The sequence below is a fragment of the Microcoleus pseudofavosus SVA1_A4 genome (genome assembly GCF_036700565.1).
Taxonomy (GTDB): Bacteria; Cyanobacteriota; Cyanobacteriia; order Cyanobacteriales; family Microcoleaceae; genus Microcoleus.
In genome coordinates this window covers 1-57,168 of record NZ_JAUBPE010000005.1, presented here as the reverse complement: position 1 = coordinate 57,168, position 57,168 = coordinate 1, and the positions used below count along the sequence as shown (strand labels likewise).

57 protein-coding genes and 1 pseudogene are annotated in these 57,168 nt (G+C 46.2%); 35 read left to right on the top strand and 23 right to left on the bottom strand.

All coding sequences use genetic code 11. From position 1 onward, the window contains the following. Window positions 1-120 precede the first annotated feature (120 nt). The gene (gene secD / locus QUA02_RS03695) at window positions 121-1,512 is read right to left on the bottom strand and encodes a protein translocase subunit SecD (RefSeq protein WP_333025388.1); all 1,392 of its coding nucleotides are present in this window, start codon (window positions 1,510-1,512) and stop codon (window positions 121-123) included. A gap of 151 nt (window positions 1,513-1,663) precedes the next feature. After that, window positions 1,664-2,647: an alpha-ketoacid dehydrogenase subunit beta gene (locus QUA02_RS03690; RefSeq protein ID WP_333025386.1), complete on the bottom strand. Its 984-nt coding sequence runs from the start codon at window positions 2,645-2,647 to the stop codon at window positions 1,664-1,666. A gap of 193 nt (window positions 2,648-2,840) precedes the next feature. Here QUA02_RS03690 and QUA02_RS03685 point away from each other — a divergent pair, with 193 nt between their 5' ends. After that, window positions 2,841-3,404, top strand: a complete 564-nt coding sequence (locus QUA02_RS03685) for a Uma2 family endonuclease (protein ID WP_333025385.1) — start codon at window positions 2,841-2,843, stop codon at window positions 3,402-3,404. Between the two features lie 34 nt (window positions 3,405-3,438). Here the strand turns inward: QUA02_RS03685 and QUA02_RS03680 are convergent, their stop codons facing one another. After that, window positions 3,439-3,765, bottom strand: coding sequence for a hypothetical protein (locus QUA02_RS03680; RefSeq protein ID WP_333025383.1), 327 nt, complete (start codon window positions 3,763-3,765; stop codon window positions 3,439-3,441). Next, on the bottom strand, window positions 3,766-5,133 hold the full coding sequence (locus QUA02_RS03675) for an NACHT domain-containing protein (RefSeq protein WP_333025381.1): 1,368 nt from the start codon (window positions 5,131-5,133) through the stop codon (window positions 3,766-3,768). Window positions 5,134-5,377: 244 nt separating this feature from the next. On the opposite strand from QUA02_RS03675, the gene QUA02_RS03670 reads away from it, so the two are divergent. Beyond that, window positions 5,378-6,220 (top strand): SH3 domain-containing protein, encoded by an 843-nt coding sequence (locus QUA02_RS03670; RefSeq protein WP_333025379.1) that lies wholly within the window; start codon window positions 5,378-5,380, stop codon window positions 6,218-6,220. Between the two features lie 74 nt (window positions 6,221-6,294). On the opposite strand, the gene QUA02_RS03665 is transcribed toward QUA02_RS03670, so the two are convergent. The 3 genes from QUA02_RS03665 to QUA02_RS03655 all read right to left on the bottom strand — a co-directional run bounded on the left by QUA02_RS03665 (window position 6,295) and on the right by QUA02_RS03655 (window position 11,128). After that, entirely contained in the window at window positions 6,295-7,020 is a 726-nt protein-coding gene (locus QUA02_RS03665; RefSeq protein WP_333025377.1) for a M15 family metallopeptidase, read from the bottom strand. Window positions 7,021-7,295: 275 nt separating this feature from the next. Then, the gene (gene purB / locus QUA02_RS03660; protein WP_333025522.1) at window positions 7,296-8,591 is read right to left on the bottom strand and encodes an adenylosuccinate lyase; all 1,296 of its coding nucleotides are present in this window, start codon (window positions 8,589-8,591) and stop codon (window positions 7,296-7,298) included. A gap of 380 nt (window positions 8,592-8,971) precedes the next feature. Then, entirely contained in the window at window positions 8,972-11,128 is a 2,157-nt protein-coding gene (locus tag QUA02_RS03655; protein WP_333025375.1) for a helix-turn-helix domain-containing protein, read from the bottom strand. Window positions 11,129-11,612: 484 nt separating this feature from the next. On the opposite strand from QUA02_RS03655, the gene QUA02_RS03650 reads away from it, so the two are divergent. Genes QUA02_RS03650 through QUA02_RS03640 form a run of 3 tightly spaced genes read left to right on the top strand, consistent with a single transcriptional unit; the run spans window position 11,613 to window position 12,471 of the window. Continuing rightward, window positions 11,613-11,897: a type II toxin-antitoxin system HicB family antitoxin gene (locus QUA02_RS03650; protein WP_333025374.1), complete on the top strand. Its 285-nt coding sequence runs from the start codon at window positions 11,613-11,615 to the stop codon at window positions 11,895-11,897. 19 nt (window positions 11,898-11,916) lie between these two features. Further along, a complete protein-coding gene (locus tag QUA02_RS03645; RefSeq protein ID WP_333025372.1) occupies window positions 11,917-12,237 on the top strand; it encodes an excisionase family DNA-binding protein in 321 nt (106 codons plus the stop codon). Window positions 12,238-12,249: 12 nt separating this feature from the next. Then, a complete protein-coding gene (locus QUA02_RS03640; protein WP_333025370.1) occupies window positions 12,250-12,471 on the top strand; it encodes a type II toxin-antitoxin system HicB family antitoxin in 222 nt (73 codons plus the stop codon). Between the two features lie 181 nt (window positions 12,472-12,652). On the opposite strand, the gene QUA02_RS03635 is transcribed toward QUA02_RS03640, so the two are convergent. Beyond that, a complete protein-coding gene (locus QUA02_RS03635; protein ID WP_333025369.1) occupies window positions 12,653-14,182 on the bottom strand; it encodes a YifB family Mg chelatase-like AAA ATPase in 1,530 nt (509 codons plus the stop codon). 214 nt (window positions 14,183-14,396) lie between these two features. Between QUA02_RS03635 and QUA02_RS03630 the strand changes: the two genes are divergently transcribed. From QUA02_RS03630 to lnt, 3 genes are all read left to right on the top strand, one after another. Beyond that, entirely contained in the window at window positions 14,397-14,744 is a 348-nt protein-coding gene (locus QUA02_RS03630; RefSeq protein ID WP_333025367.1) for a histidine triad nucleotide-binding protein, read from the top strand. Window positions 14,745-15,291: 547 nt separating this feature from the next. Then, window positions 15,292-16,374 (top strand): photosystem II reaction center subunit D1, encoded by a 1,083-nt coding sequence (psbA, locus tag QUA02_RS03625; protein WP_333025365.1) that lies wholly within the window; start codon window positions 15,292-15,294, stop codon window positions 16,372-16,374. A 189-nt stretch (window positions 16,375-16,563) separates the two neighbouring features. Continuing rightward, a complete protein-coding gene (gene lnt / locus QUA02_RS03620) occupies window positions 16,564-18,300 on the top strand; it encodes an apolipoprotein N-acyltransferase (protein ID WP_333025521.1) in 1,737 nt (578 codons plus the stop codon). A 311-nt stretch (window positions 18,301-18,611) separates the two neighbouring features. Here lnt and QUA02_RS03615 read toward each other — a convergent pair whose 3' ends face one another. Beyond that, window positions 18,612-19,517: a bestrophin family protein gene (locus QUA02_RS03615; RefSeq protein ID WP_333025364.1), complete on the bottom strand. Its 906-nt coding sequence runs from the start codon at window positions 19,515-19,517 to the stop codon at window positions 18,612-18,614. 363 nt (window positions 19,518-19,880) lie between these two features. On the opposite strand from QUA02_RS03615, the gene recJ reads away from it, so the two are divergent. Then, entirely contained in the window at window positions 19,881-21,965 is a 2,085-nt protein-coding gene (recJ, locus tag QUA02_RS03610) for a single-stranded-DNA-specific exonuclease RecJ (RefSeq protein WP_333025363.1), read from the top strand. Between the two features lie 129 nt (window positions 21,966-22,094). On the opposite strand, the gene psb30 is transcribed toward recJ, so the two are convergent. After that, window positions 22,095-22,235, bottom strand: coding sequence for a photosystem II reaction center protein Ycf12/Psb30 (psb30, locus tag QUA02_RS03605; RefSeq protein ID WP_333025362.1), 141 nt, complete (start codon window positions 22,233-22,235; stop codon window positions 22,095-22,097). Between the two features lie 217 nt (window positions 22,236-22,452). On the opposite strand from psb30, the gene QUA02_RS03600 reads away from it, so the two are divergent. Next, the gene (locus QUA02_RS03600) at window positions 22,453-22,833 is read left to right on the top strand and encodes a YkgJ family cysteine cluster protein (RefSeq protein ID WP_333025361.1); all 381 of its coding nucleotides are present in this window, start codon (window positions 22,453-22,455) and stop codon (window positions 22,831-22,833) included. A 225-nt stretch (window positions 22,834-23,058) separates the two neighbouring features. On the opposite strand, the gene QUA02_RS03595 is transcribed toward QUA02_RS03600, so the two are convergent. The 3 genes from QUA02_RS03595 to QUA02_RS03585 form a co-directional block, all read right to left on the bottom strand. After that, the gene (locus tag QUA02_RS03595) at window positions 23,059-23,196 is read right to left on the bottom strand and encodes a hypothetical protein (protein WP_333025359.1); all 138 of its coding nucleotides are present in this window, start codon (window positions 23,194-23,196) and stop codon (window positions 23,059-23,061) included. 242 nt (window positions 23,197-23,438) lie between these two features. After that, window positions 23,439-24,227: a calcium-binding protein gene (locus QUA02_RS03590; RefSeq protein WP_333025358.1), complete on the bottom strand. Its 789-nt coding sequence runs from the start codon at window positions 24,225-24,227 to the stop codon at window positions 23,439-23,441. A gap of 386 nt (window positions 24,228-24,613) precedes the next feature. After that, a complete protein-coding gene (locus QUA02_RS03585; protein WP_333025357.1) occupies window positions 24,614-25,750 on the bottom strand; it encodes a helix-turn-helix transcriptional regulator in 1,137 nt (378 codons plus the stop codon). Between the two features lie 544 nt (window positions 25,751-26,294). On the opposite strand from QUA02_RS03585, the gene QUA02_RS03580 reads away from it, so the two are divergent. Continuing rightward, the gene (locus QUA02_RS03580) at window positions 26,295-29,915 is read left to right on the top strand and encodes a WD40 repeat domain-containing protein (protein WP_333025356.1); all 3,621 of its coding nucleotides are present in this window, start codon (window positions 26,295-26,297) and stop codon (window positions 29,913-29,915) included. A gap of 187 nt (window positions 29,916-30,102) precedes the next feature. Here the strand turns inward: QUA02_RS03580 and QUA02_RS03575 are convergent, their stop codons facing one another. After that, window positions 30,103-30,822 carry a calcium-binding protein gene (locus QUA02_RS03575; protein ID WP_333025355.1) on the bottom strand — a complete coding sequence of 240 codons (720 nt, stop codon included), beginning with the start codon at window positions 30,820-30,822 and terminating at the stop codon, window positions 30,103-30,105. Window positions 30,823-31,261: 439 nt separating this feature from the next. Here QUA02_RS03575 and QUA02_RS03570 point away from each other — a divergent pair, with 439 nt between their 5' ends. The 3 genes from QUA02_RS03570 (at window position 31,262) to QUA02_RS03560 (ending at window position 32,492) form a co-directional block, all read left to right on the top strand. Then, a complete protein-coding gene (locus QUA02_RS03570; RefSeq protein WP_333025527.1) occupies window positions 31,262-31,426 on the top strand; it encodes a hypothetical protein in 165 nt (54 codons plus the stop codon). Window positions 31,427-31,547: 121 nt separating this feature from the next. Beyond that, window positions 31,548-31,871, top strand: a complete 324-nt coding sequence (locus QUA02_RS03565) for a ssl2009 family thylakoid membrane protein (RefSeq protein ID WP_333025354.1) — start codon at window positions 31,548-31,550, stop codon at window positions 31,869-31,871. Between the two features lie 333 nt (window positions 31,872-32,204). Next, window positions 32,205-32,492, top strand: a complete 288-nt coding sequence (locus tag QUA02_RS03560) for a YggT family protein (RefSeq protein WP_332983467.1) — start codon at window positions 32,205-32,207, stop codon at window positions 32,490-32,492. Between the two features lie 389 nt (window positions 32,493-32,881). Here QUA02_RS03560 and QUA02_RS03555 read toward each other — a convergent pair whose 3' ends face one another. The 4 genes from QUA02_RS03555 to QUA02_RS03540 form a co-directional block, all read right to left on the bottom strand. Beyond that, window positions 32,882-33,313, bottom strand: coding sequence for a hypothetical protein (locus QUA02_RS03555; RefSeq protein WP_333025352.1), 432 nt, complete (start codon window positions 33,311-33,313; stop codon window positions 32,882-32,884). 107 nt (window positions 33,314-33,420) lie between these two features. Further along, window positions 33,421-34,434, bottom strand: coding sequence for a shikimate dehydrogenase (locus QUA02_RS03550; RefSeq protein ID WP_333025350.1), 1,014 nt, complete (start codon window positions 34,432-34,434; stop codon window positions 33,421-33,423). Window positions 34,435-34,674: 240 nt separating this feature from the next. Continuing rightward, on the bottom strand, window positions 34,675-36,039 hold the full coding sequence (locus QUA02_RS03545; RefSeq protein WP_333025348.1) for a P-loop NTPase fold protein: 1,365 nt from the start codon (window positions 36,037-36,039) through the stop codon (window positions 34,675-34,677). Between the two features lie 619 nt (window positions 36,040-36,658). Further along, window positions 36,659-37,027 carry a type 1 glutamine amidotransferase domain-containing protein gene (locus QUA02_RS03540; protein ID WP_333025347.1) on the bottom strand — a complete coding sequence of 123 codons (369 nt, stop codon included), beginning with the start codon at window positions 37,025-37,027 and terminating at the stop codon, window positions 36,659-36,661. Between the two features lie 208 nt (window positions 37,028-37,235). Here QUA02_RS03540 and QUA02_RS03535 point away from each other — a divergent pair, with 208 nt between their 5' ends. The 3 genes from QUA02_RS03535 to QUA02_RS03525 all read left to right on the top strand — a co-directional run bounded on the left by QUA02_RS03535 (window position 37,236) and on the right by QUA02_RS03525 (window position 38,772). Next, entirely contained in the window at window positions 37,236-37,676 is a 441-nt protein-coding gene (locus QUA02_RS03535) for a LysR family transcriptional regulator (RefSeq protein ID WP_333025346.1), read from the top strand. A 6-nt stretch (window positions 37,677-37,682) separates the two neighbouring features. Next, complete coding sequence (locus QUA02_RS03530) at window positions 37,683-38,117, top strand: substrate-binding domain-containing protein (RefSeq protein WP_333025519.1); 435 nt, start codon at window positions 37,683-37,685, stop codon at window positions 38,115-38,117. Between the two features lie 214 nt (window positions 38,118-38,331). Further along, on the top strand, window positions 38,332-38,772 hold the full coding sequence (locus QUA02_RS03525) for a hypothetical protein (protein ID WP_333025344.1): 441 nt from the start codon (window positions 38,332-38,334) through the stop codon (window positions 38,770-38,772). Between the two features lie 247 nt (window positions 38,773-39,019). Here QUA02_RS03525 and QUA02_RS03520 read toward each other — a convergent pair whose 3' ends face one another. Beyond that, window positions 39,020-41,809 (bottom strand): phycobilisome rod-core linker polypeptide, encoded by a 2,790-nt coding sequence (locus tag QUA02_RS03520; RefSeq protein ID WP_333025343.1) that lies wholly within the window; start codon window positions 41,807-41,809, stop codon window positions 39,020-39,022. A 690-nt stretch (window positions 41,810-42,499) separates the two neighbouring features. On the opposite strand from QUA02_RS03520, the gene QUA02_RS03515 reads away from it, so the two are divergent. The 8 genes from QUA02_RS03515 (at window position 42,500) to QUA02_RS03480 (ending at window position 47,382) form a co-directional block, all read left to right on the top strand. Then, complete coding sequence (locus QUA02_RS03515; RefSeq protein WP_333025342.1) at window positions 42,500-43,750, top strand: class I SAM-dependent methyltransferase; 1,251 nt, start codon at window positions 42,500-42,502, stop codon at window positions 43,748-43,750. Between the two features lie 575 nt (window positions 43,751-44,325). Next, window positions 44,326-44,571 carry a hypothetical protein gene (locus QUA02_RS03510; RefSeq protein ID WP_333025341.1) on the top strand — a complete coding sequence of 82 codons (246 nt, stop codon included), beginning with the start codon at window positions 44,326-44,328 and terminating at the stop codon, window positions 44,569-44,571. 147 nt (window positions 44,572-44,718) lie between these two features. Beyond that, entirely contained in the window at window positions 44,719-45,039 is a 321-nt protein-coding gene (locus QUA02_RS03505) for a hypothetical protein (RefSeq protein ID WP_333025340.1), read from the top strand. A 67-nt stretch (window positions 45,040-45,106) separates the two neighbouring features. Continuing rightward, window positions 45,107-45,331, top strand: a complete 225-nt coding sequence (locus QUA02_RS03500; protein WP_106332354.1) for a DUF433 domain-containing protein — start codon at window positions 45,107-45,109, stop codon at window positions 45,329-45,331. A 154-nt stretch (window positions 45,332-45,485) separates the two neighbouring features. Continuing rightward, window positions 45,486-46,079: a Uma2 family endonuclease gene (locus QUA02_RS03495; protein ID WP_333025339.1), complete on the top strand. Its 594-nt coding sequence runs from the start codon at window positions 45,486-45,488 to the stop codon at window positions 46,077-46,079. A gap of 36 nt (window positions 46,080-46,115) precedes the next feature. Then, entirely contained in the window at window positions 46,116-46,319 is a 204-nt protein-coding gene (locus QUA02_RS03490) for a type II toxin-antitoxin system HicB family antitoxin (RefSeq protein WP_333025338.1), read from the top strand. Then, window positions 46,316-46,534, top strand: coding sequence for a type II toxin-antitoxin system HicA family toxin (locus QUA02_RS03485; protein WP_333025336.1), 219 nt, complete (start codon window positions 46,316-46,318; stop codon window positions 46,532-46,534). Before QUA02_RS03490 ends, QUA02_RS03485 begins: the two co-directional genes overlap by 4 nt. 257 nt (window positions 46,535-46,791) lie before the next feature. Further along, window positions 46,792-47,382 carry a Uma2 family endonuclease gene (locus tag QUA02_RS03480; RefSeq protein ID WP_333025334.1) on the top strand — a complete coding sequence of 197 codons (591 nt, stop codon included), beginning with the start codon at window positions 46,792-46,794 and terminating at the stop codon, window positions 47,380-47,382. 112 nt (window positions 47,383-47,494) lie between these two features. Here QUA02_RS03480 and QUA02_RS03475 read toward each other — a convergent pair whose 3' ends face one another. From QUA02_RS03475 to moaA, 3 genes are all read right to left on the bottom strand, one after another. Beyond that, entirely contained in the window at window positions 47,495-47,869 is a 375-nt protein-coding gene (locus QUA02_RS03475; protein WP_333025332.1) for a hypothetical protein, read from the bottom strand. Between the two features lie 17 nt (window positions 47,870-47,886). Continuing rightward, the gene (locus QUA02_RS03470; RefSeq protein ID WP_333025330.1) at window positions 47,887-48,249 is read right to left on the bottom strand and encodes a papain fold toxin domain-containing protein; all 363 of its coding nucleotides are present in this window, start codon (window positions 48,247-48,249) and stop codon (window positions 47,887-47,889) included. An 89-nt stretch (window positions 48,250-48,338) separates the two neighbouring features. Then, entirely contained in the window at window positions 48,339-49,328 is a 990-nt protein-coding gene (moaA, locus tag QUA02_RS03465) for a GTP 3',8-cyclase MoaA (RefSeq protein WP_333025328.1), read from the bottom strand. A gap of 164 nt (window positions 49,329-49,492) precedes the next feature. On the opposite strand from moaA, the gene QUA02_RS03460 reads away from it, so the two are divergent. The 10 genes from QUA02_RS03460 to QUA02_RS03415 all read left to right on the top strand — a co-directional run bounded on the left by QUA02_RS03460 (window position 49,493) and on the right by QUA02_RS03415 (window position 56,709). Beyond that, window positions 49,493-49,945, top strand: a complete 453-nt coding sequence (locus QUA02_RS03460; protein ID WP_333025327.1) for a nitrate reductase associated protein — start codon at window positions 49,493-49,495, stop codon at window positions 49,943-49,945. Window positions 49,946-50,125: 180 nt separating this feature from the next. Beyond that, window positions 50,126-50,380 carry a hypothetical protein gene (locus tag QUA02_RS03455; protein WP_333025325.1) on the top strand — a complete coding sequence of 85 codons (255 nt, stop codon included), beginning with the start codon at window positions 50,126-50,128 and terminating at the stop codon, window positions 50,378-50,380. Between the two features lie 324 nt (window positions 50,381-50,704). Further along, on the top strand, window positions 50,705-51,160 hold the full coding sequence (locus QUA02_RS03450; protein WP_333025323.1) for an ATP synthase subunit I: 456 nt from the start codon (window positions 50,705-50,707) through the stop codon (window positions 51,158-51,160). A gap of 27 nt (window positions 51,161-51,187) precedes the next feature. Beyond that, window positions 51,188-51,943 (top strand): F0F1 ATP synthase subunit A, encoded by a 756-nt coding sequence (gene atpB, locus QUA02_RS03445; protein ID WP_333025322.1) that lies wholly within the window; start codon window positions 51,188-51,190, stop codon window positions 51,941-51,943. 146 nt (window positions 51,944-52,089) lie between these two features. Then, the gene (gene atpE, locus QUA02_RS03440; protein WP_172184535.1) at window positions 52,090-52,335 is read left to right on the top strand and encodes an ATP synthase F0 subunit C; all 246 of its coding nucleotides are present in this window, start codon (window positions 52,090-52,092) and stop codon (window positions 52,333-52,335) included. A gap of 26 nt (window positions 52,336-52,361) precedes the next feature. Beyond that, window positions 52,362-52,829, top strand: a complete 468-nt coding sequence (locus QUA02_RS03435; protein ID WP_333025319.1) for a F0F1 ATP synthase subunit B' — start codon at window positions 52,362-52,364, stop codon at window positions 52,827-52,829. 87 nt (window positions 52,830-52,916) lie between these two features. Next, complete coding sequence (locus tag QUA02_RS03430; protein ID WP_333025317.1) at window positions 52,917-53,444, top strand: F0F1 ATP synthase subunit B; 528 nt, start codon at window positions 52,917-52,919, stop codon at window positions 53,442-53,444. Between the two features lie 3 nt (window positions 53,445-53,447). Further along, on the top strand, window positions 53,448-53,993 hold the full coding sequence (gene atpH, locus QUA02_RS03425) for an ATP synthase F1 subunit delta (protein WP_333025315.1): 546 nt from the start codon (window positions 53,448-53,450) through the stop codon (window positions 53,991-53,993). Window positions 53,994-54,111: 118 nt separating this feature from the next. Then, on the top strand, window positions 54,112-55,629 hold the full coding sequence (gene atpA / locus QUA02_RS03420; protein ID WP_333025313.1) for a F0F1 ATP synthase subunit alpha: 1,518 nt from the start codon (window positions 54,112-54,114) through the stop codon (window positions 55,627-55,629). A 129-nt stretch (window positions 55,630-55,758) separates the two neighbouring features. After that, the gene (locus QUA02_RS03415) at window positions 55,759-56,709 is read left to right on the top strand and encodes a F0F1 ATP synthase subunit gamma (protein ID WP_333025312.1); all 951 of its coding nucleotides are present in this window, start codon (window positions 55,759-55,761) and stop codon (window positions 56,707-56,709) included. 151 nt (window positions 56,710-56,860) lie between these two features. Here QUA02_RS03415 and QUA02_RS03410 read toward each other — a convergent pair. Further along, window positions 56,861-57,068 (bottom strand): annotated as a pseudogene (locus QUA02_RS03410) (helix-turn-helix domain-containing protein). Window positions 57,069-57,168 lie beyond the last annotated feature (100 nt).

Here is a 57,168-nt window from a genome sequence, read left to right as displayed (position 1 = left end):
AATTTGAAGGAAGAGGGAAGTTCGGCAACGGATTGTGTAACGGATGGAAGAAGGAAAGAAGAAGCTAACAGTCAACTGTCAACAGTTAACAGTGAACAGTTAACAGTCAACAGTTAACAGTTAACTATTAACTGTTTTAGACAAACCGGGACAGAACCACTGAGGTTTTCGCAGCGCCGGAAAGCCCAACACTACCAAAAGTAGAGTGCGGCTGCAAGTAATAGCAGTAAACATACTCACTACTACGCCCAATGCCAGCGTTACAGCAAACCCTTTAACTAAACCAGCGCCCAACCAGAACAAAGCAGCACAAGCAATAACTGTTGTGACGTTGCCGTCTAAAATGCTGGAAAAAGCTCGGTAAAAACCCGATTCTACCGATCGATAAAGCGATTTCCCCGCCCGCAACTCTTCCCGCGTGCGCTCAAAAATCAGCACGTTAGCATCCACGGCCATCCCGATGCTGAGGACAAAACCAGCAATTCCCGGCAGCGTTAAAGTTACTCCCAACAGCACGAAGGCAGCCCAAGTTAACAGAGCATAAATTAACAGAGCAATATTGGCAATTACGCCGGGGAGTCGATAGTAGGCAACCATGAAAATCAAAACTAGAATTAAGCCGCCGATACCTGCGTTAATACTGCTTTGAATGCTGTCTCTACCCAAGCTAGCGCCGATCGTGCGGTTTTCTACAATTTCGACCGGCACCGGCAAAGCGCCGCCGCGCAATTGCACTCCTAAATCGTTAGCTTCTTGCGCTGTAAAGCGACCTTGAATTACGGCATTGCCACCAGTAATTCCTGTCTGGGCAAATTCAACGCCTACTACAGGAGAACTGATCATTCTGTCGTCTAGAAAAATGCCGAGAGTCCGTCCGGTGCCGGCTAAATTTTTAGTAAGTTGCCCAAATAATTCGCCTCCTTTAGTGTCGAAACGGAGTGCGACATTCCAGTCGTTACCAGTGGGTTGAGCTTGAGCATCTTTGAGGTTTTCGCCGCCGAGTCCGCTGCTTTTGTATAGTTTGGCGATCGCCTCATTGCTTCTTTTCAAAGCAGCCTGATTTTCTTTAATAGCCGCCTCATTGTTGCTAGTTTTCAATTCTGCTTGTTTTGCCAGCAATTCCTGCTGCAACTGCCTCTCAATGGCTAATTGCGTTTCTGTTCCGGGCAGTTGTTCCTGAAATTCTAGTTTTGCCGTGCCGCCCAAAACTCGTTCTGCTTGCTGCGGGTCATTTACTCCCGGCAACTGCACGAGAATTTGGTCTTCTCCTACTGTTTGGACTAATGCTTCGGAAACGCCCAAACCGTTAACCCGGTTTTCAACAATCCGCCGCACTGCTTCTAACATTCCCTGGTCTATTTTGGGAATTGTGGGGGTAGTTTTTACTTGAATTGTGAGTTGCGACCCTCCTTGCAAGTCTAATCCCAGCCGCGTCGGAATTGTTACTATTACAGTAATGGCGGCGATGATTAAAACAAAAATTAGGGCTAATATTGAACGTTGTTTTTGCATATTTTATTATTAGTCATTGGTCAGTTGGCAGTTGTCAGTTGGCAGTTGGCGGTTGGCAGATTTTAGTCAACAGTCATCGGTCATCAGTCATCCGTCAACAGTCATCAGTCAACAGTCAACAGTCAACCAATGACTACTGACTAATCACTATTTATACTCGCAAAGCTACCATTTTTTGGACTGCTTCGACAATTTGAGTGGGCTGGACAATCGTCAGTCTTTCCAAATTGCCGTTGTAAGGTGTGGGAATATCTTGTGAAGACAGGCGCAAAACCGGTGCGTCGAGTTCGTCAAAAAATCGATCGCTAATCGAAGCAATTAATTCGGCACCGATGCCTCCTGTTTTCATGCACTCCTCTACAATAATTACTTTGTGGGTTTTGCGAATGGATTCGCCAATTGTCTCCATGTCAAGGGGTTTGAGAGAAATTAGGTCGATTACTTCTGGATCGTAACCTTCTTTTACTAGGGCGGGCACGGCTTGCAAGACGTGGTGCCGCATCCTGGAATATGTCAAGATGGTGACATCTTTGCCCGATCGCACAATTTCTGCTTTGTCCAGCGGCACTAAATATTCTGTTTCTGGCAAATTTTCTTTGAGGTTGTAAAGAAGGACGTGCTCGAAAAACAGAACGGGGTTATCGTCGCGGATTGCTGATTTTAAGAGTCCTTTGGCGTTGTAGGGAGTCGAACAGGCGACTATTTTCAAACCCGGTACTGCTTGGAAATATGCTTCTAACCGCTGGGAGTGTTCCGCGCCGAGTTGCCGGCCCACGCCGCCGGGCCCGCGAATTACCATCGGCATTTTGAAGTTGCCGCCGGATGTGTAGCGCAGCATTCCGGCGTTGTTGGAAATTTGGTTGAAGGCCAGCAGCAAAAAGCCCATGTTCATGCCTTCGATGATCGGGCGCAATCCCGTCATTGCTGCGCCCACTGCCATGCCTGTAAAGCTATTTTCGGCGATCGGGGTGTCGAGCACTCTAAGTTCGCCGTATTTGTTGTAGAGGTCTTTGGTGACTTTGTAGGAACCGCCGTATTGACCTACGTCTTCGCCGAGTACGAATACGGCGGAGTCGCGGGCCATTTCTTCGTCTAACGCCTCGCGGAGGGCGTTGAACAATAAGGTTTCTGCCATAGGAGGTGAAGCAATGATTGCAGGAGGGTCAGATTAGAATCTTAACCTTTTGGGGGTGTGGATGAGGAGGCGATCGCAAATTTGACAGTTAAAACCTGACATTTTGCCAATCTCTATCATAACATTTGTATTATGTCAATGAATATTTAAGTTAAAATAATACTAACTTGCCTGCCCGCAGCAGAGGAATATTATGCTCCAGACAAAAACTGAGCTAACTCTGGAAGAGTTTCTCGCTCTTCCCGAAGGAGAAGGCGATATTACCTACGAATTTATTGACGAGCAAGCTGTACCGAAGATGTCACCTAAAAAATTTCATTCTCGCCTCACCAGAAGCCTAATAAAACTCCTCGAACAGTGGGGTGAGGAACGGGGCGAAATAGGTGTAGAATGGGCGGTAAGATTAACCAGACTGGGGCGAGATTGGGTGCCAGTACCAGACCTTTTATATGTTTCTTACCAACGCTTATCTCCCGACTGGAATCAAGATGAAGCCTGTCCTGTAGTCCCCGAATTAGTCATAGAAATTATTTCACCAGAACAAACTTTCGGTCAGTTAGCTGCTAAAGCGAGAGATTATTTAGATGCTAAGGTATTGCGGGTTTGGTTAGTAGATAGCAAGGCTAGAAGCATTACAGTTTTTTACCCCGATGCAGCACCGCAGACTTATATGGGAGATACTCTATTAAAAGATACACTTTTTGATGGATTAGAATTTACTGCGATCCAGCTATTTCAGATGGCAAAAATACCATAAACTTTTTTGGGATGAGTGTGTGGTAGTGGACAAGCTATTCCATATTTAAATCAATCTTGTCAATGACGGGGATTCGATGTCGCAATTTCCACCCTAGCAAAATCCAGTCTTCCAAAGTTGAGCGCAACTCATTTTGACACTCTTTTAAAGTTGAACCAAAGGCGATGATTCCCTTGCAAACAGGAATTTTTCCAACAAAGCTACGATCTTCAAGTTTGTCATACATAGCCTCAGCCATTGCTTGGTCAACGTATTCGCTCAGAATGAATTTTACAGTCATTGAGTTTCCTTTTGCTTGTCGAATATTGGAATCTCCTTCACAGTTACATCCATTATATTTGTTTTTGTCAAGCTCCGGCATTTAGATTTCAGCAAAATGTTTTTGCAATAAATCGTGAATAAATCGGTAGCGCCGATCGCCCGTTTTTTGCAGCAACAGGCGATCGGTGGCAGCATCGAGAAAACGCTTGTAATCCCAAGGAATGTAGCCCTTCGACCACAGCACGAGGCGCAATATAAAACTTTCAATACCCGGAATCCCCGGCAACAAAGCACTAATTAGCGCAGCAACAGCACCCGCAATTAATCCCCAAATCGACCCGGAGACTAGGGTGGCAATTAATCCAAAAATCACCCAAATCAGCCCGCCAACTAGCTTAACTCCAAACTGATACTTGCGCTGCTCCTCGCCTGTTTGCAGCCAGCTTGACGGTATGCGATCGAGGTAAAATTCTTGAATTCCTTGCTGTTCCATCCTTCTCGCCAACCATCCCAGCCAGTGGCGAATTTGTTCGGGCCGCAGTTCCTTGCTTCTGGGATACTGCTTGACTTCCCCGGTCATTTGGTGGCGGATGTAGGCAGTTAACAGATATTTGCGCTGTTCTTCTGCGGAAGTTATGCGCTTCCAAGATTCGATTAAAATATCGTCGTAAGCCAGAGCCATCATGCTCAAAAGCAAGGGAACTTTTGCCAATTTCAACAACTCCGGCTCCCGCTCAATGCTGTACCAAAGTTCGCGGCTTCTGGCTTCTAGTAAATAATTGTGAATTTGAGTTTCTGTTAAAGGTTTCAATAAAACCGCTGCTTGCAGGCGAAATCTAGTATCGCAGTTTTTGTAAGCTTCAAAACTGCTGCAAGCTACTAAATGTTTTGGTTTAAATTCGCTTTCAACAAACTGATTGATTGCTTGAATGCAGATATTTTGGCGGTGGGTTTCTACTTCGTCGAGCCCGTCGAGGAGAGGCAGCAATTTTTGTTCGGCGAGCCATTTTTTGCCTACAGCAGGAGAGATGCCGTATTTGAAGTGAAGTTGAGCAATTAACCAATCTGCGATCGCCCCAGATTCTGCTTTCCACGATCCGAGTTCAAACAGCACCGGTATTGGGAAACTAGCATCTTTTTCGGCGCGGGAAACTAACACCAGAGCCAATTCTAGCAACGTCGTGGTTTTGCCGGAACCCGTGGCACCCAAAATTACCAATTTGCCGCCGGTGCGATCGAAAACTTTAGCAACGCTTGCTTTGGGAGGAAGCCGAAAACTCGGACGGTTGCCGGCTTTCACTTCCACATCCCAACAGCGGTCCACACCCAGAGGCGGCGAGTCTTGGCTGAGGTTAGCCAGCACAGCAGCGTGCAAAGACTGGGATCGCCCTGCTTGGACTTCCTGCTTCACCTCCTCCAACAATCGATCGCGAGGCGGTTGTAATCTGTGAGGAATCAATTTTGACATTTTATGTACCTCGCGCTGAACGCTTACTTTCGTAAATTTGCGCGCAAATAACCCAGAGCAAGATTACCATCAGTATAGGCGTCCAGTATATATTGACTCAAATTATTGCGACAATTATGGATCTGAAATTTTATCTAAAAATCCTGACCCTGTGCCCGCACTAGGTATTTCCACTATAAATTAACTGGCGATCGCCCCAACTCCCAAACAAAAATTATCAGTATAGATACAGAGAGGGTTTTTTATGTCATTTACGAAGGGTCAAATCATCACAGTAAGCTTAGCAGGGCTGGCAACAGCGGTGGGAGTGGCTGCTGCAACTATACAGTCGGGTGCGATCGAACAATCCAATCCCCCCCTCGCACAATCCCCGGCATCCACCAGAAACCCGATTGCAGCGCCGACTAACAATCCCGAATCTCGGCAACCAGAAACTCTGCAAGCACAAACCCAAGCTGCGGAATCTCCGAAATCCCAAACCCAACCTGCAAAAACCCCCGCACTTCAATCCTCGCTAGTTGCAGAAGTATCGCAGGGAACAGTTGGGCCAGTAGTTGTCACACCGCCAAATTCGGGTTGCAAAATCACCCAGGCTGTAGTCAGCGATCCGAATCCACCGCTAAATGTGCGATCGAACCCGCAAGTAAGCGACAGCAAAATAGTAGGAACCCTTAATAATAATACCTTTGTTTCAGTAGCCGAAGAACAAAACGGTTGGCTGCGAATTACCGATCCAGTTCCCGGTTGGATTGCCAAAAACCGCACCGAAAGCAGTTGTTCTAACGTCAACCAGCAGATTAATTTTCTGCCGGGAGGAGATGAGGCGATCGTCAAAGGTCGAATTATCGGCGGCGGCAGCCACTCTTACCGGATTCGCGCCACTAAGAATCAAACAATGACTGTTAGGAATCGGAAAGATGTTTTCCCGCAAATTATAACTCCTGGTGGCAAACTTTTAGCAGGAGATCCTTATCAAGGCAATGAAACAGAGTGGAGTGGAAAAATCCCTGTTACTGGCAATTACACATTACAATTAGACTCTAATTTCCGGGGATACGAATACGAATTTTCGGTTAAATTGCGATAATTTCCCTGACATCTGTAGGGACACGGCCCTGCCGTGTCTCTACCCGGATATACGACTTTTAATAAATAGTATAATTAAGGAATCGCCCCAAGCGAGATATCGAGAATCGCAAATTTCTGCCAATCTTCCGAATCAAAGTGCCACCATTCTGTTGTGATACCGATAAATCCGTGTTTTTTCATCGCATTTTCGAGCACTTGACGATTTTTCCGAGATTGGGCGCTGCCGCCTTGATAATCTGCGTGAGCTTTTTCGGTAAAATCATCGTAAGGTGTAGGCATTTCTAATTCTTTGCCAGTGCGATCGACTAAAGTCAAATCAATAGCAGCACCGCGATTGTGCCGCGAACCCCTCGCAGGATTAGCAACATAGCGCGGATCTGGCAAAACTGCCCACATTTGCTTAGTCACAGAAAAAGGCCTGTAGCAATCATAAACTTTTAAACCTAGCCCGATTTTTTCCAAATCTGTTTGAACAAGAGCTAATTTTTGAGCAACAGAAGCTCTCAAAGCACATTTTGCTACTGTATAAAGTTTTCGTTTCAAGAAATTGTTAGTAGTAGCGTAGCGGATATCGAGGCGAATGTTGCGATTTACGGTGCGGATGTCAACAAGGCGCGCCCAACTGGGAAGTTGACTCATGAAAATACTTTCAGGTAATACTGGGTTTGGTTCTGGTTGGGTAATTTGCACTTGTGGCGGCTCCTGGGCGCGAATAGATGTTGTATAATTCAGTGTGGTTGTAGATAGTAATACGAGGATGAATAGAATTAGATATTTTGCCAATTGACTTAATTTCATAGCTCTGTTAATTTGATATCTTATAGGGTTTTTTACAATTATTGGGAATTTTCGCGCTTGTCGTCTGGCCCGCCAGGGGTTAAAACCCCTGTCTCATAGCTAAAGTCCTCTAAAGAGGACTGAAATATTTCTCTAAAACTTTTATTTTATGAGTCTTTCAGTCGGTTTTAACCGACTTTAGCTATGAGACGGGGGTTTCAACCCCCGGCGGACTGTGAGACAAGCGCGAGAATGATAAATCACTTCTCGAACTAATTTTTAATTGTTAATTTCCCTCAAATTCCCAAGCGCTGATACACTAAATCTAAGTGCCTCAATTGATACTGCGGATCGAAACAATCATCAATTTCTTTGGTCGTCATCTTAGCTGTTACCCGATCGTCATTAGCAATCAAATTGTAAAAATTGCCGCCCGTTTTGTTCCAAGCTTCGTGAGCGCAAGATTGCACAATTTTGTAGGCGTCTTCGCGACTGGTGCCTTTTTCTACTAAGGCTAACATCACGCGCTGGCTGAAGATGACTCCGCCGTAAAGGTTCATGTTTCGCTTCATATTTTCGGGATAGACTAGCAGGTGTTTTACTAAGTCTGTGGTTTCTACTAACATAAAGTGGGTAACAGTGGAACTGTCGGGCAAAATCATCCGTTCTACGGAACTGTGAGAAATGTCTCTTTCGTGCCAAAGCGCCACATTTTCTAAGGCTGCGACGGCGTTGGCGCGGACAATTCTCGCCATTCCTGTGAGTCTTTCCGATCGAATCGGGTTGCGTTTGTGGGGCATGGCGGATGAGCCTTTTTGCCCTTTGGAAAAGAATTCTTCGACTTCGAGAACGTCGGTGCGTTGGAGGTTGCGGATTTCTACTGCAAAACGCTCGATCGATGCTGCTAAAAGTGCTAAGGTTTGGACGTATTCGGCGTGTCGATCGCGCGATATGACTTGAGTGGATGCGGTATCGGGTTCGAGTCCGAGGTTTTGACAGGCGATCGCTTCTATTCGCGGGTCAATATTAGCATAGGTTCCGACTGCGCCGGAGATTTTGCCGACTGCAATGGACGATCGCAAATTCACTAATCGGGCGCGGTTGCGAAAGACTTCTGCCAGCCATCCTGCTAGTTTAAAGCCAAAGGTGATGGGTTCGGCGTGAATTCCGTGCGATCGGCCTACCATCACGGTATTGCGATGCTGTTGGGCCTGATAGCGAATAGCTTGACTCAAATCTTCGACACGTTCTAACAAGATATTGACGCTGGCGACTAATTGCAGCGCCAAAGCAGTATCGAGCACGTCGGAACTGGTTAAACCGAGGTGAATGTAGCGGCCGGCATCGCCTACATATTCGTTGACATTTGTCAAGAAGGCGATCATGTCGTGGCGGACTTCCGCTTCAATTTCGAGGACTCGTTTGGGGTCAAAATTAGCCTTAGCTTTGATTTCTTCGACTGCGGCGGCGGGGATGTAGCCGAGTTCGGCTTGAGCTTCGCAGACAGCGATTTCTACTTGCAGCCAGCTTTTGAGTTTGGCGGTTTCAGTCCAGATGTTGCCCATTTCGGGCAAAGTGTAGCGCTCTATCACGGTGGGAGTTGGGGAATGCGATCGTCCTATTGTACCTCTGCGCGGCCTCGGTCTTGAGTCGGGATGGGGAATTTGGGGCGATCGGGCGATCGAGATATGTGACACATCGTCCGTAGACCGATCGTCCGCAGAGACTGACAATTGCCAGATGAGTCGATCGAAAGAGAAGATTCTGCACGCTTTAGGCCATCTAGTAAAGCAGCACGGGACTACGTTGCTTTAATTACCTAGTGACTGATAACACCAGCTTGGACGCCGCAGGAGATTGAAGGTATCTAGGTATCGAATTCGATCGGACGCGGAGACTGTAGCAGCAGCTTCCTTCGTTTCATTTTCAGGGATATCTAGAACACCTTCCGATACCCCTGATTAATGACATTTTATTCAGCTTCTATGTCCTCATCTGTTAGATTACTCAACTGCTCTAAAACTTTCTCCTGCCATGCTTTTTCGATGCGGTTTTTTAAGAGATCATGCAAGTGCTGTTGTTCAGGTGCATTAAACCACTGTTCAAGTTTTTCGGTAACCCCATCGCGAAATTTGCCCTTTTGACCGTACATAGCAGCACACTCTGCCCAACTGAAATAGTATTCAAGTTGAAATTGAAATACTTGCTTGCCAGTTTGTTCAGCATACTTAATGAAATCTTCACGCCACACACTCCAATTCGTTTTAATTTGTCTCAAGAAATTGTGTGCGGGTTTTAGGTCTGAATTGCCAAGCAGATTATTTGTGATGCCCATTAATTCAAAAAAAGGCTTGTTGCTACTGTACCAAGCAATATTTCTAGCTCCATTACTAAGAAGAACATAAACATTAAGACTATCCGAGCTTCCACAACGACGAACAGTTGCTAATACTTTCTTTGGATGTGCTTTGCTCATTTCTTCCATTAGGTATTCATCTTCTACTTTCCGTGCTGAAAGCGGAAGTTGCGGATTTTGTTCCAAGAAAATCTTTAAAGCTGCGATGACATTTTTGCGAGCCTCCCGTGCGTTTTTTTCTTCTATGTCTTTAATTAGAACATCAAGGGCATCTACAGCCTCTAGGAGAGGTTTAACATGGGTCAATCGCAAGGTTTCTAGTGGCTTATTTAGTAATTCTGCAACCTGCACGGGACCTTCTGAGCTAGCGTTAAAGAAGAAGATGGGCATCTTGAGCACTTCATTGCTCTTTTGCTGTAGCTTTCTGAGCTTTCTTTGAACTTCACTGTGCTTCTGCTTGTATGCCTCTTCTTCTGTTTCTATTTCGTTGCCAGCATTATCTGTTGTTTCGAGAGCATCATCATTGTGGGGTAGAATAAGGATAATGACCCGCTCTTTAAATGCTTCTTCGCGGGTTTCACTTAGCTTATCGATGAGACTATATATCAGATCCCCTGGTGCATCGTCGAACTTACAACATAAAACAGTTAGAGTACGTGGATCGTCTAGGTAGTCAATCAAATCCTGTCTAATAACCGTTCCTTTCGCTGTACCTTCTACATCGACTCCTCTTGTATCAACAAGTTCTAATTCGTAGGGGGAAAACTGAAAAAAGTTATCGGTAACAAAAACATCGATTCGTTGTGGCAAGGGTAAATCGTTGTCTAAGCTATAGTTAATATTCCTAAACTTATTCTGAAGATTTTCGCGATTTGTCTGTTCGGACGTTTCATCAAACCAGAATTCTTGTTGTTTCCTTTCCGAAAGTTTCAGCCGTTCAAAAATCTCTGTTCGGAAAGTAGCTAGATTTTCGCATTGCTTCACTATATCTACCAAAGGATCATCACTTTCCTTATTCTCACTGACTGACTTAATCATGTTACGGAGCGCACGCTCTATTTCCCAAGAAACATCTGTTCTTTTATTCTCTGCATCTTCTTCAGTGCTATTTTTCCAAACTGCCCAAAAGTCCTCAATTACTTTATTTATCTCATCTTCCGAACAAGGATGAACAACTAGCCCAAATTTATTCCGAGGCCGGATATGAACTTCACAAGCAGTTGTTCTGCCTTTGCCTGTTGAAAGAACACTTTTTCGATTGAATTTTGGCTCTTGGGGATTAACAAGTCCTGTTAGCTTGCAAATGGCTGTTGTCTTACCAATACCAACTTTCCCAATGAAGGCAAGGGAGTGATTGAGATCGCTAAGATATTTTGCCTCACGCAGTAGCGTATCACCATACAACTGAGCTTCATTTAGCTGCTGCTTCAACACCTTCGACTGAGATTTGAAAGTTTCCAGCTTTTGCAAAGAAGTCTCAGCTTTACACAGTTCTTCTCGCTGTGGATGCCAGAAAGACGGGCTATTTAAATGTATCCAACGCAGCTTCAGAAACTCGTGATAAGCCTTTGCATCATCTGTTCCAATAGCACTTAAATATCCATCAATCTCGCTTTGAGTGGGAGAGACAGTCCCTTTCTCGATACGCGAGACACGGCTTTGATCTATTTTGAGATTTCCAGCGATATCAGTCTGCGTCTTACCGGCTGCGTTTCTCAGCTCAGCTAGAGTCTGCCCCAGGTCGAACGGAAAATCATGTATGCTATGTGTCATGACGCTCTTTCCTCATATATGCTACAAGATATAAAAAATTATAGCATATATGCAAAAAAGTTGGGGAAAGGCAAAATTTATGCGAGTAACATTAGGATATCTGACCTTTTCTTAGATAAGGGGAACAGGGGTCTTGCAATCTCCCTACTATTTCGGTAGGCTGTAACCCAGATTTAGCAAAGTATTACGGAACTGAGATCGCTTACCTCAGAGCTTACCCGTGCCTAGCGTTATGGCAAACTGCCTTGCTGACTGAAAAAGTCATCCACTCCCAGCTTGGAAGTGGATAATGCTTCTCTAAAACTCTTGGCTGACGGTAGTTTCAGGCTTATTGGCTTTTGCCGCTTGAATGCGCACGGGTAGCCAGAAACCGGGTTTTTTAACCACAATACTTGCTTAAAACCCTCAATAAGAGTTAAAAAACCCGGTTTCTTTGTGGGCTAGGGTGTCCAGGACTATAACTTCAACCCGAAACTTCAGAACCATGAAATATACAGTTGTTATCCAATGGTCAGAAGAAGATCGATGCTTTGTCGTGTTTTTGCCTGAATTTGAGGATGTAATCCAACCAGTAACTCACGGAGATTCTTATGAAGAAGCTATCTACAATGCACGAGAGGTAATAGAGTTACTAATCGAAAGTTGCCAAGCTGAATGTAAACCATTGCCAGCAACAATGATTTATCAAGAACATCGCGACAGAAAGCGCCGTAAACTATTAGATAAGCTAATCGAAATGACTGAAGAAGCTGGTTTATACGAGGAATAGGATTAATTCACTTTTTAATATGGCTAAACTTGCTGTTGTATTTAATGATTGTCTTCTGTTTTCCATGTATTTGCTTGATATTCTGCACAATCGCCAACTGACGACGCAGCAAGCTGCGGATATCCTGAATGTATCGCGACTATTTCTTGTCAAGTTGCTAGATGAAGGAGCAATTCCTTATATCAAAGTAGGTTCCCATCGGCGGATTCGATTTAAGGATTTAATCATTTATCGAGAACAGCGAAAAGTGATGCGTCGCCAAGGACTTAAGGCATTAACTCAATTTCTTCAAGAGGAAGGATTTTACGAAGCTGGAATACACGATATAGCTCAAAATTAAGGATGATGAACCATGAAAGACTATCACATCAATATTTTTTACAGCAACCAAGATGAAGGCTACATTGCCGATATTCCTGATTTAAAATACTGTTCCGCTTTTGGCGAAACCCCAGAATCAGCTTTGCAGGAAGTACAGATTGCTAAAACAGCATGGCTGGAAGCTGCAAAAGCTGCGGGAAAACCCATTCCCGAACCAAAATATCGACCTGCAATATATCAACTTACGACTTGAAAAACGATCGCCAATAATACCAATTTACAAAAGTCTTGCTACAATCCTCAATCTTATACCAATTATTAAAAGTCAAAGCCAACCGTAGGGACACGGCAATGCCGTGTCCTACTCCCCGCGCCGGACACGGCATTGCCGTGTCCCTACAGATGTTCGCGTACTTTTAATAATTGGTATAAAATTACTGCATCCGATCGATCGTCCGATACTGCACCGCCTCCCCCACATGATTGGTTTTCAAGCTTTCATCCCCCGACAAATCAGCAATAGTTCTAGCAACCTTCAAAATTCGATCGCTAGCCCGCGCCGAAAGCCCCAACTTCCGAATCGCCATCTCCAACAAATTCCGAGAAGCATCATCCAACTGACACCATTCGTTAATGTGGCTGCTTAGCATCTGCGCGTTACACCGCAAGCCAGCTTCCGACTGAAAACGGCGAGTCGCCATCTCTCGCGCCCGCTGCACCCTCACCCGCACCGGTTCCGACTCCTCCCCCGTCGCCTGTCTGGTAATTTCCTCCGGTTTCAAACGATTAACCGCCACTTGCAAATCAATCCGATCCATCAAAGGCCCTGAAAGTTTTGCCCAATATTGCTCCCTCTTTTGCGGCGAACAAGTACACTGTTGAATCGAATCGCCGTAGTAACCGCAAGCGCAGGGATTTGTACTCGCAACTAATGTAAATTGTGCCGGAAACATCACCGATTGTCGGGTTCGAGAAATCGTCACATAACCATCTTCTAATGGTTGCCGCAAAAACTCCAAAACGTCTCTTTTGAACTCTGTTAATTCATCCAGGAAAAGTACGCCGCGATGTGCTAACGAAATTTCACCCGGACGCGGAAAACTGCCCCCGCCAACCAGAGAAGGCCCCGATGCTGAATGGTGAGGACTGCGAAAAGGTCGATCGCTCACCAGCATACCCTTATCCTTCAAGAACCCAGCCACCGAATGAATTTGAGTCACATCCAAAGCTTCATCAAAAGTCAGCGGTGGCAAAATCCCCGGCAAACGTCTCGCCAGCATAGTCTTACCGCTCCCTGGCGGCCCCACAAAAATTAAATTGTGTCCACCGGCCGCCGCAATTTCCAAAGCCCGTCTCGCGTGAATTTGCCCCTTTACATCCTTTAAATCTAAACCCGGAAACCGCGTTTTTGCTAATTCTTGTCTACCGTTTATTTCTACCGGCGAATAAGCTTGAGGATTGTTCAAAAAATCAGTAACTGCAAATATATTCTCAAAACCGTAAACAGATATTCCTTGTACTAAAGCGGCTTCTGCCGCATTGGCCGCTGGCACAATTAACCCCGAAATGCCCATTTTTTGAGCAGCAGCGGCGATCGGCAAAACCCCCGCCACAGGCCGCAAACTCCCGTCCAAAGAGAGTTCCCCCAAAAATAAATGATCTCCCAAAAGCTCAGTGCTGACCTGTTCCGATGCTGCTAAAATGCCAATGGCGATCGGCAGATCGAAACTCGGCCCTTCCTTCCGCAAATCCGCCGGAGTTAAATTAATCACAATACTCCGCATCGGAAAAGCATATCCCGAATTTTTCAGCGTAGCCTTAACCCTTTCTTTAGCTTCTTGCACCGCAGAATCCGGCAACCCCACAACCACAATTTTCGGTAGCCCCCCCGACACATCAGCCTCGACACCCACCTTTACCGCGTCAATTCCTACGATCGATGCACTCCAAACCCTAGCAAGCATTTTTCTTTATCCTTAATTTGCCTGTGCTTGATTCATCATCTATTATGATTAACAATGACTAATGAATATCGGAAGAGGTAAGAAAAACTTTTCTTGCCTCTTCCTTTTCTCTTCTTCCTTCTCTCCTGCTGCGTCTTCCCTCTTACCTCTTCCCGACATCCGTTACATCCGTTACACAATCCGTTACATCCGTTGCCGAACTTCGTTAACACCCATGACAACTCAAGAAACGCTTTTCAGCAAAATCATCCGCAAAGAGATTCCAGCAGACATCGTTTATGAGGACGACTTGGCCCTCGCGTTCAGAGATATCCATCCGCAAGCACCCGTCCACATCCTCGTCATTCCCAAACAGCCTATTGCCAAATTAGCCGATGCCGAGTCGGAAGATCATGCTCTCATGGGACACCTGCTGCTGACTGTCAAACGGGTAGCAGAACAACTCGGACTTAGCAACGGCTATCGCGTCGTCATTAATACTGGCAGCGACGGCGGGCAAACTGTAGACCACTTGCACCTTCACATTCTCGGCGGTCGGCAGATGAAGTGGCCCCCTGGCTAAAGGCTGATTTTTACGCAGGACTTACGGACTCATCCTCAGAAACCCGGTTTATTTCTATTGCCAAGCGCTTCAGAAACCGGGTTTCTTTTTCGTCAATAAACCCGGTTGATCGGTGTTGTTGAGAATGCAGCCCGATCGCACTATAAACCGCGTTTTCAGTATTCTCCATATAAAAAATTACGTTCGCCAAATCCACCGGTGATATGTAAATAAATATTAAAAATCATCTCTTCAAGACCTAATTAAGAGATATTTAAATGGAAAGGTCATCGACCTGAAAAACAATAATTTAATATAACTACTGAACAAAGCTACAGACAAGAGATTCAGCTCTTGTGGTTGCTATATTTAATCCTAGTTTTCCCGTAAAATTACTTTATAAATAACTACAAATATTTACTAAAAATCAACGTTTGTAAAGGTTTGTAAAATTTTACAAATGTCAGCACTAAGCCCTTGGCAAACTTTAGTTAGTAGTGTTACTAATAGAAGCGTGGGGCATCCCCACAATGAACCTGGAAAATTCAATTAAGCAATCATAAACCAAATGACAACAACCCTACAGCGTCGCGAAAACGCTAACGTTTGGGAACGTTACTGCGAGTGGGTAACTAGCACGGACAACCGCATTTATGTGGGTTGGTTCGGGACTCTGATGATTCCCACCTTGCTCAGCGCCACCATCTGCTACATCATCGCCTTCATCGCTGCTCCTCCTGTGGACATCGACGGCATCCGCGAACCAGTTTCAGGTTCCTTGATGTACGGCAACAACCTCATTAGTGGTGCTGTTGTTCCTTCATCAAACGCGATCGGGCTTCACTTCTATCCCATCTGGGAAGCTGCTTCCCTCGATGAGTGGTTGTACAACGGCGGCCCTTACCAGCTCGTAGTTTTCCACTTCCTCATCGGCATTTTTTGCTACATGGGCCGTCAGTGGGAACTGAGCTACCGCTTGGGAATGCGTCCTTGGATATGCGTCGCTTACTCTGCACCTGTGGCATCTGCGACCGCAGTATTCTTGATTTACCCGATCGGGCAAGGCAGCTTTTCTGACGGAATGCCCCTGGGTATCAGCGGCACATTCAACTTCATGATCGTGTTCCAAGCCGAGCACAACATCCTGATGCACCCCTTCCACATGTTGGGAGTTGCCGGTGTATTCGGCGGTGCTCTGTTCTCCGCCATGCACGGTTCTCTCGTTACTTCTAGCTTGGTTCGCGAGACAAGTGAAACCGAATCGCAAAACTACGGTTACAAATTCGGTCAAGAAGAAGAAACCTACAACATCGTTGCAGCCCACGGCTACTTCGGTCGTTTGATTTTCCAATATGCCAGCTTTAACAACAGCCGTTCTTTGCACTTCTTGTTAGGTGCATGGCCAGTTGTCGGCATCTGGTTTACCGCTTTGGGTATTTCCACGATGGCGTTCAACTTAAACGGTTTCAACTTCAACCAATCGATTATCGACTCGCAAGGTCGCGTCATCAACACTTGGGCTGATGTTATCAACCGCGCTAACTTGGGTATGGAAGTAATGCACGAGCGCAACGCTCACAACTTCCCGCTCGACTTGGCAGCCGGTGATGTCACCCCAGTAGCAATGGTTGCTCCTTCCATCAACGGCTAAATTTAGCTGTTGATTGACAAAAAGCGCTCTCTCCAAAGGAGGGCGCTTTTTGTTTTGGGAAGTATAATTTAAGATATTTCCTTGGGTTAAATCCGTTAAATCCGTTAAATCCCGCAGACTGCTCGTTGCCGCACTTCCCGATCGATCTGATATATTGATTAGGAATTATTATTTTTGGCAATTATCAAAGTGGCGATATTTAACAGGCTTAAATTTGAAAAACTAGCCGTTGAGAAATCCAAAACATTAGCCTGGGCGATCGCACTTTTCAGCGGCATTTTGATGGGATTGACAACCGCACCAGTAAATGCTTGGCTGTTCGCTTGGGTAGCATTAGCTCCCCTGTGGGTTTTGGTTGTCAGTTATCAAAAGCCAAAAATACAAGAACAAAAACAAAAATTTCTCTTTCTTCCTTCTTTCCTCAAAATCCATCCGTTACATCCGTTACAGAATCCGTTGCCGAACTTTCTTCTTCCTTCACTCTGGGGATTTGGCTATCACGGATTAGCTTTATCTTGGATTATGGGAATTCACCCGATGACTTGGTTGGGAGTTCCTTGGTGGCCGAGTTTGGCGATCGCACTTTTTTGCTGGGTCTTCATCACCCTCTGGGGAGCAGCATTAGTCGCCGTTTGGGCGTGGCTATTTGTAATTCTCAACTCCTTCAGTTTACCAGGAAAAAATTCAATTCTTATTCTTAACTCCCCCCTTTTACAAGGGGGGGCTGGGGGGGGTAAAGCTCAATTTTTAGCATTAACTCGCGTTTTAATTGGCACAGCTTTGTGGTGCGCCTTAGAAAGTATTTGGAGTATGGGTTCGCTGTGGTGGACATCTCTATCTTACACGCAAAGCCCGCACAATTTAGCAATATTGCACCTCGGTCAACTCTCCGGGCCCAGCGCAGTAACAGCCGCTATTGTAGCAGTAAATGGCTTAATCGCCGAAGCTTTTATAGAAGGAAGAAGGAAGAAGGAAGAAGGAAGAAGGAAGAATTGGATTGCTTATATTTTGCCGGCGAGTTTGTGTTTAGTTTTGCATATTGCAGGCTGGAGTTTGTACAATCGCCCCTTAATGCAAGAGGCGGGAACATCATTAAAAATAGGAATTATTCAAGGCAATATTCCTAACGAGATTAAGTTTGACTCAGGGGGTTGGCGGCGCGCTTTGGAAGGTTACACCACTGGATACAAACAGTTAGCAGACAGAAAAGTCGATGCTGTGTTAATTCCAGAGACGGCTTTGCCTTTTATCTGGACAAACGAGTATCAGCGTTCTACTCTTTCTTTTTACCAAGCTATTCTCGAACGCGGTGTGGTGGCTTGGATTGGAGGATTCGGACAGCAAGAGAATAGTATCACTAACAGCTTATTGGCGATCGACAAAACAGGAGAAATTATCGGCCGCTATGATAAACTAAAGCTAGTGCCTTTAGGCGAATATATCCCTTTTTACGAAATTTTAGGCGGGATTATTAATCGGCTTTCTCCCTTAGATGCTCGTTTAGTACCAGGAAACTCAAAACAATTATTTGATACGCCGTTTGGTCGCGCCATTGTCGGAATTTGTTACGATTCGGCGTTTGCTGAAATTTTCAGATATCAGGCGGCGAATGGAGGCGAATTTATGCTCACAGCTTCCAACAATGCCCATTACAAACCGCCGATGCTGGCTCAACATCATGCTCTAGATGTAATGCGGGCAATTGAAACGGATAGATGGGCAGTTATCGCCACTAATACGGGTTACTCTGCTTTTGTAAATCCTCGCGGCGAAACGGTTTGGAAGTCGGGAATTAATACGTATGAAGTCCGAGATACTACTATTTATCGGCGGCAAACTCGGACTTTGTACGTGCGGTGGGGAGATTGGCTGACGCCTGTATTGTTAGTATTGGCTGGGTTAATGCGGTTGATTGTTAGAAATTAATGTTAGTAAAGGGTTTGCTGGTGCGGCGGGGGCGGGTTTATTGAATCTGTCTGCACTGTCAGGATTATTGGTGAATCCACCCCTACAGTTCACTCATTGCTTAGGTGCGTCGCTCACTCAATTATCAATTTGTTTCAGTAATTTTCAATAGCGACGCACCCTACAGTTACTAACAACTAACAACTAATAACTAACAACCAATAACTAATAACCAACAACCAACAACCAACAACCAACAACTAACAACTAACAACTAACAACTAACAACTAACAACTAACAACTAACAACTAACAACTAACAACTAATCATTCTACTTATCTTTCACGTGTTCGTGAACGCTAGGAGATAAAGAAATTAAATCGTCGATATTGCACTGCATGGCAGCACAAATATTGTCCAAAGGCAAATCATTGTCATCGTGGCCGAAGGGATTTTCTATTTCAATGCCGATTTCTTCGATGCCGAACAAAGTAAAACTAATTAAAGCCACAACTGGGCCGGTTCCCCAAGTCAAATCTTTCACAATTTGAAAGGGCAGTGCCAAACAGTAAAGCAACAATAGCTGTTTCAGGTGAATCGTGTAAGCCAAAGGGATAGGCGTCTTCAAAATCCGCTCGCAGCCGCCTAATACATCAATCATAGAGTTGATCAACTCCTTCATACCAGTTAACTGATAGACATCAAGGCAATTGCGCTCGTACTGCTCGTGCAAGTAATCCTCAATCCAAAATGCAATTTCTAGCGGCGGATTGTTCATCGATTTGAGCTTTTGGTACTGCGCTGGGGACATTAACGGCTCCAGTTCTGGATTTACTGATTCTTGCCGCAAGTGCAGTTTCATCGACACTGCAAAGGCAGGTAACAGGCGCAGGGCTGACTTTTTGATAGTGATATCCTGCGGGTCTTTTTCCTCAATCGCTACCCAGATTTGGCGCGCCAAATTGCGGACGTTGTTGACTAAAGTTCCCCACAATTTCCGACCTTCCCAAAATCGCTCGTAGGCTGTATTTGTCCGAAAAACTAACAGTAAACCCAGGACAATACTCGGTACAATACTCGACAAAATTGGTAAGGAAACCGGCCACTTAAAAAAGTGCAGCAGGGAAATAAGAACTCCAAAGCCACCGCACAGCAAAACGCGGGGCAAAATTGAGAGAATGACAGACCCTCGAACCTGTAATGCAATTTTAAACCAAGACGGTCGATCGACACTCATGCAAGTCTCCTGATTAAATTAGCACTCAGCGCCCTAGCGCGGGCGGCGCAAATGCCTGGTAAACTTAGTTCTTCGGCTGCCGCCAGTCGATTGGATATTCGAGATTTTAGATTGACTCCACAAATAAATCTGGCGGGTTTGAACTTTTGTCTAAAATTTTTTGGTCTCCACGACTGCTGTCAGGGCTTGTATCCCTATTTGGGTGCGGTGAGGTATTCCGAAAAAAGCTTTCCTAGAAACAACCTTTGGATTTTAACCAAAAAACTCATCTTTAGCCTCAATCTAAAATCTAAAATCTAAAAGTGATTGACTGAGGCACTTAATTCGGTAAGATTAACTATGTATCTTTAAACCTCAGCTTCCGTGCAAGAGCTACCGACATCTGTGCCCCCGCATTTTCACCGATTGCCGAACCAACGGTGGCAAATTTATGCGCCTCAACCACAGCAAGCCGAACAGTTTGCCGCCGAAATCGGTTTGTCGCCCTTGCTGGCACAGGTGCTGATTAACCGCGGCATCGATTCTGTTAAAGAAGTGCAAGGGTTTATCGAACCGGAATCTCTGGTTTTGCCCGCGCCAATGGATGAGTTTCCAGATTTGGCTGCGAGTGTCAAATTGTTGCGGGAGGCGATTTCGGGAGGGCAAAAAATTGCGATTTGCGGCGATTACGATGCTGACGGGATGACGAGCACGGCTTTGTTGCTGCGAGCTTTCAGGACTCTGGGGGCGAATGTGGATTATGCTATTCCGAGCCGGATGCGGGAAGGTTACGGGATTAACGATCGCATTGTAGAAGAATTTCACTCGGAAGGTGTCGCTCTCATTCTCACGGTTGACAACGGAATTGCAGCCTACGGCCCGGTTGCCAGAGCGCGAGAACTCGGTGTCAAAGTTATTATTACAGACCACCACGACTTGCCGCCAAAACTGCCGCCTGCCGATGCTATTCTCAACCCGAAATTAATTGCGGAATCTTCGCCTTATCGCGGTTTGGCTGGCGTAGGCGTTGCTTATGTTTTGGCTATTACCTTGGCTCAGGACATGAAAAAAGTGGGCGGGTTGGTGAATCCGCTGCTGGAGTTATTTACGTTGGGAACTATTGCGGATTTAGCGCCTTTGACAGGAGTTAATCGGCGCTGGGTGAAGCGTGGTTTGCGGCTGTTGCCTCACTCGCAATTGGCGGGTATTCAGGCTTTGATTCACGTGGCGGGAGTGCAGCCGGGAAGTGCGGAAAGTCCCTCAATTCTCAACTCAAAAACTCAAACTCAAAATTCGTTAAAGCCTGAAGATATTGGTTTTCGGCTTGGGCCCCGGATCAATGCCGTGGGGCGGCTGGCTGACCCTCAAATTGTGATAGAGTTGCTAACCGCGGACGATCGCGAATTGGCACTCAAAAACGCGATGCAGTGCGAACAAATCAATCAGCGCAGGCAGGAGTTGTGCCAGGAAATTGAGCGGGAAGCCATCGCCTGGTGCGAGAAAAGTGCGATCGATTTGCAGCAAGAACGGGTTTTAGTTGTCGTGCAGCCCGGTTGGCACCACGGGGTGATCGGGATTGTGGCTTCTCGGTTGGTGGAACGCTACGGCGTACCCGTGTTTATCGGTACTTTTGAGGATGAGGCGGGCGACGGCGCGACGGCGCATAAAATTGTGCGGGGTTCGGCGAGGGGAATTCCTGAGTTTAATGTATTTGACGGGCTGAATTTTTGCGCGGATTTATTAACTAAATTTGGCGGACACAAAGCGGCGGGCGGTTTTTCTATGCCGGCTGACAATCTCGAACAATTCCGCAATCAACTGTCAATTTTTGCCAATCAATGTTTGCAGCCGGAACACTTAAAACCGCTGGTTTCAGTAGACGTGCGAGCGGATTTGGGTGAGATTAATCTCGACCTTTACCGACAAATTGATGCTCTGGAACCTTGCGGAATTGAAAATAAGGCTCCTGTATTTTGGACGCCTAATGTTTGCATAACTGAACAAAAAATTGTTGGTAAAGGAGGTCACGTTAAACTAACTGCAACTCAAGATGGAAATGTATCGGCTAGTGTGAAGGCGATTGCTTGGCGTTGGGGGGAATATTTTCCTTTGCCTCGGCGGGTTGATATTGCTTACCGATTGCGGGAAAATAGTTTTAATGGCAAGACATCGGTTGAGTTAGAGTTGTTGGGCGTTCGGTTGCCCGCAAGTGCTGCTAGTTCGAGGCCGCCAGTGTTTGGAAAAGTGGAGTTTGATTACTGCGATCGCGCTTATTCTTGCAGTTTGTCTCCCGCAGGGTCGATCGAGGAATTGAGAATCCGCAACTCTCAAGGGCAAGTTCTGGCTGTTGCACCCGGACAAAACATCGGTTTGTTAGGCAACTCCCGCAAAGATGCTAGAGAAGTCGATGTATCTCTACCTTTTTTTGAGAATTTGATTCAAACTGCTAAACACGCCCTCGGTATTTGATAACGGTATTTGATAAGAAAGCTGGTGCAGCAGGGAAAATTAGGGAAAATTGGCGATCGAGCGCTGTGAATTTTGAATAATTTAAAACTCCAAACTCCAAACTCTCGATCGCCGCTTAGCGTGCTATGATTACAAGTCGCCGCCACGAGCGGCCAGCAGAAAAATCACGACCGGGCCCGAAAGCACGACTGCTGCGAGTAAAGCTACCTGAACAATGAGTTGGAAGTTTACACCGCCCAGGCCGCTAAAAAGATCCGTTATAAAGTCCATGTGTCCTCCTGACTGTAGTGATTAAGTCTAGATTGTTGAATTAGAAAATCCGCTTCTGATTTTACCGGGCGATCGACCCTATTTTTTAAGGAAGTTTACAAAATTCAACAAAAGTTAAAGAACGATCGACCTCCCCGTGACAGGGAACCGGGGACTTGATGCCCCTTCCCGGAGAGTGTTGCGAATCAAAAATCAAAAATCAAAAATCGAACAAATTATGGCGAATTGGCGTTGCGTAAAGCAGTGCGGTGCTTGTTGTTACCTAGAACCAACAGAACGGCCTGACCTAGACGAGTATTTATCACCAGAGGAATTAGCGCTCTACTTGAGCTTAGTCGGAGATGACGGTTGGTGTATCAATTTTGACAAATCGACGCGAGAATGCGGAATTTATGCCGATCGACCGCGCTTTTGTCGGGTAGACTCAGAGGTGTTTGAGGAAATGTACGGCATTGAGCCGGCCGAGTTGAACGATTTCGCGATCGACTGCTGCATAGAGCACATTGAAGACCTGTATGGCGATCGCTCCTTGGAAATGATCCGTTTTAACCGAGAAGTCGGCATTTTCGCTCATCCTGACCACGAATTGAGTAATTAAACCCAAGTAATCAAACAAGCAGCCGCAAGAACAAAAGTCCTGTTGTGTCATTGCTCGCGAGGAGCGAAGCAATCGCCGAGTCTATTGTCGATCGTTATGTGTAATATCAATTCCGGCTGCACCGGAATGATATAGAGGACGCCGCGAGTGCCACTCGTCCCTACGCCAGATTAATTGTAGGGACGAGTGGCACTCGCGGCGTCCCGATCTCCGGCCAATTACTCCTTAAAAAACAAATGAAATTCGTGCAGATACTAGGTGCTGCAATATGTTGAGCGCGATCGCACTCAACATATTGCTGCTTTGAATTGCAGTAGAATGCGAACTAGCACAATCGGAAATACCGCAATACTTAAGCAGCATGGGGTTAATCTCCTGATTTGTCGAAATCTAACGCTGCACCTGATGTATCAACGTTGTCCTGAACGCTCTCAAACCTCCAGGACAGTTTGCCAGTTAAGTTAGTCAGTTAAGCGATGCCCTCAAAAAAACGAGAATTAAGCTTGAGATATTACCCAAAAAAGCTTGTAGACTAGAGGAAAACTGAAGTTTTCACTAGCAATTTATGAGGGCTAAAGTCCTCGCTACGCAACTGTGAAAAGTAATTAAAATCCCTGAACCGAGATCATATTACTTTGAACGTCAGCCACTCTTGTCTGTGCCACAAAGCCTACTATGTCACCGGAATTCCTAACTTTGATTAGAGTGCCTTGACTTTGTACTGGTGGAAAATTTAATGCACTTGGCGGGACAAATTGTTTAAAAGCTTCTGGTGTCTCAAACCCAAGCAAGACTGTCACGTTTGTCACGTATTGCAAGTCTAAATCGCTAGGAGTCAAACCGCCTGCCAATCCAATTCTATCGGCACCAGGTCTGAAAAATACAATAACATCGGCATTATTGAAATCTGTAACTCCGGGTTCTGATTGGAGGACGTACAAGTTGCTGCCCCCGATTTTGATGGAACTATTATTGTCATCCAAACCTGCTAAAAAGTCGCGACCAAAACCTCCCACCAGAGTGTCATTTCCGTTACCGCTGAATAAGACATCATTGCCTCTCCCCCCCAAGAGAATATCGTCTCCTGCACCACCAATAAGCCAATCTGCATCTTGACCGGCGCTGAGAAAGTCATTTCCCTGAAATCCAGCCAGCAAGTCTTTATTTTTACCTCCGAATAAAGAATCGTTGCCCAAATCCCCGTTGATAATATCTTCCCCGTCATTGCCATAAACCAAATCATTAACTGTTGATCCGATGACTTGATCGTCACCTCCGAGCATCCAAATTCCCAAAGGAAAATTAGTTGTATCTGCGATCGACAAAGTAACAACTTCGGATGTATTGTTGCCAATTAATCGCCGAGGTTCTAACGGATCAGGTTGTAAAGCCATAACAAAATCCCCGTAAAATCGTTTGATTAATATTAGGAAATACCGCAATACTTAAGCAGCATGAGTTTAATTTCCTAATTTGTTGAAATCTAACGCTGTATCTGATGTACCAACGTTATCCTGACCGATCTAAAACGTCCAGGACAGTTTGCCACTTAAGTTGGTCAGTTAAGCGATGCTCTAAAAATAACTGAGGATAAAGCTGAAAAGCTTTGCTCGATAAAGCTTTTAGATTTTATACAAAGAGATATACTCAGCAATTCGGTCAGTTATGCTGCGGGAGTGACAAAAATATATAGCCTTTTGAGTTGCTCCCGAAATTGCCAACTTAAAGATCGGTATGTTTTCCTCGGACTGGGCTAAGTGTTCCTAGATATTTGCCACTTCTAACCAATTGTCCCAAGCTGTTTCAAAGCACTTACTACGGCTTCCGCACGAGTTTGTACTTGCAGTTTTGAGTAGATGTGTTCTAAATACTTCCTGACAGTGCCGATGCTAAGGCTCAGTGTGGCGGCAATTTCTGGATTAGTCTTACCTTGCGTCACCTCAAATAACACTTCTGCTTCACGTTTTGTTAATCTTAGTAATTCTAAAGATACGGGTGATAGAGTCAAAAAATGCTGTTCTTCAATCAACAATAGATATTGCTCCCGTGGTTGTTCAGTCACAAAATGCACGACTAATTGTTTTCCTTCCTGCTCTAATTTCAGTGGTAAATGGGGTGGAGGAATGTTATCACTTCGTCTTAAAAGCGACAACTGGTATTTCACCCATCGCTGTAAATTTTCTGGTAAGCATCGTGTTGAGCATTTGTCTTGAAAATACTGGTTGAGCAACTGGCAAGCTCGTTTGCTCATGAATTGAACTTGCCCATCTCCGTCGATCGCAATAATTGCCAATGCCTCTAGAGTATTGCGCTGTTGCAACCAGTCTTGTTGTATATTGGCAAACTGATTCATGTTTTGCTTTGCTTGCAACAGATGAGGGTGCAATAAGTTGAATAAGAAGCGATCGCGCTCAGTAAAAATCTCGTCTCCCATCAGCGTGATGGCAATAATATCATCTTGTCCAGAGCAAAGCTTGCTAGCGGAGGTATTTGACAGAGAAATGGGTAATGAAACTGCGATCAGATCCCTGATTCCTCTAGGCTGCATCATCTTTCCATACAATCCTTCCAAACGATGCAGTTGCTGCTCATTTAAGAAGTCGGAAACCTTATGCGCTCGATGGTCACGAGTTCGTAGATAATTGCCAACTAGAGGATTCTCATAAAAATGTTGATGAGCAATTTTTTCAAAATTCGCTGTATCAAGGGGATCAAACCCAGGGGCAGGTTGATAGTCGATCGTGGTAGCCTTGTGGTTTCCGAAGGAGAGTGTGGTGTAGGTGTAATCTACTGCGGGAATAACCTTAGAGATAATTGAAAGAAGATGGGATGAGAAATCCTCAAAGCTACAAGTTTTGTAGAGTTCCTGTAGGCATTCAGAAAAGTTTTGAAAATCATTATGAGTTAAGTGTTGCATTTTTTACTTAAGTAGATGAGTGGGAAAATACATAAGTATGTCCGCAGCGAGTGAAACGAAGCATAAGCCCTTCGGGCAGGCACGCGCCTTCGCAAAGGTTCTGGCAGGTTTGCATTCGGTTACACAACAAGGTTTATTTGTGCCTACCTACTTATACAAAGATGAATTAATACGGTGTGGTTAGAGAAGAAGCGTTATTTACGTTGGTTGTGTGTCTGTTTCTTAACAATTGACTACGGCAAATGACGGGTTGAATCTCAATTTAGCATATGACAAACTTGGAATAAGACGAGTACGCGGTAATGGCGCTATTACTTGTGCTGAGATAGGTGCGGCGATCGCCATAATCCTTAAGAAAAAAGGAGCAGCTTACATTTAAGTCCGATCGCACCACTTAATTTTTCAATTAGACTCATCCAATTAGCTCGATCGATCGTTTGACAAATGACAGGAAGTTTGCTCGATGCTCAAAAAAAGTTGTGACATCAGGATTGGAACTCATGCTGCAAGAGGCATCGGGCATTTTTGTAGAGAAAGATAAGATATGACTAAACTGCCTAAAAAGCGCAAGCGCCGAGGCGTGATTCTTTCAGATTGGGGTTTGCAGCGTTTCCAGGATACCCAAGAGCAATTAGCCATTGCTGAAAATGGCGGATCTGCTTACACCTTAGAGCGATTAAGCAATTTGACAGGGCTAAGTGCTCGATCGATTGGACGGTTGCGAAGTTGCAAAGCCGCTGTCGATCGCCAAACCCTAGAGGATCTATTTAGCGCCTTTAACCTAACGCTAACCGAACAAGACTATATTCAGCCAGAACCCGAAGCCCCACAGTGGCAGCCGGTGAAGTCGATCGCCCAAAATTGGGGAGAAGCCGTAGATGTTTCCCGCTTTTACGGGCGTACCGCAGAACTTACCACCCTCACCCAATGGATTCTACAAGATAATTGTCGGTTGGTGGGTATTTTTGGGATTGGCGGCAATGGCAAAACGGCTTTATCTGTCAAACTGGCCCAACAGCTACAAAACCAATTTACCTACGTCATTTGGCGAAGTCTCCGCAATGCCCCGCCGCCGGAAATTTTCTTAGCAGAATTAGTCTCATTCCTCTCAGGACAACAGGATACAAAAGCAGAAATTAGCAGCTTGATTCAGTGTCTGCGGAATCATCGCTGTTTGCTCGCGATCGATAATACCGAAAGCCTGTCAAAACCTGGGGATCAGAGCGGACAATATCGTCCCGGTTATGAAGCTTACGGAGAAATGCTGCGAGTGGTGGCCGAGACTCCCCATCAAAGCTGTTTGGTGTTAACCAGCCGGGAAAAATGCCATCAATTCGCTCAATTGGAAGCGGGCGACTTGGCAGTACAGAGCTTGTCCCTGGGCGGTTCTCCAGAAGCCTCCGAAGCATTGATTAAGATGACGGGATTAACTGGATCGGACAGTCACAAACACCAGTTGTGCGATCGCTATCGATGCAATCCCCTGGCATTAAAAATCGTTGCCGCCACCATTCTAGATTTGTTCAGCGGCAATATTGCTCTTTTCCTAGAAAAAAACGTTACTGTATTTGGTGATGTTTCAGATTTGATTCAACAACAATGCAGTCGTCTTTCAATCTTAGAGAATCAAGTAATGTGCTGGTTGGCGATCGATCGCGAATGGGTTTCCTTTGCCGAACTTCGAGAAGATTTGAATGCTGGCGTATCCCAAACGCAGTTGATGGAAGCCCTGCAAAATTTGAAATGGCGATCGTTGATTGAAACTAACGCCGGGAAGTTTACATTACAACCTGTGGTGATGGAATATGTCACGCAGACGCTGATCGATCGCATTTGTGATGAAATTGTCGATCGCTCATCGCCGACTCCCTTGTCAAATTCTTCTCTATTGCAAACCCATGCCTTAATCAAAGCACAGGACAAAGACTACATTCGCGACAGCCAAATTCGCGTGATTCTGACACCACTAATCGCCCGATTGCTGAGTCAATTGGGTTCTCAAAAAGACATCGTATATCAACTAAATCAAATTCTAGATAGCCTGCAAACCGAGTGTCCGAATCAGGCTGGATATGCCGGTGGCAATATTATCAATCTATTACGCCACCTTCAGATTGACCTGACTGACCGCGACTTTTCCTATCTCAGTATTTGGCAGGCCGATTTTCAAGATGCAAATCTGCATCGGGTCAATTTCACCCATTCTGACCTGTCCAAATCGCGGTTTACCCAACCGTTCGGCAGTATTTTAAGGGTTGCCTTTAGCCCCGACAGCCAACTGCTAGCAACTGGAGATAGCAATAATCTGGTGGCCCTATGGCAAGTTTCTAACGGACAATCCAGAGGGATGTTTAGAGAACATCACGGTTGGGTTTGGGCGCTGGCTTGGAGTCTCATTCCCTTGCCTCTTAACGGGGGAAACGAAGAGGGGTATATCCTCGCCAGCGGCGGTGCCGATCGAACTATCAGACTGTGGAGTATGGAATCTGAAAGTTGTTTGGGAATCTTACAAGGACATCAGGCTGCCGTGAGAACCGTGGCATGGCAGCCGAAGGGATACCTCCTTGCTAGTGGGGACGATCGCGAGATTCGACTGTGGGATACTCGTACCCAAATATGTTTGAATATCTTTCAGGGTCACGGCAGTTGGATCACCTCTGTTGCTTGGAGTCCCGACGGTCAAATCCTCGCCAGTGCTTCCTTAGATCGAACAATTAGACTCTGGGATATCCAAAGCGGTGAGTGCCTCAACATTTTATTGGGACATACCGATCGAATTTGGTCGATCGCCTGGAGTCCCAACGGAGAACTTCTCGCCACAGGTAGTGAAGATCGAACCGTGAAGATTTGGGATGCCGACAGCGGTAAATGTCTCAAAACCTTGCAAAGAAACGATCGGGCAGTATTTTCCCTCGCCTGGAGTCCCGATAGCAGAATGCTTGTCAGCGCCAGTGGAGGCCAGAACATCGCGATCTGGGATCTAGAAAGCAGTCAATGCTTGCAAACCTTACAGGGAGACAGCAATTCGATTTGGAACGTGACTGTAGCTTGGAGCCCAGATGGGAAAACGATCGCCAGTGGTTCCCACGATCAAACCGTGCGACTGTGGGAGGTCGATCGACTGCGATCGAGTCAGTGCCGAAGTTTCAAAACATTGCAGGGATACAGCAATTCTATGTTTGCGGCGGTTTGGAGTCCCGATGGCACGATCCTTGCCAGCAGCAGTGCCGATCGTCTGGTTCGGTTGTGGAATCCTCACACAGGTCAATGTTTGAAAACATTAAAGGGTCACACCAATTGGATTTGGGGTTTAGCCTGGAGTCCCGATGGCACCACCCTTGCTAGCGGATCGGATGACTGCACGGTTCGACTCTGGGATGCCAGCACCGGCGAATGTTTGGCAACCCTCGAAGGACACGCAGCCTGGGTTAGGGCTGTCGCTTGGAGTCCCGACAGTCAAATTCTTGCCAGCGCGGCGCAGGGCCTGAATATTCAGTTGTGGGATGTTAAGCACCGGAAATGCCTTAACATCTTGCAGGGAAATGACAATTGGGTTGGCAGTTTAGCCTGGAGTCCCCAGGGCCAAATCCTTGCTAGCGGTTCCCACGATGGAAATCTGCGACTCTGGGATAGCAGCACCGGTCAATGCCTGGAAGTCTTGCAGGGACATGAAAGTTCCATTAGATATGTAGCTTGGAACCCGGATGGCCAAACCCTTGCCAGTGCTTCCGAGGATCTCACCATCCGACTCTGGGATAGCTGTACTGGCAAGTGTCTGAAAATTTTGCCGGGACACAGCGATATGGTAAAAGCAGCAGTCTGGAGTCCTGACGGTCAAATAATTGCTAGTTGTTCGCACGATCGCACAATTCGACTTTGGGATTCTGCCACGGGAGAATGCTTGAAGATTCTGGAGGGACATACAAGTCAAGTTTGGTCGATTTCTTGGCGTCCCCTTGGTGGGGATTTCTCACAAAATCGCGACTTTGTTTTGGCAAGCAGCAGTGCCGACGAAACGATTAAGCTTTGGGATATCAACACAGGAGAATGCGTGAAAACCCTGAGAGCCGATCGCCCCTATGAATGTATGAATATTACCGGAGTCACGGGGATTGCGGAAGCTCAGAAAGCAACGTTGGGGGTGTTGGGTGCGATCGAAAATTAGTCGGAAATTAGCCTGAACACGGCTTGATTTTTCGCAGGCAAAGCCTGCGAAAAAATCAAGTCGATATATAGCGGTTCTTGGATAGATGAGGTACACAATTCAACTTCAAAAGCTTGACAACACAGGGTTTCGGCGTACTCCATCTTTCTGAGAAAGGCTATACAACTCCTAGCAAGGACAAGGAGTCCTAAACAACCAGGATGATATCTCGACTGGGAACAAATCCACTACCAACCTGCAACTGTGCAACCGGAATAGTAAAGAAGTTCAACGCGCCAGTGCTCTGGTTGTAATTAAATCCCTCAGTTGAGGATATTCCACCATATCCACTCTTGGAGATGTTGATTTTATCAACCTCCCAGGGGTGAAAGTCTCTGATTTCATCAACGCCGTCATAGGGCGAGTAAGAAATGAACATATCTGCTCCAGTACCCCCTATAAGCGTGTCGTTCCCAGGCTCACCACCAAGCCGATCGTTGCCAGGACCACCGTCGAGGTAGTCATTGCCAAAGGAGCCAGCCAATTCGTCGTTGCCATATCCACCGTAAAGGGTGTCGTTGCCATACCAGCCATCTAAAGTATCGTTGCCCCCCTCACCGTTGAGTATATCGGCAGAATCATTGCCAGGTCGCCACCAAATGTCACCACCATTGAGGTAATCATCACCTTCGCCCCCGAAGAGGCTATCCATGCCATCTTGGCCATAGATTTGGTCATTATTCTCATTACCTAAGAGGGTGTCATTGCCGGAGTATCCGTACAAGGTATCATTCCCAGAACCCCCATAACCCTTATCGTTGCCCCCCCAGCCAAATATCAGGTCGTTGCCCGCTTCGCCAGAGATAGTATCATTTTGGCCACCACCTTCCAAAGTGTCGTTATAGATTGAACCTCTAATATCAGTCATCGAAGTTTCTCCTTAATTTTGAAGTTTGTTTCCTGGTTTTCTCTAGTTCTCAAAGTTAAGAACCTAGATATTTAAGCAGCATGGGATTAATTTCCTAATTGGTTTAAATCTAACGCTGCACCTGATATATCAACTTTGTCCTGACTGACAGCAAACGTCCAGGACAGTTAGACAGTTAAGTTAGCCACTTATGTGATACTTCATAAATAACCGAGGGATTAAGTTTGGAAGCTTTGCCAGAAAAAGCTTTTAGATTCTTCACCAAGGGTTATATTCAGTGATTCGGTCACTTATGCTGTCATTTAAAAACACAAAAGAGTACCCATTAGGTACTCTCTGAGTTGCATCCGCAATTTCTAACTTAAAGAGTGGTGTGTTTCCCTTCAGTTGTGTACAATTAAATACCGCCGTCAGATTAAGCGAGTTCGGGTAGTTCGTCGTGCTGGCGGCTACACGGAATCTCGTCAGAAATCGAAAACTGGCTAAGTCGATATCTGATGCTGGATCGTCGGCTTTCCCGAACTGGTTAGAATATTTTGGTAAGGTGTTTGGCGTGGTGACGGTTCGAGCGACTGATTGGCAGTACGATCGACTGACTCTTTGAGGATACAAGGGGCGGATTTAGTTAGAATCTAGAATCGGAGCGGGTATACCGCTGCAAAATCTGCCCTCTCGTCTCGTTAAAATGAAATAATCAAGGAAATATCGCGCAGTTGAGTTGAGCCATGAGCAATCGAGAGGGTTTTACAGGGGGATTTATTGCGGGAGCTGCTGTTGGCGGCTTGGTGGGTGCAGTTTTGGGCGCGGTGCTGTCGCGGCGCGCTGCTGAAGCTTTGCTGAGCGAACCTTCAGACGCAAAAACCAGAAAAATCCGCCAGAGGAAAGCCAGCCAACTCGAAGCCGAAGGGATGGAAGTAGCAAGGCTGAGTTTAGAAGATAAAATTGCCCAGCTAAATCAGGCAATAGATGACGTGCGGCTGCAACTCGGCGACGTAAACGGGAACGCGCAAGCGCCGGGCAGCGAGGGTTCGATCGCCCCTGACTCTTAAATCAATTTAAAATTTTAGATTAAGCCCAGGCGCATCTAAATTTTACAGTCAAGGCGCGATGAAATTATTGTGGGGTGTCCCGCCCGCCCAAAAATACAATCTAGATGCCCAACAGCTTAGTCTGGCATATCGATCCCGGCTACTCACATCTTGTACCATTCTCGCTCGCGCAGGCTTCCCTTGCCTGTTCCACCAAGAGTGAATTTTCTTGTGGGGCGGGCAGGAGAACCGCCCGCAAACAGCCTGATGCTCCCACTCTCCCCCTCTCCCCCACCTATGCTAAACTTAAACTTAAAGCGTCTGTAAACTTTACTCAAACTTCAACCAGAATATATGAGTTATTCCATAGGCCTTTTGGCAACCACGCTGTCCACATTTCTGCAAATCTATGTAGTCCTAATGATTTTTAGGGTGCTGTTAAGCTGGTTCCCCAATATCAATTGGTACGACCCCCCGTTTTCGATTTTGAGTCAGTTAACAGACCCTTACCTGAATCTATTCCGATCGATTATTCCCCCCTTGGGAGGGATTGACTTTTCACCGCTGATTGCATTTTTTGTACTTCAGTTCGGCTCAGAATTCTTGATCGGTCTTTTGGGCAACTTGCAAACAGCTTTTTAGTTAGAAAAGCTTAAGTTTTTAAGCCTCTAGCCTAAATTGTTTCGCAGACATAGCTGCCGGCAACTAAATTTTAGATTTGAGATTTTTAGATGAACTCCCCGGTTGAAAAGCTGGGGAGTTCATCGTATATTACAGTTGATATCAATTCCGGTGGCATCGGAATTATATAGTGCGAGCGTCCCCGCTCGCGACTTGGATCGCGAGCGGGGACGCTCGCACTGACATCATGCAAATATATTATTCCAATGCAACCGGAAACGATATGACAAATTGACAGCCACTCAACAATCTAAAATCTACAACAATCGGAAATAGAAAACTGCAGATCGGTTTCACGGGCAGCCAACCCAAAATCTCAAATCAGCAATCTAAAATCTCAAATATTTTCGTTAACGGCGAACCACGCCAGTAAAACCTGTAGCTTTAAATTGCTTGAGCTTCAAAGGTGTTCGTTGATTGGCGGAAACCGAAATTCTGAGCTGAAAATCGCTAACTCCGGGAGGAACTTCTTCTATAGAACCCAAGCGAGTCCGGTTTTGCATCACCGGATTGTCGTCCGCATCATAAATGCGGCCGAAAATATCGGCATTGACAACTGGTTTGCCGCTGGTATTTTCAGCTTTCCCAGTAATCAAAAAGCAGTTAGCTTCCATAGAACTGCCGCTGGTGACTGTTCCTTCTGCCATTTCTGCCGGACATTCGTGATAAGAAAGGTCGGAAAGTTTAATCTGCGTCAGAGCCCAAGCAGGTGGAGTGAATACCAAACTAAAAATTCCAATTAGGCAAGTAGCACAAAAAAGGCTGATAGCTCGAAATTTCATAAATGGCAGCGCAAGTATATTTTAATCCTCAGCTTAGCGCGAATTCAGGCTGAAATTCCTAGTTATACGAATTCTGAAAACTACAGCTACTTTTTTAAGCAATGGCATTAATCTAGCCCTAAATGCTGCCGCAAGGCTTGGCGCATTACATCGACGGGGACGGATTCTTTGTCGAGCCAAATTTTTAAGGCGGCTGCTCCTTGTTGAACTAGCATTTCGAGTCCGTCAATAGCTCGCGCTCCCCGAAGCTGCGCATCTTTGAGAAACTGGGTAGGATTAGGGGTGTAAATTAAATCGTAGACGATCGCACCTGCTGAAATTCGATCGATCGCACCATTCGCAACCGGCGACTTTTCCCCCTGCGGATACATTCCCACAGGCGTCGTGTTCACCAGCAAATCTGCCTGCGAGATTAACATTGACAAATTATCCCAAGTATGCACCTGCAAATTCTGCACGGGCATCGGAGAATTGACCCAACTCTGCTGAAATTCCGCTAAATTTTGTTCGCTGCGGCCGACAACGTGAATCTCTGCACATCCCAATTGAGCGCATCCAGCCACAACAGCTCTCGCCGCCCCGCCATTCCCCAAAATTACCGCTACTTTCTGACTCCAATCGGAACCCCCCCTAGCCCCCCCTTGGTAAGGGGGGGGACAGGATTCAACAGCCCCTGTTTCGTAAGGAGGCGAATTAGATTCAACAGCCGTATTGCCCCTTTCTAAGGCAGAAATCGCGTCTTTAGCCCCCCCTTGGTAAGGGGGGGTTGGGGGGGTTTGCAGCGGTGCGAGAAAGCCTTCAACGTCAGTATTGGTGCCGCACCAACCTTTGTCAGTCAGGTATACGGTATTGACTGCGCCGATCGATCGGGCGATCGGGGAAACGGACGACAGCAGCGGCAAGATTGCTTGTTTGTGGGGAATCGTGATGCTAAATCCCCGAACGCCGATCGCCGCAAATCCTGCAAGAGCAGCTTTTAAATCCCCAGGTTTTACCGGAAACGGCAAATAAACAAAATCGACTCCCAAGTGGGAAATAGCAGCATTGTGCATCGCCGGCGACAGAGAATGTTCGACGGGATGACCAATTACTCCCAACAGTTTAGTAGTGCCTTTAATCATTTTTGTTAGTTGAGTGTTGAGTGTTGACTGTTAACGGTTGACTGTCGATCGGGCAATGCTGTTGACAGTTGACAGTTGACTGTTGACTGTTGACTTTTGTTAGTTTTCATAGCACATCCTGCTACAATAACGCCCTTATTCTTGAGTCCGCTAGAAGTGAACTTCGTTTGACCCAAGAGCGATTTCAACCATCAACTGTCAACTGTCAACCGTCAACCGTCAACCGTCAACTGTCAACCGTCAACTGCCAACTGTTTCCCGAAACTCCTTGGCGTCAGCCAAAATCGGATTGACATCAAACCAGTAATCCTCGCCGTAACGGTATTCAAACACCCAGAGACTGCGCAGCAAGATTTGGTATTTAGTTTCCCCACTCACAGTTTTGGTAGCGGATACTTGGCGCAGCAATTTCCACTCATCCGGTTCGATCGCCAAAGTAAGCTGGTGGCGGCGCTGGACGATCACATTTTCCAAGGTTTCCCGCGACAGAGGAGGGTCTTGTTTTTGCAGACAGCTATACAGCAGTTGCAACAAATTGCGGACATGACCGCCGCTGACTCGACACAGGCGATCGAGAGTTTCGGCAGAGTCGAAAACTTTGCCAACCAAAGCATAGCGCTGCTTCGGCTGCACCGTCGGAAAAGCCCGCGCCAGAACCATCTGCCGCAGCAATTCCACACCCTCAGAGCACTCAGAACCGTCGCTCAACTGCACCGGCACCATCGGCAAAACCTTCGGATCTACCCCAAAGCGATTGGTCAACTGGCCCAAATCGTTAGAGAAAATCAGCACCAAAGGAATTGTATACACGACGTGGCAATTTAGTCTTGCCAACTGCTCGCCGCGATCGACAAACAGGTATTCCGGCTGAAGCCGCCCCGTCGGTTTCGCGCACAGGTGTATGCGATCGAGATTGTCGATAATTACCACAAGTCCCTGTTTTCCCTGGCGTTTTAGTTCTTTGTTAGCCGGTTCTAGCAACTCCTTATTGAGCGCATCTAAAATTACATTAGTTCGCGGCTCCAAATATTGCCTCAACTCCGATCGCAGATTCGGAGCATCTTTCGCTTTAGCAGTAATTTTGCCAATTCCCAACGCCAGAGAAAATTCTCCCTCCGTGCTGGCATTTATTTCCCCCAAACCGGGGACATTAGCTTCAGCGCTCAAGTCTATTTGAGTCTGAAAAACATCAGCAACCCCTTTCAGCAAAGCTTTAAAACCCGTAGGTTGCAGCTTGATTTTCATTTTCTCGATGCTTTCGCTCACCTGACGAGCAACGCTCAACAAAATGTCAGTGATATCGACATCTGCCATGTCTAAGTCTTTACTCGACTCAAAGTAAACAACATGAAATCCTTGCTGCTGCAATTGAGCTTGCAGCCGCAGCAATTCTGTTGATTTACCAGAGCCGATGTGACCGGTGAATAATTGACAGGTGGGCTCGTCAGGGGACAGGCGGCTGATGGTGCGCTCCAATTGTTCTACAGTTGTGCCGCCCCGCACTGAAGAAAAATCGATATAGTATTGTCGGTCTTCTGAATTTGCTACTGCTAGCGTGTAGCTGGGATTGCAAGCTTTATAAAATTTCTGTAAATTTAGTTCCATACCCTGTTCGCTCAAAACTACATTATGCCCTAATAGCTTATTCGTTTCGCTATGGTAATAATCAGCACAACTTATCAACTTATTTTGATGTTTTCTGGGACGATCAATATCTCGATCCGTCCCTAAACCAGCACTCCGAAATTATACTTAATTTTTGCGTACTGGGAATCAATAGAATCAACTAATACCCATAACTAAGTAATTTATCTGCGTACAGCGAGCGCGACTTTATTGACATCAAAGACGAAAATTTGGCAGTAATGTTCTCGGATCGAAGTGGCTATTCGAGTACGGTTAACCGAAGAAACAAAAACAGGTAGTAATATCGTTTCCGGTTGGATCGGAATTATATATTTGGATAGTAAGTGCGAACGTCCATAGCGAACGACAGGGATCGCGAGCGAGACGCTCGCACTACTGTATGATTCCGATTTAACCGGATTTGATATAATTAGGTATCCAGAAACCCGGTTTTTTTAATAATACCTTCGCCATTTTCACAGTAGGTTAGGCCCTTTTAAAGCGAAACCCAACCTACTTTCTTAGAGCATTTTTACTTAGTTCGGCCCGAAGGTGTTGTTTAAGAAACCGGGTTTCTCGGTGTGATATTTTTTTTGTTCTACTTATTTTTGATCGATTCTACCATTTTGTGACCGACACTTGCTGCCGAAGCGGGGTTTTGGCCTGTGACGAGCCTCTCGCTGACGACAACATGAGCCTGAAAATTAGCAACTTTAGTAAAATTAGTCCCGCGTTCAATTAACTTCGACTCCAGTAAAAACGGAACTATGTCAGTCAATCCCACAGCGGCTTCCTCTTCATTAGTAAAAGCAGCCACAGTCTTATTTGCAACCAGGTACTCACCACCAGACAACTTAATATTGACTAACGCGGCCGGCCCGTGACAGACAGCACCCACAATCCCGCCTGCTTCGTAAATAGCAGCAGCAATCCCAGCAAGTTCCTGGTTATCAGCAAAATCCCACATCGCCCCGTGTCCCCAGCGTAGAAAATAGCGCCATATTCTGCGGGGTCAATTTGTGCGGGATTGAGAGTATTTTCCACTCGCGCAACCTGTTGCGAATCGTCTAAAAAAGCCTTATTTATTCGTGTAAGTATAAATTTATTTATAGCAAATGCCAATGCTCGACAAGTAATCCGTGTATCCGTGTCAAAATCACTGTTGTGCTTTGCTGATGATTAGCTTTGAGTGGTATTGCAGCTTTATTGAGGTTTACCGCGTCGGAACCGTATCCGGGGCGGCGCAAGTTCTCCACCTCACGCAACCGGTCCTCAGCCAACACGTCGCAGCAAGAGAGTCAGCTTTGGGAAATCCGTTGTTTCAAAGGACTCCGAGACGGATGGTATCCACGGAAGCGGGAAAAAGACTGTATACTCAAGTTGCTGGTGCGATCGAGAAACTCGAATCAATTCCCCACAAAAACTCAACAGCCCAAACTCCGCAAACAATCAGAATCGGTACGCCCCAAGAATTTTTCACAGAACGAATTCTCGATCGACTACCGCAGGACGATCGCACTTTTTACACAATACAATTTGGGTTAACATCGGAGTTAATCCAACAACTCAAAGCCGGAAAGCTAGACATCGTAATTGCCACCCAAAAAATCACCTGATCCGATATCGAATACGAATTGCTATTTGAGGAGAACTTCTGGCTAGTCGGTCCACCAAATATTGCGATTCCGATCGCCGAAAGAATCAGTCAAGCAGATTTAAACCCACTGTCTCAATGGCTGTTAACCCAAAATTGGATTGCTTACAGTGAAGAATTGCCGATCGCCCGCCGATTTTGGCGCGCGGTGTTTGGCCGAAGAATCGACGTTCAACCCAAACTAATTATTCCCGATTTTAGAGCGATCGGACAAGCCGTGGAATGCGGATTTGGCTTTAGCGTGCTTCCCGACTACTTGTGTGCAGATGCGGTGACAGAAAACCGCTTGACACTTGTACTCAAACCTGCACAGGCTGTTACCAATCGGATTTGGCTGGCTTTTCGGAAATCTGAAAGACAGTTGCCAAAAGTCAAACGGATGCTAGAAATTTGCAAATTTTAATAATTTTATAAATATGAGGCAGAACCTTAGAACAAGAAGGGGAGTTTGGAGGATATGGTGGGGCATAAAGTTATCAAATTATGACAAATCGCCGATCAACTACAATATTCTTCGCAAAGTTGTTATTATAGAATTCATGAGCTAACGGACACAGCCTAAATCAAAGTTTTCGATATTCTTAGATAAGGGTTTATTAATCTTTCGATGAAGCAGCATGGGAAAATTTATCAATCTCAACAACACTCATATCTTTGATATTACTGAGATTCAATCTGTCAAGTTTACAGCAAAAGAGATAGGGACTCTTTTCAGTCATAGCAAGCTAGCCAAACGCTATACTGAACTAACCGGAAAAAAGATTGCTGATGGAGGAACAAAGTTTGATGGGACATATGACCAGATTGAAATTGAGTTAAAAAGCGCTCACATAATTGTGATTGAGGACTTCGATCTGAAGAAATTAAGAGAGTATCTTCTTTCATTGTTAGAATCTGTCATCTATTTTCAGTGTGCAGAATTTAAATATAGGAAGCCAGATTCAAACGTATCTATTGATGGTGAAATACAGGTTAGAGCGCAACTAGAAACTGGAGATTATCCTGTAGACATAAGTGTTAAAACTTATGAGGCAATTGATGTAAAGATAGAAAGATAGGCATTATATCAAATCCGGTAGCATCAAAATTATTAGTTGAAATTAGGACACGGCAGTGCCGTGTCCCTACAATATTATTTTCGGTAGGGACACGGCACTGCCGTCTCCTCTCCTCTATATTATTCCGGTGTAACCGGAATTGATATTACTTCAAACCAATAAAAAAGGGCCGGTAACTATACCAGCCCTTCAACTAATTTTAGACGTTAAATTAGCAGTAATCTAACATCTGAAAACTCAAATCAATCTAGCTTCTGTCAGTAGCAGCCGCAGGCTCAAAACTCGGAACCACAATCTCACCATTCTGCTTAGTCAACTGGTTGTACAGCCTTTCAGTATTCGGGAAATTAGCAGCCGGTAGAGTCGGAAAGCGGCGGTAAGGAACAGTATCCTCGCCAAAAGCCTCCGCATATTCAACGCTGTTCAACATCGCGTTGATAAAGCCCTTAATCCCTTTACTTGCCAAGATTTGGTTGTAAGTCCGAATCTCCGCTTGATTGCGGGGAGCCCGGCCCAAGAAGTGCTTGGTTCCCAACTCAATCACCTTAGTATTCGGATAAGGTGCGTAGAACTGTTTGACGTACAGCGACGAGCAACCCAAAGCCTCAATGAATTCCTTGAGATTGATTTCATTGTTGCCCAGTTTGCTTTCCAACGCCGTGAATTCATTCTTGACAACATATGGGTTGATGTCGCGCTCAAAAACTTGACGGTAAGCAGCTTGAATTAAAGTTTTCAAAGCTACTTTGTCCGATGTAGTCGTCAGCTTGAACACCTTAGTTTGTTCGCGCCGCTTGCTGACACCTTGAGCGAGGCTATTTTGTAACTCGAAATTGCCCCGATCGCCTGCTGCACCCAGTTCAATAAAGCGAGGAGTGTCTGGCGTCTGAGCTTGGACATTTTGCTCAGCGACGGAACCCGATCGCATCGTCCGCATCGACAAACCTGCGGGAGTCACGTAGCGCTCGTAGGGGACAGTATCTTCCCCAAAAGCTTCGTTGTACTCCAGAGAATCCATGATGCCGTCAACCAGCGCGTAGAAACCCTTCTTGGCGCAAATGTCAAAGTAAGCGTTCATTTCCTGACGGCCGTAGGTAGGGCGTCCCAGGAGTCGGCGGTGGATGTACTCGATCGCCTTACAAACGTACAGCTTGCTCCAGTACATATTGCGGAACACGTCAGACTTCGCCAACATCCGAATAAACTCGCGCATCGGAATGTCGCCGTTTTCCAGCTTAATTTCCGCCACCTTTTGGCGCTGGCCGTCGAACACATCGCGACCAAACACTTGCAGGTAAGCAGCCCGAATCACCGCTTGAGTCGAACTTTCGGTAAATTTGACACTGGAAGCACTGCTGTAGCTGCTAGTGCCGACAGAAGCACCGCGGCCAGTCGCTTTTCTCGGAGAAATGTAGCCACCCGGCAACTGGTCTAATTTAAAGACCTTGGGGCCGAGAGAGCCGGGAGCCTTGCCGCGGGCTTCCGGGTTGCTCAATTGGTTTTCAATCCCCGCACCTTGACGGATCAGGATGCGGCGGGTGTCCTTGCCGAAGGGAGCCGGACGGCTCTTGGGGTTGCGAGTTTCTTGCGGGAAAATCGCGCCGAACTGAATTTCTAAGGGGTCATTGCCAACACCGTAAACGTGCTGGTCTGGTAGTGGCTGAGTGTAGCCTGCGAACAAAGTGATGAACTGAGGAACCTTGCGGAACGGAGCGCTGAAATTGAACAAATCAATTTGCGGGCCCCAGTTGCGACATTCCTGAGCTTCTTGGCCCAAACCGCGCAGGTAAGGCACTGTTTCTTCGCCGAAGTAGTCGGAATATTCCTGGGAATAAACCATCGCGTCTACGAGGGCTGCCAGACCGCCTTTACTGACGATCGCGAAATACTTGCTGAACTCCTCCCGCGAGCTCAAACCGCGGCCGAGGAAGTGGCGGGCCGCCAGTTCTACAGCGCGGCTGTTGACAAACGGCTCGTAGAATTGCTGGCGGTACAGAGGAGATTTACCCAGCCGGCGGATAAACTCTTTCATCGAGATTTCGCCGTTTTTGACCTTGGATTCCAGGTCAGAAATGCTTTGGCTGTATGCGCGGGTAATGTCGCGCTCGAATACTTGGCGGTAAGCTGCTTTGACTACTTCTTGCTTTTCGCCCGAAGACAGACCGGCTTTCATGACGAATTTCGCCCGTCGCTCGGCTGCGTTGAAGTAGATTTGAGGCAGTTGCAGCCCTTGCTGGTCGTTGCTTTCGCGCTGCCGCACCTTGTCTGAAGGTGTGGGAGCTTTGAATTCGGTAATTGCTACGTCGAAATACTGTCCGACGATCGCACTTGCCTCTGCATTGTTTTTGAAATAGCCCAAAGATGCAGCCTTCATTTCCTGCATTGCCACAATTGTGGCCGCCGAAGAGCAAGCATTTTCGATGATTTCCCGCAATCCGCGCACGTTCACCGAAATAATGTTCGGGTCGCCCGCGACGATCGCGTAGGTGATGTAGCGCAAAAACCAGCTCAAGTCCCGCAGAGATTTTGTCATGTTGCCCGGGCCGTAGCGCGAGACATTTATCGGCTGAAATCCTGCTGGGATTGGGCCGCCGTAGCCGCCACCGTTGCCAGAAAACAGATTTCCCAGCCCCAAGAAACCACCGCCGCCACCTGAGCCGTTGCCACCGCCTGCGCGACCTTCAACGTAGGTAACAGTTCCCAGTTTCATGCCTTCAGAGACATTCCCCGATCCGCCGCGAGCCGCGCCTGCTACAGCCATCACAGGTTCTTGCGGTCTTTCCAAGAATGCCAGCGGGGAACCGCCGGTAAAAATCCGGTTGGCTGCGCGGGATACTATCAGTTCCGAGTTTTTGGTCAGCGTCGCAGAGATATCGATCCGCAGAGCACCGGAACTGAAATAACTTGCCAGTTCGCTGAGTTCGCCCCGCTGTAGGAAGCGGTCTTGCTGTTCTGCTTGCGAAATCGTTGCGACCGGTACAGTTTGATATAGTTGCGGACGCGCAACCGAGCTTCCACCACTTGCCTTTACAGTCATTAGACTCCTTCGCTCCCTATCTAAATAGTTGCAGCATTTAACCCGACTAACCTTGCCTTCTCATGCAGGGCAAAGTAGGTATTTTTGCTTTGTTTACTTTTTGCCTTTACCTGTCACGAGGTTCCGGCGCGCTTACTTTCTTAGATTAAAATGTTTTGGTTTCATCTTTCTGCCTGCCGGGAAATGTCCGGTCAGAAGGCAGGCACGGGGTACTCCCTCCGCTGCGCTCCGCCCGTACACCCGTGAAAAAAAAGACTTGGCAGGATATTTGACGAGTGGGCGATCGCAGTAAGTGCCGTCAATTAAGGGAAAAGAAAATCAAAAATTTTCTTCTGCCTTTTTCTCTTGCCTTTAACTTTCTGCTTAAAGACGCCTCCGCTTTACCCGAAAGCTCAGCGGTAGCGGTGGGTTATTGACAGTCCTCGTTTGTTAAAAAGCCTGCCGAGATTTATTGTATAGATTTAAGAGAGCGTATATGAGAAAAAATGATAAGTTTTATTACGCAGAAGCTGTCAGGGCTTGGCAGTCATGGGTTAGTCGATCGCCCGATCCCTCTCTTTCAGGCTTGCCCAACTTGGCGAGACGCCACTTTGGTTGCGAGTAACGAAGCATTAGAAGTGCATGGCCTAGCCCTGTTACCCCGTAGCTACTGACAACCAATCTCAAAACCCACGCACTATTACCTCACCTATGGAAACTTCACCCGATATCAGTGCTGCCGTGCGGCGGCTTTACGATACTTTCCCTTTCCCGCCCGATCCTTTGTCAGATGAACCGCCGCCGGGGTACAACTGGCGCTGGAGTTGGCCTGATGCTTACAATTTTTGCACCGGCCAAAAGCCGCCAAAACTCGATATTCGGATTTTAGATGCTGGCTGCGGCACTGGTTCGAGCACCGATTATCTGATTCACCTCAATCCTGAAGCTTCGGTAACGGCGATCGACCTCAGTTCCGGTGCTTTGAAGGTAGCACAAGAACGCTGTCGCCGATCGGGAGCCCGGGAAGCTGATTTTCGCCACCTCAGCCTGTACGATGCCGCCGAGTTAGAAGGCGAGTTTGATTTGATCAACTGCGTCGGCGTGCTGCACCACTTACCAGATCCGATCCGGGGCATTCAAGCGCTGGCGGCGAAGTTGGCGGAGGGCGGTTTGATGCACATTTTTGTGTATGCTGAGCTCGGACGCTGGGAAATTCAACTGATGCAAAGGGCGATCGCACTTCTCCAAGGCCCCCAAAAAGGTGACTATCCCGATGGCGTCAAACTCGGCCGTCAAATCTTTGCTTCTTTACCAGAAAACAACCGTCTTGTCAAGTACGAAAAGCAGCGCTGGGCAGGAGAAAATCAGCGGGACGAATGTTTTGCGGATATGTACGTTCACCCGCAGGAAATTGACTACAATATTGAGACTTTGTTCGAGTTAATTGATGCTTCGGGATTGGAATTTATCGGTTTTTCAAATCCGGGATATTGGCAGTTAGAAAGACTTTTGGGTAAAGCACCGGAATTGATAGAAAGAGCTCGGGGTTTGACGGAACGGGAGCTTTATCGATTAATTGAATTGTTGGATACGGAAATCACTCATTACGAGTTTTTCTTGGGCAAAAAGCCTGTTAATAAAATTGATTGGTCGGACGATCGGGCGCTGTTGGCGGCAATTCCAGAGTTGAGTAGTTGTATGCACGGTTGGCCGAGTCAACAAGTGTTTGATTGCAACTATCAATTGATCAATTTGTCAAGTGCTGAATTTGAGTTTTTGCAAGGTTGTTCACCCCCCCCAGCCCCCCCTTATCAAGGGGGGGAGAAAGAGGGAACCTCGCTTGGGCAAGGTAAAGGAGAGAAGACTGTTGGGGAGATTTTAGGGAATGTGGAGATGGGATTGGATGAAGTGCGATCGATCTTATCAAAACAGCTCATTTTGCTGACTCCGGATAAAATCTAATAATCGTAGGGTGCGTCAGTTAGCATAATTTCCCCTAAAAATCGACAATCTCCGAACTGACGCACCTCACCAATTTCCGCTAAAAATCGACAATTTACGAAAAAAATATAGCTGTTAAAAAAGTGTTTTGTTGTTTTTTTGACGATTGTGTGAGGTGCGTCACTCAGAGATTGTTTATCTTTTGTTAAGGATTTTCGACGGCGACGCACCCTACAGGTACTTTGCTAGGATTTTCTGTCATTGCGAACGTAGTGAAGCAATCTCAAAGCTGACGCACCTTTCCCAAATCCAAAATCCCAAATGGATTGACACAGGCCCCCAAATGCGGCTACGCTTTGAAGTTAGAGGTTGCTTTGCTTGTAGAGGAAGTAGCCCGCGTCGCCCAAAAATCTAGTTGCACTGCCCAAAGCTGCTGGTAACAGCAATGGACAGCATAACCGCCAAACTGATCACAGCAGTCTGGAGGCTAACGGAGTATGATAACACTCTCTGTAGCCGCCCTGCTATGCGTTGAAAAGCGGGGCGGCTAGGTTTTTGGGTTTTTCTAGAAAACCTAAAACCAGGAGAACATAATTATGTCACAGGAATTCGTGCCTGACGACAACAAATTTGCACGACCAAATGACGACTCAGCAGCAGAATCGGAACAGGATGTGGTTTGTGTAACGGTGACAGGTTCGCCCAAGGGTGTCAGGGAAACCATACTCACCTTGTACCGCCTGGGATTTGCCCAAGTTGGCGATTGGAGTCCCCTACAACGTGCAGCTAATCCGAACCAAGTGATGAGTGTGCTGATTCGCCGTCGGAAGCGCAAAGCGTAGGTGTTTGCTCGTTCCCAGGCTAGAGCTTGGGAACACATTCCATGAGCATCTGCCTCCTGTTTTTATCCGCTAGCGAGGCAGAGCCTCTGGATCTCGGTTTCCAGGCTACAGCCTGGGAACCAGTTAATAAACAACAAGAGGAACTCTATGAGAAGTATTTCGAGTGTACCTGATTCACACTGGCCATTTGTAGATCCCCCAAATGTTGCTGTTCTCACATCAACCGATATCCTTCATCATGATAAACCTATTCTTTTTGTCTCTCATGATGTTGATGATGGAGCATGGCAGTTTCACACAGGTAAAGATTTATCAATTGATAAAGCAACTATGGTTGCATTAGCCAGGATAGTTGAGCTAGATTCATCTGTGAGAGAATTAGCCGATTTACCATTAGGTTGGATCGCAACTCGTCAGACACTGACAGTCCCATGGGTACGTTTTCTCCCTACTTGCTTAAACCTGTAAGCCCTACCTAAACAAACCAGGATTATTTGAAACTATAATTACTATTATTAGTACCAAATATTGCTTTATGGACTACCACGACATCATCACAATTGAACCGGGAAAACGCAGTGGAAAACCATGTATTCGGGGAATGCGAATCACCGTCTACGACATCTTAGAATATCTCGCCGGTGGCATGACGGAAGCAGAAATTCTGGAAGATTTTTCAGAATTAACTTCGGCAGACATCAAAGCCTGCCTTGCTTTTGCCGCCGATCGTGAAAAAAAGTTATTTGTGGCATCCCTGTGAAACTTCTATTTGAAGAAAACCTCTCAGATGCAGCCTTATAATATAATTGAAACAGTGCTACCCAGCTTGTTAATTCAATGAAAATCACTGCGGCCGCCGCTTCCCTCGGATGTGTAAATATTTTAATAACAATAGCAATCCTGGAAGGTAAAAGATGACACAAGCCCACAAACAAAAACTTACCTTTGAAGAGTACCTCACCTATGAGGACGACACCGACAACCGCTACGAATTAATTGACGGAGAATTAGTAACATTGCCGCCAGAATCGGGCCCCAACAATTTCATTGCTAACTATCTACTATTCACTCTGGCTAGTAGCGGGTTCATCCCACTGAGGCTGATCAGAACACATATGTGCGAAATCCAAGTTCCGATCCTGCGGGAGGGCGACGCAGCTAACCGCTACCCAGATTTGGTGGTTTTGCGCCCCGAACACATCTTGCTGACAGCAACCAGGCTAACCATCACCCAAACTATGCCACCTCCTCAGTTGGTTGTCGAGGTTGTTAGTCATGGGAGAATTGGTCGGGAACGGGATTACAATAGCAAACGAGCTCAATATGCAGCGCGGGGTATCCCTGAATATTGGATTGTTGACCCTCAAGAGCAGATGGTAGCGGTACTCCGACTAGAATCAGGTGAGTATGTCGAAGTTGGGGTTTTTCAAGGGGAACAAGCGCTGATATCGCCGACTTTTCCGCAGTTGAACTTGACGGCCCAACAAGTCCTGGAAGGGGAGCTTTAGCCGCCGATTTACAAGGAATTCACAAGGAGAAAATGTATGAAAATTAGAGCAATTATTCATCCCGCAGAAGAAGGTGGCTATTGGGCTGAAGTACCTGCACTTCCTGGGTGCATTACCGAAGGAGATACTATGGAAGAAGTGATGGCTAATTTAAAAGATGCTATTGAAGGTTGGCTCGATGTTGCTAATAGTCGTGAAGCAATTGCCTCCACAGATAAAGTTGTTGAAATTGCTGTATGAAATCTATTTCAGGGAAGCGACTGTGCAAAATAGTAGAGCAGAAAGGTTGGGTTTTGAAAAGAGTAACTGGCAGTCATCATATCTATGAAAACCCCGAAATAGAACAAATTTTGTCAATTCCCGTTCACCGGAATCAAGATTTGAAAGTTGGAACCTTAAGAGCCTTGATGAAAATAGCCCAGCTATCTGAGGAAGATTTACAAAGTTTGTCTTAAGTATAATGTATTTTGAGAGCGATCGCCCATTTCCAAGTCCGCGCGTGCAAAGCTATCCGGTAGGTACGTGTTATGTAGGGTGTGTCGCTGTTCTATGGTTCAATGGAACTTGCAGATTGTTGATGGCGACGCACCTTACTTACAACAAGATTGTGTGTACCGCATATAAATGGAATATGCTGTATAATCACTGCGGCCGCCGCTTCCCCCGGATGTGTAATTATTTTAATAACAATAGAAATCCTGGAAGGTAAAAGATGATACAAGCCCGCAAGCAAAAACTCACCTTTGAAGAGTACCTCACCTATGAGGACGACACCGACAATCGCTACGAATTAATTGATGGAGAGTTAGTAACATTGCCGCCCGAATCCGAACCCAACACCGCCATTGTCAGCTATCTATTTTTAGTGCTTGTTAATACTGGCATCCCTTGGCGGTGTATCAAACTTCACCTGTGCGAAATCCAAGTTCCTATCTTGCGCGAGGGCGATGCTGCTAACCGCTACCCCGACTTAGTGGTTTTGCGCCCCGAACACATCTTGCTGACAGCCTCCCGGCTAACCATCACCCAAACTATGCCACCTCCTCAGTTGGTTGTCGAGGTTGTTAGTCCAGGTAGAGTTGGGCGCGATCGCGATTACATTAGTAAACGAGCTCAATATGCAGCGCGGGGTATCCCTGAATATTGGATTGTTGACCCTCAAGAGGAGATAGTAGCGGTACTACGACTAGAATCAGGTGAGTATGTCGAAGTTGGGGTTTTTCCAGGGGAACAAGCGCTGATATCGCCGACTTTTCCGCAGTTGAACTTGACGGTTCAGCAAGTCTTGAGAGGGGAGTTTTAGCCACCGATTTACAAGGAATTCACAAGGAGAAAATATGAAAATTAGAGCAATTATTCATCTCAAAGTTGTTGAAATTGCTGTATAAAATCTATGTTTTTCCAAATACGCACGCTCAAATATTTCCAGCTACAACACTCAAATTATCCGACATTTCGTGGTTATTTGTTGCATCATCTTTTGGCAACTTTTCACAATTTTTAAATTCTTCAAATAAATCAAAGAAACGATTTAGTGCATCTGCTTCATCCTCAGCATAAAAAAGAATAATCCGACTCCAAGATTGAGTATCTGCTTGATTAAATCGATTTTCTATCCACTCTTGAAACTCCTCAAACTGTTTTTCTTGTTCTGTGATAGAAATACCAAGTTGACGACGCGCAAAGGTATAGCCATCTAAAAAAACGTGGAGATGGCTGAGCGATTTTTTTCCTAAGTATAAAGACGCTCTTTGTTTGATTTTTTCTAGTAGAGGGTATAAATCTAACATTTTTTATCTCCTTTTACCTAAAATTCTATTTCCTCAATCTGAAATTGACCGCCCAAATCAAGTGCTAAACAATAAAATTTCCCCAGCCACTCTTGTTGAGGAATTCCTTCAGGATGGATATTATCAAAAATTAATTCCTCCCCACTGATTTTAACTGCAATCCCTTCATGGTGTCCATTCGTAGCAATATTCTGTTTGATGTCATCATGGTAAATATTACCATATTTTCCCTGAGCACTGCCTGTATAAATTTTGACTTTTTTTCCAGCACTACCCCTTTGGATTAAAAACTCTTGAATGCTTGAAGCACAAGCCTTACATTCAAACAGTTTAAAATTACTAGCTATTTCTGAAATTTGTTGTCGCACTTCATCGTTCATAAATCGCGAAGCCTTGATCTTTACTCCACTCTATCCAAGCTGATGCCATCTGTTTTACCCTTCCCCTTTGCTCCGGTTTAATGGGATTTTCACCCGCCGATTTGAGACATGGTGCGGCTGTAATTTCCTTGAGTAGTTCCCGAATCCCGCTGTTTGAAATTAATCTCCGGTTTAATCTCTAATATTTGCCGCACTCGATCGCGCAATTCGCCTGTAGACACCCCATTCCGTAAAGCAGTTTTCAAGTCAATTTGACCCGTTTCGTTCAGCAGACAAGGCCGCAGCCACCCGTCAGCCGACAAACGCATTCGGTTGCAGCGATCGCAAAAACACTCGGACATTTGACTGATAAATCCTAAAGTGCCTTTCGCCCCCGGAATTTGAAACACATCCGCCGGCCCGTTACCGCGCACTCCCGAGTCTGCTAACCCGTATTTGTCGCTAATTTGTTGCCGCAAATCTGCCGAAGCTACCCAACCTTTATCGCCAAATAAATCCCCATTCCCGATCGGCATAAACTCAATAAATCTAACGTGCCAATTTCGGTTAATAGTTAACTCTGCCAAATCCAATATTTCCCCGTCATTCACACCGGGAATCACCACAACATTCAATTTCAGCGGGTCAAATCCAGCTTGATAAGCCGCTTGAATTCCTTCCCAAACTTGCATCCAGCGCGATCGTCCCCGACTGCCAATTATCTTATCGAAAGTCTCCGCTTCCAGCGAATCCAAACTAATATTAATCCGGCGCAAACCAGCATTGTAGAGATTTTCCGCCATTCCCGCCAGCAAAAAGCCGTTGGTTGTCATTGACAAATCTCGCGTTTCCGGCATCGAGGCGATCGACCTTACCAATTCCACCACCCCAGGCCGCAGCAGCGGTTCCCCTCCAGTCAAGCGAAACTTTGTAAATCCCACGGGTATAAAAACTTCCCGCAGCAGAGTTAGCAATTCCGAGTGAGTTAACAACTGCTGCTGCAATACATAGTCCAACTCGCTACCTTCTGGCATACAGTAGAGACAGCGAAAATTGCAGCGGTCTATTAAACTAATCCGAAGGTAGTCTACGGGATTCATGTCAATACTTTGTAATATTATTTAATTATAAATGCTGACTCGATTTTCTGCCATGATTGAGGACAATGCACCTGCATCGAAATCTTCTCTCTCTTCTCTTACTCTGCGCCCTCTGCGGCCTCTGCGGTTAATAAAAAAAATCTCATTCACAAATTTGTATATCTATGTTCTTTGAATTTGAAGCTGATTTTGTAGAAGCTCTGCGCTGCATTCCGATGCAGGTACGTCTAAAGTTAGATACTTGCGGCATCAAACTCAAGTTGCAAGATTGGAATCATTTTAACCAAGCAGAACGTCAAATCCTTGTAGAGAAACCTTGCTTGACACCAGCAGAAATTATCGATTACCGAGAACAGCTAAACCAAGTATTAATTAAACAGACTGGTAAACCGGGAACTGATTTGGCTGTTGATGAAAATCCCCCCTGGATGGATGCTGGAACTGTACCGGAGTCTGTTTCTGCAAAAGCTCAAGATCTCGGCGTGACAATTACTTTGGCCCAGTGGGCGAGTTTGCACCCTCTACAGCGATTTGCTTTGATCAAGCTTAGTCGATCGAGCCACGAAAATAGAAACTTTCTCCCGGCTGTTAAAGAGTTTCACCTCGTTGAATCATAGGTCTCTTGCCCTGCCTCTAGTTCGTACTCTGGCTAACAGTCCCGCACAAGACTGCACGAACCGCCTGTGCATAGACTCCTGTCAAGTTATTTTTTGTATCTAAAACTACTAAATGCTGGCAAATTTCAGATATCGCCTCTAAAATCTGTATCAAAGACTACTCATTACAGAAAGCCGATCGTGGACTTCTATGCAGATATAGACTGGGACGAAGCATTCGAGTATCGGCCCGGACAAAAAGTTGAGTTCAAAGCACGGCCTGGAACCTTTGATACTGTTGCTTGCTACGAACCGATGATGGTACCCCCCATCTGGCTGGAGAACGATCCCATACCCCGCTACCCTCACCAACTGCGAGTAATTTCGACCGCACTGATGGACTCTCGTTACTTGTTGGAGCCTCACCGTTCATCGCTGTCGCCCCAAAAGTGCTAAAGTTGAGTCTTGGGGAAGGGCGATCGCGACAACATTATAAATATTCATAAAATCTGCGGCTGTCTGCATAAAAGCCTTCTAGCTTCAGGCTTCGGAACGGCTCTGCACGCTTGCCGAGCGAGGTCAAGTGGCTCAGCCAGACAGTTCTCAGAAACCAATCAAAAAATTCATTTTTTTTTAAGTTATGTTACCTGCACGTGGTATTATTCGATGTGAAGTGTACGAGCTGTAGCTTTTGTCACACTTGTCGCTACAAGACGGTTTCAACCGAATTAATTGTAGTGGGAGTCAACTAACACCGACTGCTTTGAAAGTCAAGTAACCTTGTCAGATCAATCTCGCGCATCCACCGCCCAAACGCAGGACATCTCTCAGACAGGTTCGTCCGAACCGGAGTCCACTGATGCTATGCAAGATTTCTACAAACTTCAGCAACAGTTGTTTGTAATCTCGCTCGCTTTCATGGGAATAATTTTTATCTCGGTGTGGATTTTTTATTCTCTCAACATTGCCTTAAATTATTTGATTGGGGCGATCGCAGGTGTGGTTTACTTGAGAATGTTAGCCAAAGACGTTGAGCGCCTCGGCCCGCAAAAAACGGGTCTGAGTAAAAATCGGTTGGCTGTATTTGTTGGGTTGATTGTAGTATCAACTCAGTGGAATCAGCTACATATTTTGCCTGTATTTTTGGGATTTCTGACGTACAAGGGCGCAGTTATCTTTTATATGCTGCAAAGCCTGTTCATTCCTGACTCCGCAAATGAGTCAGGCAGTCGGTGAACCCTCCACTGTGTGAACTTCTTGTGAATGGAAATGCTAAATGTCTTAAATGCCTTTAATGCTCTTCCCCTCGCTGTGTTGGAAGTTGGCAAGCATTTCTACTGGCACATAGGCAGTCTCAAAGTTCACGGCCAGGTGTTCATCACCTCCTGGATTGTGATTGCTCTACTCGTGATAGCTTCCCTGGCCGGAACTCGCAATATGCAGAGAATTCCGCGCGGAATGCAAAATTTCATGGAGTACGCCTTAGAATTCATTCGAGACTTGGCTAGAAATCAACTCGGCGAGAAAGAGTACCGTCCCTGGCTGCCATTTATTGGCACTTTGTTCCTGTTTATTTTTGTATCGAATTGGTCGGGTGCCTTAGTTCCTTGGAAACTAATTAGGTTGCCAGAAGGCGAACTAGCTGCTCCGACCAACGACATCAACACGACGGTAGCACTTGCTTTGCTGACTTCTCTGGCATATTTTTATGCGGGTTTCAGCAGGCGGGGTTTGGGTTACTTTACTAAGTACATCGAACCAACCCCAATTTTGTTGCCGATCGCCATCTTGGAAGATTTCACCAAGCCTCTTTCCCTAAGTTTCCGTTTATTTGGTAACATCTTAGCGGATGAATTAGTGGTAGCGGTGCTGGTGCTGTTAGTTCCCCTGTTTGTACCTCTGCCCGTAATGATGTTGGGTCTGTTTACCAGTGCGATTCAAGCTTTGGTATTTGCCACCTTGGCAGGAGCTTACATTCACGAAGCATTGGAAGGACACGGCGACGAACACCACGATTAACACTCTGGAATTGGTTAATGGCTAATAGCGATATGTCAGAAATCAGCAGTCCAATGACTAATGACTGATGACTAATTACCAATTACCAATTACCAATTACGCACTATCTGTTTTTCAATCTGTACACAAAGTTAAGGAAAATTATCATGAATCCGACAGTTGCTGCTGCTTCAGTTATCGCCGCTGGTTTAGCTATTGGTTTGGGGGCGATTGGACCTGGTATCGGTCAAGGTAATGCCTCCGGTCAAGCAGTAGAAGGTATTGCCCGTCAACCCGAAGCAGAAGGCAAAATTCGCGGGACCCTCCTGCTGAGCTTAGCATTCATGGAATCCCTGACCATCTACGGTCTGGTTATTGCATTGGTACTGCTGTTTGCTAATCCCTTCGCTTAATACTGAAGGAATGCAAAAAGGGGCGGATGTCTTTCCGCCCCAACAAAAAGGAGGAACAAAAAGTGTTTGATTTTGATGCAACATTGCCTTTTATGGCGTTGCAGTTCCTAGTTTTGATGGTAGTCCTGAATGCTGTTTTCTATAAGCCCCTGACAAAGATGCTGGACGAGCGGGACGAATACATCCGCACCACTCAACTGTCTGCTCAAGAACGCTTGGCGAAAGCTCAGAAATTAGCGCAGGAATACGAACAAAAACTGGGAGAAACTCGCAAACAGTCTCAAGCAGTAATTGCTGCGGCTCAAGCAGATGCCCAAAAAACCGCGTCGGCAAAAGTAGCTGAGGCTCAAAAAGAAGCTCAAGTGGCGCGAGAAAAGGCAGGACAAGAGATTGAGCAACAAAAACAAGAGGCAATGCGCTCGCTGGAGCAAGAAGTAGATGTCCTGAGCCGACAAATTCTTGAAAAGCTATTAGGCACTGCACTTGTCAAATAGCTCGATCGAACAGTTTTAGATTTTGGGTGAATGCTCAAATCTAAAATCGGTTCACCAAACCTGCACGCGCAATTATGGAAGAGTATCATGGGGACTGTTTTATTGCTAGCCACAGAAGCTAGCGCAGAAGGTGGTTTCGGTTTAAATTTCGATATTTTAGAAGCCAACCTGATTAACCTGAGCATTGTTATTGGATTGCTGTTTTATTTCGGGCGCGGCTTTTTAGGGAACATCCTCAGCGAAAGACGCTCCGGCATCGAAGAGGCGATTAAAGAAGCAGAAACTCGCCAAAAAGATGCAGCAGCAGCTCTAGCAGAGCAACAGCAAAAATTGACTCAAGCGCAAGCAGAAGCGGAACGGATTCGCTCCGCTGCTGAAGAAAATGCGAAGAAAGCCAAAGAAGCAATTCTAGCTCAGGCAGCGCAGGAAGTTGAACGCATGAAAGCAACAGCGGGTCAAGAGTTGGAAGCAGATCGAGAAAGAGCGATCGCCCAACTCAGAGCGGCTGTTGTATCTATGGCATTAGAAAGGGTGGAAGGCCAGCTAAAAACTAGCTTGAACGAAAACGCTCAACACCAATTAATCGATCGCAGCATTGCCTTACTGGGAGGCTAAAACGTGAGTAAAGTCAGCACAGAAGTCTTACAGCCTTACGCATCCGCTTTGATGTCACTGGCTAAGTCTAACAACCTCTCAGAGCAGTTCGGCGAAGATATCCGCTCCTTGTTGAACCTTCTAGAAAATTCGGAGGAACTGCGCCTGTTTCTAGGCAGTCCTCTGGTGAAACCGCAGGATAAAAAAGCCGTCATCGATCGAATAGCGGGGTCAGAAATGAACCCGTTGATGCGGAACTTTTTGCGGCTGTTAGTAGACAAAGGACGGATTCTTTTTCTAGAAGGAATTGGCAAAAAATACTTGACCGAGCTCCGAGAACTCAACCAAACTGTTTTGGCGGAAGTTACCTCGGCTGTCCCGCTTTCAGAGGCTCAGCAGCAAACTGTTCGCGAGAAAGTGCAGGCGATGACAAGCGCAAGGCAAGTAGAAATTGAAACCAAAATTGACGCAGATTTAATAGGCGGCGTAATTATCAAAGTAGGTTCTCAAGTAATTGATGCCAGCCTGCGGGGACAATTGCGCCGCTTGGGAATTCGCTTGAGTTCTTAATAGTTAATAGCCGATCGCTATTAGCTAATTTAGTTAGCGGTTAAGGGTTAGCAGTTTTGAACAACTGACAATTGACAACTGACAACGGACAACTGACAAATAACAACTGACAACTGACATGGCAGCAATCAGACCAGACGAAATTAGCAGCATTATTCGCCAGCAAATTGAGCAGTACGACCAAGATGTAAAAGTCTCTAACGTCGGTACTGTTTTGCAAGTAGGCGACGGCATTGCCCGGATTTATGGCTTGGATAAAGCCATGTCTGGGGAATTGCTAGAATTTGCCGACGGCACCGTGGGCATTGCACTGAACTTGGAAGAAGATAACGTCGGCGCTGTGCTGATGGGACAAGGCCTCGGCATTCAAGAAGGTTCGGTGGTAACAGCTACTGGCAGAATTGCTGAAGTCCCCGTGGGTGAAGCGATGTTGGGACGGGTAGTCGATGCTTTGGCGCGTCCCATTGACGGTAAAGGAGATATTAAAACCACAGAAACTCGGTTGATTGAATCTCCGGCACCGGGGATTGTTTCTCGCCGTTCTGTTTACGAACCGATGCAAACAGGAATTACCGCTATTGATGCGATGATTCCGGTGGGAAGAGGACAGCGGGAACTGATTATCGGTGACAGACAAACCGGTAAAACTGCGATCGCGATCGACACGATTATTAACCAAAAATCGGAAAACGTGATCTGCGTTTACGTGGCGATCGGTCAAAAAGCTTCTACAGTAGCTAACATCGTCAACGTCCTGCAAGAAAAGGGCGCGATGGACTACACGATCGTAGTAGCAGCAAACGCTAGCGACCCCGCAACCCTGCAATATTTGGCTCCCTACACAGGTGCTAGCTTAGCCGAGTATTTCATGTACAAAGGCAAGCACACTTTGGTCATTTACGATGACCTTTCCAAACAAGCACAAGCTTACCGCCAAATGTCTCTGTTGCTGCGCCGTCCTCCCGGTCGCGAAGCTTATCCCGGAGACGTGTTTTACCTGCACTCTCGCTTGCTAGAACGCGCTGCGAAATTGAGCGACGATTTGGGCGAAGGCAGCATGACTGCTTTGCCGATTATCGAAACCCAAGCTGGTGACGTTTCGGCTTACATTCCGACGAACGTAATTTCGATTACCGACGGTCAAATCTTCCTTTCTTCTGACTTGTTTAACGCTGGTTTGCGTCCGGCAGTAAACCCCGGTATTTCGGTATCGCGGGTAGGTTCGGCCGCTCAAACTAAGGCGATGAAAAAAGTAGCCGGTAAGGTGAAACTGGAATTGGCGCAGTTTGAAGAACTGGCAGCATTTTCTCAGTTTGCTTCTGACTTGGATAAAGCTACTCAGAATCAATTGTCGCGCGGTCAGCGCTTGCGGGAACTGTTGAAACAGCCCCAAAGTTCGCCTCTGCCGATGAACGAACAAGTGGCTGTAATCTATGCCGGTATTAACGGCTATATGGATGACATTCCGGTAGATAAGGTCAGCAAGTTTACTGTTGGTTTGCGCGACTATTTGCGGACTAGCAAGCCGAAGTACGGCGAAATCGTTCAAGGCGGAAAGGCCTTGACTGATGAAGCTGAGAAGCTGCTCAAAGAAGGCATTGCAGAATACAAGCAAACTTTCTTGGTTTCTGCGTAAATCGAGTTGGAATTTTGAACCGCAGATGAACGCGGATAAACGCAGATAATCTGAAGTTCATCTGCGTTTATCTGCGTTTATTCGCGGTTTTAATTAAAAAGATGCGGGCCAGGGACTAAGGAGAAAATTATGGCAAATCTGAAAACTATTCGCGATCGTATTAAGTCGGTCAAGAACACTAAAAAGATTACAGAAGCAATGCGCTTGGTGGCCGCTGCAAAGGTGCGCCGCGCTCAAGAACAGGTGACTGCAACTCGACCTTTTGCCGATCGGCTGGCAGAGGTATTGTACGGTTTGGCGGAACGCTTGCAGTTTGAAAACCTGGATTCGCCACTTCTGAAGAAACGCGAAGTTAGGACTGTGGGACTGTTGGTAGTTTCGGGCGATCGGGGTTTGTGCGGCGGCTACAATAGCAACATCATCAGATACGCCGAAAATCGCGCTAAGGAAATCAAAGCTGAAGGCTTAGACTACAAATACGTGTTGGTAGGACGCAAAGCTACTCAGTATTTCCAGCGCCGCGAACAGCCGATTGATGCTACTTACGCTAACTTAGAACAAATTCCCACAGCACCGGAAGCCGCGCAAATTGCTGACGAATTGCTTTCCTTGTTCCTGTCGGGAACTGTGGACAGAGTTGAGCTAATTTACACCAAGTTTGTGTCGCTAATTAGTTCGCGTCCGGTAATTCAAACTTTGCTGCCCCTCGACCCCCAAGGTTTGGAAGTTCAAGACGATGAAATCTTCCGCTTAACATCGCAAGGCGGACAGTTTCAAGTATCGCGCGAGAAGGTTGCTTCACCTACGAAGAGCTTGCCCAGAGACATGATTTTCGAGCAAGATCCGGCGCAAATTCTGGAGGCTCTTTTGCCCTTGTATTTGAACAACCAATTGCTGCGGGCTTTGCAAGAGTCTGCTGCTAGCGAGTTGGCTGCGCGGATGACGGCGATGAACAATGCTAGTGAGAATGCTAGCGATTTGATCGGTAGTTTGACGCTGACTTATAACAAGGCGCGGCAAGCGGCAATTACTCAGGAAATCCTGGAAGTTTGCGGCGGTGCTGAGGCCTTGAACGGTTAGGTTAGGGTTGACAATTTGTTGATTTTATGCTAGGCGTTTGGGGTAACTCAGGCGCTTTTTTTTAGAGAATTATGCCAATCTCCAAAAGCCATTTAGGAGCAACTATTCTTCAGGCAATATTCCCGGTGGAGTTACCGTAAAAAGCGATCGCCTATTCCTGCACAATTTCATACAAATCTTCGATCGACAAATCAAAAGTCCTTGCCAACTTGTGCAAGGCTGTCAACAGTTGCTAATCCGGGCGATCGGGCATAGGTTCTGAGCGTACTGTAGACTACTCGCGATCGCCCTGAAACCTCTTTGATCGTCCAGCCTTTCTCAGCAGCCAACTCTCGAACCCGCAACTTAATTAAGCCCATAACCTCTTGAGATGTGATTAATATACAGCACTTCCGGATGTTATGAGGTACAGTAGCAGCAATTAGTAAACCAGTTTTTAAGATGTTTCGGATTAATTAA

Coding starts and splice junctions, on each gene's coding strand:
- QUA02_RS03545 (WP_333025348.1), bottom strand. CDS start 36,039: ATGGAACTAAATTTACAGAAATTTTATAAAGCTTGCAATCCCAGCTAC.
- QUA02_RS03575 (WP_333025355.1), bottom strand. CDS start 30,822: ATGACTGATATTAGAGGTTCAATCTATAACGACACTTTGGAAGGTGGT.
- QUA02_RS03650 (WP_333025374.1), top strand. CDS start 11,613: ATGAAATATACAGTTGTTATCCAATGGTCAGAAGAAGATCGATGCTTT.
- QUA02_RS03505 (WP_333025340.1), top strand. CDS start 44,719: ATGAGAAGTATTTCGAGTGTACCTGATTCACACTGGCCATTTGTAGAT.
- moaA (WP_333025328.1), bottom strand. CDS start 49,328: ATGAATCCCGTAGACTACCTTCGGATTAGTTTAATAGACCGCTGCAAT.
- QUA02_RS03480 (WP_333025334.1), top strand. CDS start 46,792: ATGATACAAGCCCGCAAGCAAAAACTCACCTTTGAAGAGTACCTCACC.
- QUA02_RS03515 (WP_333025342.1), top strand. CDS start 42,500: ATGGAAACTTCACCCGATATCAGTGCTGCCGTGCGGCGGCTTTACGAT.
- atpB (WP_333025322.1), top strand. CDS start 51,188: ATGGAAATGCTAAATGTCTTAAATGCCTTTAATGCTCTTCCCCTCGCT.
- atpA (WP_333025313.1), top strand. CDS start 54,112: ATGGCAGCAATCAGACCAGACGAAATTAGCAGCATTATTCGCCAGCAA.
- QUA02_RS03470 (WP_333025330.1), bottom strand. CDS start 48,249: ATGAACGATGAAGTGCGACAACAAATTTCAGAAATAGCTAGTAATTTT.
- psb30 (WP_333025362.1), bottom strand. CDS start 22,235: ATGGACTTTATAACGGATCTTTTTAGCGGCCTGGGCGGTGTAAACTTC.
- QUA02_RS03555 (WP_333025352.1), bottom strand. CDS start 33,313: ATGAAATTTCGAGCTATCAGCCTTTTTTGTGCTACTTGCCTAATTGGA.
- QUA02_RS03630 (WP_333025367.1), top strand. CDS start 14,397: ATGACAACTCAAGAAACGCTTTTCAGCAAAATCATCCGCAAAGAGATT.
- QUA02_RS03525 (WP_333025344.1), top strand. CDS start 38,332: ATGGGAAAATTTATCAATCTCAACAACACTCATATCTTTGATATTACT.
- QUA02_RS03640 (WP_333025370.1), top strand. CDS start 12,250: ATGAAAGACTATCACATCAATATTTTTTACAGCAACCAAGATGAAGGC.
- QUA02_RS03475 (WP_333025332.1), bottom strand. CDS start 47,869: ATGTTAGATTTATACCCTCTACTAGAAAAAATCAAACAAAGAGCGTCT.
- QUA02_RS03675 (WP_333025381.1), bottom strand. CDS start 5,133: ATGTCAAAATTGATTCCTCACAGATTACAACCGCCTCGCGATCGATTG.
- QUA02_RS03655 (WP_333025375.1), bottom strand. CDS start 11,128: ATGACACATAGCATACATGATTTTCCGTTCGACCTGGGGCAGACTCTA.
- QUA02_RS03670 (WP_333025379.1), top strand. CDS start 5,378: ATGTCATTTACGAAGGGTCAAATCATCACAGTAAGCTTAGCAGGGCTG.
- QUA02_RS03645 (WP_333025372.1), top strand. CDS start 11,917: ATGGCTAAACTTGCTGTTGTATTTAATGATTGTCTTCTGTTTTCCATG.
- QUA02_RS03665 (WP_333025377.1), bottom strand. CDS start 7,020: ATGAAATTAAGTCAATTGGCAAAATATCTAATTCTATTCATCCTCGTA.
- QUA02_RS03500 (WP_106332354.1), top strand. CDS start 45,107: ATGGACTACCACGACATCATCACAATTGAACCGGGAAAACGCAGTGGA.
- QUA02_RS03520 (WP_333025343.1), bottom strand. CDS start 41,809: ATGACTGTAAAGGCAAGTGGTGGAAGCTCGGTTGCGCGTCCGCAACTA.
- QUA02_RS03435 (WP_333025319.1), top strand. CDS start 52,362: ATGTCTTTCCGCCCCAACAAAAAGGAGGAACAAAAAGTGTTTGATTTT.
- QUA02_RS03590 (WP_333025358.1), bottom strand. CDS start 24,227: ATGGCTTTACAACCTGATCCGTTAGAACCTCGGCGATTAATTGGCAAC.
- QUA02_RS03495 (WP_333025339.1), top strand. CDS start 45,486: ATGACACAAGCCCACAAACAAAAACTTACCTTTGAAGAGTACCTCACC.
- QUA02_RS03510 (WP_333025341.1), top strand. CDS start 44,326: ATGTCACAGGAATTCGTGCCTGACGACAACAAATTTGCACGACCAAAT.
- QUA02_RS03485 (WP_333025336.1), top strand. CDS start 46,316: ATGAAATCTATTTCAGGGAAGCGACTGTGCAAAATAGTAGAGCAGAAA.
- QUA02_RS03600 (WP_333025361.1), top strand. CDS start 22,453: ATGGCGAATTGGCGTTGCGTAAAGCAGTGCGGTGCTTGTTGTTACCTA.
- QUA02_RS03460 (WP_333025327.1), top strand. CDS start 49,493: ATGTTCTTTGAATTTGAAGCTGATTTTGTAGAAGCTCTGCGCTGCATT.
- QUA02_RS03635 (WP_333025369.1), bottom strand. CDS start 14,182: ATGCTTGCTAGGGTTTGGAGTGCATCGATCGTAGGAATTGACGCGGTA.
- atpE (WP_172184535.1), top strand. CDS start 52,090: ATGAATCCGACAGTTGCTGCTGCTTCAGTTATCGCCGCTGGTTTAGCT.
- QUA02_RS03580 (WP_333025356.1), top strand. CDS start 26,295: ATGACTAAACTGCCTAAAAAGCGCAAGCGCCGAGGCGTGATTCTTTCA.
- QUA02_RS03565 (WP_333025354.1), top strand. CDS start 31,548: ATGAGCAATCGAGAGGGTTTTACAGGGGGATTTATTGCGGGAGCTGCT.
- QUA02_RS03585 (WP_333025357.1), bottom strand. CDS start 25,750: ATGCAACACTTAACTCATAATGATTTTCAAAACTTTTCTGAATGCCTA.
- QUA02_RS03595 (WP_333025359.1), bottom strand. CDS start 23,196: ATGCTGCTTAAGTATTGCGGTATTTCCGATTGTGCTAGTTCGCATTCT.
- QUA02_RS03550 (WP_333025350.1), bottom strand. CDS start 34,434: ATGATTAAAGGCACTACTAAACTGTTGGGAGTAATTGGTCATCCCGTC.
- QUA02_RS03535 (WP_333025346.1), top strand. CDS start 37,236: ATGATTAGCTTTGAGTGGTATTGCAGCTTTATTGAGGTTTACCGCGTC.
- QUA02_RS03685 (WP_333025385.1), top strand. CDS start 2,841: ATGCTCCAGACAAAAACTGAGCTAACTCTGGAAGAGTTTCTCGCTCTT.
- QUA02_RS03680 (WP_333025383.1), bottom strand. CDS start 3,765: ATGCCGGAGCTTGACAAAAACAAATATAATGGATGTAACTGTGAAGGA.
- QUA02_RS03560 (WP_332983467.1), top strand. CDS start 32,205: ATGAGTTATTCCATAGGCCTTTTGGCAACCACGCTGTCCACATTTCTG.
- QUA02_RS03415 (WP_333025312.1), top strand. CDS start 55,759: ATGGCAAATCTGAAAACTATTCGCGATCGTATTAAGTCGGTCAAGAAC.
- QUA02_RS03490 (WP_333025338.1), top strand. CDS start 46,116: ATGAAAATTAGAGCAATTATTCATCCCGCAGAAGAAGGTGGCTATTGG.
- QUA02_RS03540 (WP_333025347.1), bottom strand. CDS start 37,027: ATGTGGGATTTTGCTGATAACCAGGAACTTGCTGGGATTGCTGCTGCT.
- QUA02_RS03430 (WP_333025317.1), top strand. CDS start 52,917: ATGGGGACTGTTTTATTGCTAGCCACAGAAGCTAGCGCAGAAGGTGGT.
- QUA02_RS03690 (WP_333025386.1), bottom strand. CDS start 2,647: ATGGCAGAAACCTTATTGTTCAACGCCCTCCGCGAGGCGTTAGACGAA.
- psbA (WP_333025365.1), top strand. CDS start 15,292: ATGACAACAACCCTACAGCGTCGCGAAAACGCTAACGTTTGGGAACGT.
- QUA02_RS03615 (WP_333025364.1), bottom strand. CDS start 19,517: ATGAGTGTCGATCGACCGTCTTGGTTTAAAATTGCATTACAGGTTCGA.
- secD (WP_333025388.1), bottom strand. CDS start 1,512: ATGCAAAAACAACGTTCAATATTAGCCCTAATTTTTGTTTTAATCATC.